50 protein-coding genes, 4 tRNA genes and 2 pseudogenes (2 of these 56 running past the window's edge) are annotated in these 57671 nt (G+C 60.1%); 20 read left to right on the top strand and 36 right to left on the bottom strand.

Translation table 11 applies throughout. The features are described from left to right. Window positions 1-724: the 3' portion of a M20 family metallo-hydrolase gene (locus tag BRD58_RS07110; protein ID WP_015461310.1), read on the top strand. The gene continues 557 nt to the left of window position 1, outside the view; only the last 724 of its 1281 coding nucleotides appear in the window; its start codon lies beyond the left edge, outside the window; it ends in the stop codon at window positions 722-724. A 56-nt stretch (window positions 725-780) separates the two neighbouring features. Here the strand turns inward: BRD58_RS07110 and BRD58_RS07105 are convergent, their stop codons facing one another. Further along, window positions 781-1086, bottom strand: a complete 306-nt coding sequence (locus BRD58_RS07105) for a YceK/YidQ family lipoprotein (protein WP_012848209.1) — start codon at window positions 1084-1086, stop codon at window positions 781-783. Between the two features lie 128 nt (window positions 1087-1214). Continuing rightward, entirely contained in the window at window positions 1215-1775 is a 561-nt protein-coding gene (locus BRD58_RS07100; protein WP_012848208.1) for a DedA family protein, read from the bottom strand. 218 nt (window positions 1776-1993) lie between these two features. On the opposite strand from BRD58_RS07100, the gene chaA reads away from it, so the two are divergent. After that, a complete protein-coding gene (chaA, locus tag BRD58_RS07095; protein WP_012848206.1) occupies window positions 1994-3100 on the top strand; it encodes a sodium-potassium/proton antiporter ChaA in 1107 nt (368 codons plus the stop codon). Window positions 3101-3105: 5 nt separating this feature from the next. On the opposite strand, the gene BRD58_RS07090 is transcribed toward chaA, so the two are convergent. The 13 genes and pseudogenes from BRD58_RS07090 to flhD form a co-directional block, all read right to left on the bottom strand. After that, complete coding sequence (locus tag BRD58_RS07090) at window positions 3106-3948, bottom strand: EamA family transporter (RefSeq protein WP_015461309.1); 843 nt, start codon at window positions 3946-3948, stop codon at window positions 3106-3108. A gap of 181 nt (window positions 3949-4129) precedes the next feature. Then, window positions 4130-4765 (bottom strand): protein phosphatase CheZ, encoded by a 636-nt coding sequence (cheZ, locus tag BRD58_RS07085; RefSeq protein ID WP_012848204.1) that lies wholly within the window; start codon window positions 4763-4765, stop codon window positions 4130-4132. A 9-nt stretch (window positions 4766-4774) separates the two neighbouring features. After that, window positions 4775-5164 carry a chemotaxis response regulator CheY gene (cheY, locus tag BRD58_RS07080; protein WP_012848203.1) on the bottom strand — a complete coding sequence of 130 codons (390 nt, stop codon included), beginning with the start codon at window positions 5162-5164 and terminating at the stop codon, window positions 4775-4777. 95 nt (window positions 5165-5259) lie between these two features. Beyond that, on the bottom strand, window positions 5260-6312 hold the full coding sequence (locus BRD58_RS07075; protein ID WP_012848202.1) for a protein-glutamate methylesterase/protein-glutamine glutaminase: 1053 nt from the start codon (window positions 6310-6312) through the stop codon (window positions 5260-5262). After that, complete coding sequence (gene cheR / locus BRD58_RS07070) at window positions 6309-7184, bottom strand: protein-glutamate O-methyltransferase CheR (protein ID WP_015461308.1); 876 nt, start codon at window positions 7182-7184, stop codon at window positions 6309-6311. Before cheR ends, BRD58_RS07075 begins: the two co-directional genes overlap by 4 nt. Before the next feature lie 56 nt (window positions 7185-7240). After that, window positions 7241-8833 (bottom strand): methyl-accepting chemotaxis protein, encoded by a 1593-nt coding sequence (locus tag BRD58_RS07065; RefSeq protein WP_012848200.1) that lies wholly within the window; start codon window positions 8831-8833, stop codon window positions 7241-7243. A gap of 147 nt (window positions 8834-8980) precedes the next feature. Continuing rightward, window positions 8981-10651, bottom strand: coding sequence for a methyl-accepting chemotaxis protein (tsr, locus tag BRD58_RS07060; RefSeq protein ID WP_015461307.1), 1671 nt, complete (start codon window positions 10649-10651; stop codon window positions 8981-8983). Window positions 10652-10829: 178 nt separating this feature from the next. Beyond that, complete coding sequence (gene cheW, locus BRD58_RS07055) at window positions 10830-11324, bottom strand: chemotaxis protein CheW (protein ID WP_012848197.1); 495 nt, start codon at window positions 11322-11324, stop codon at window positions 10830-10832. A gap of 69 nt (window positions 11325-11393) precedes the next feature. Next, window positions 11394-13501: pseudogene (gene cheA, locus BRD58_RS07050) on the bottom strand (chemotaxis protein CheA). 3 nt (window positions 13502-13504) lie between these two features. Then, window positions 13505-14503 carry a flagellar motor protein MotB gene (gene motB, locus BRD58_RS07045; protein ID WP_015461305.1) on the bottom strand — a complete coding sequence of 333 codons (999 nt, stop codon included), beginning with the start codon at window positions 14501-14503 and terminating at the stop codon, window positions 13505-13507. After that, a complete protein-coding gene (gene motA, locus BRD58_RS07040; protein WP_015461304.1) occupies window positions 14500-15390 on the bottom strand; it encodes a flagellar motor stator protein MotA in 891 nt (296 codons plus the stop codon). The genes motB and motA overlap by 4 nt, the downstream gene beginning before the upstream one ends. A 153-nt stretch (window positions 15391-15543) precedes the next feature. Continuing rightward, window positions 15544-16125 carry a flagellar transcriptional regulator FlhC gene (flhC, locus tag BRD58_RS07035; protein WP_012848193.1) on the bottom strand — a complete coding sequence of 194 codons (582 nt, stop codon included), beginning with the start codon at window positions 16123-16125 and terminating at the stop codon, window positions 15544-15546. A gap of 1 nt (window position 16126) precedes the next feature. Beyond that, on the bottom strand, window positions 16127-16474 hold the full coding sequence (gene flhD / locus BRD58_RS07030; protein WP_012848192.1) for a flagellar transcriptional regulator FlhD: 348 nt from the start codon (window positions 16472-16474) through the stop codon (window positions 16127-16129). Window positions 16475-17417: 943 nt separating this feature from the next. On the opposite strand from flhD, the gene BRD58_RS07025 reads away from it, so the two are divergent. Then, on the top strand, window positions 17418-18572 hold the full coding sequence (locus tag BRD58_RS07025) for an iron-containing alcohol dehydrogenase (RefSeq protein ID WP_073382047.1): 1155 nt from the start codon (window positions 17418-17420) through the stop codon (window positions 18570-18572). Between the two features lie 294 nt (window positions 18573-18866). Next, window positions 18867-19286, top strand: a complete 420-nt coding sequence (locus BRD58_RS07020) for a universal stress protein (protein ID WP_015461302.1) — start codon at window positions 18867-18869, stop codon at window positions 19284-19286. On the opposite strand, the gene BRD58_RS07015 is transcribed toward BRD58_RS07020, so the two are convergent. Further along, on the bottom strand, window positions 19179-19961 hold the full coding sequence (locus tag BRD58_RS07015) for a helix-turn-helix transcriptional regulator (protein WP_012848188.1): 783 nt from the start codon (window positions 19959-19961) through the stop codon (window positions 19179-19181). The two genes, BRD58_RS07020 and BRD58_RS07015, sit on opposite strands and share 108 nt — an antisense overlap. Before the next feature lie 433 nt (window positions 19962-20394). Here BRD58_RS07015 and BRD58_RS07010 point away from each other — a divergent pair, with 433 nt between their 5' ends. From BRD58_RS07010 to BRD58_RS06975, 8 genes are all read left to right on the top strand, one after another. Continuing rightward, a complete protein-coding gene (locus BRD58_RS07010; protein WP_073382043.1) occupies window positions 20395-21024 on the top strand; it encodes a response regulator transcription factor in 630 nt (209 codons plus the stop codon). Next, window positions 21024-22565, top strand: a complete 1542-nt coding sequence (locus tag BRD58_RS07005) for an MASE1 domain-containing sensor histidine kinase (protein ID WP_015461301.1) — start codon at window positions 21024-21026, stop codon at window positions 22563-22565. The genes BRD58_RS07010 and BRD58_RS07005 overlap by 1 nt, the downstream gene beginning before the upstream one ends. A gap of 85 nt (window positions 22566-22650) precedes the next feature. Beyond that, window positions 22651-23964 carry an MFS transporter family glucose-6-phosphate receptor UhpC gene (gene uhpC / locus BRD58_RS07000; protein WP_041692734.1) on the top strand — a complete coding sequence of 438 codons (1314 nt, stop codon included), beginning with the start codon at window positions 22651-22653 and terminating at the stop codon, window positions 23962-23964. Next, window positions 23961-24992 carry an ABC transporter substrate-binding protein gene (locus BRD58_RS06995; RefSeq protein WP_015461299.1) on the top strand — a complete coding sequence of 344 codons (1032 nt, stop codon included), beginning with the start codon at window positions 23961-23963 and terminating at the stop codon, window positions 24990-24992. Before uhpC ends, BRD58_RS06995 begins: the two co-directional genes overlap by 4 nt. A 130-nt stretch (window positions 24993-25122) precedes the next feature. Next, a complete protein-coding gene (locus BRD58_RS06990) occupies window positions 25123-27195 on the top strand; it encodes an ABC transporter permease (protein WP_015461298.1) in 2073 nt (690 codons plus the stop codon). A gap of 11 nt (window positions 27196-27206) precedes the next feature. After that, window positions 27207-28253 (top strand): ferric ABC transporter ATP-binding protein, encoded by a 1047-nt coding sequence (gene fbpC / locus BRD58_RS06985; protein WP_012848181.1) that lies wholly within the window; start codon window positions 27207-27209, stop codon window positions 28251-28253. Between the two features lie 239 nt (window positions 28254-28492). After that, a complete protein-coding gene (locus BRD58_RS06980) occupies window positions 28493-30241 on the top strand; it encodes a penicillin-binding transpeptidase domain-containing protein (protein ID WP_015461297.1) in 1749 nt (582 codons plus the stop codon). A 424-nt stretch (window positions 30242-30665) separates the two neighbouring features. After that, window positions 30666-32279 carry a phosphoethanolamine transferase gene (locus BRD58_RS06975; RefSeq protein WP_015461296.1) on the top strand — a complete coding sequence of 538 codons (1614 nt, stop codon included), beginning with the start codon at window positions 30666-30668 and terminating at the stop codon, window positions 32277-32279. 51 nt (window positions 32280-32330) lie between these two features. Here BRD58_RS06975 and BRD58_RS06970 read toward each other — a convergent pair whose 3' ends face one another. The 3 genes from BRD58_RS06970 to pgtP all read right to left on the bottom strand — a co-directional run bounded on the left by BRD58_RS06970 (window position 32331) and on the right by pgtP (window position 34871). Continuing rightward, window positions 32331-32909 carry a hydrolase gene (locus tag BRD58_RS06970; protein WP_015461295.1) on the bottom strand — a complete coding sequence of 193 codons (579 nt, stop codon included), beginning with the start codon at window positions 32907-32909 and terminating at the stop codon, window positions 32331-32333. A gap of 335 nt (window positions 32910-33244) precedes the next feature. Next, entirely contained in the window at window positions 33245-33436 is a 192-nt protein-coding gene (locus BRD58_RS06965; protein ID WP_015461294.1) for a hypothetical protein, read from the bottom strand. Window positions 33437-33476: 40 nt separating this feature from the next. Next, the gene (gene pgtP / locus BRD58_RS06960; protein ID WP_012848177.1) at window positions 33477-34871 is read right to left on the bottom strand and encodes a phosphoglycerate transporter PgtP; all 1395 of its coding nucleotides are present in this window, start codon (window positions 34869-34871) and stop codon (window positions 33477-33479) included. A 392-nt stretch (window positions 34872-35263) separates the two neighbouring features. Here pgtP and BRD58_RS06955 point away from each other — a divergent pair, with 392 nt between their 5' ends. The 3 genes from BRD58_RS06955 to pgtA are packed head-to-tail and all read left to right on the top strand — an operon-like array spanning window position 35264 to window position 39742. Continuing rightward, window positions 35264-36496, top strand: coding sequence for an ABC transporter substrate-binding protein (locus BRD58_RS06955; RefSeq protein ID WP_012848176.1), 1233 nt, complete (start codon window positions 35264-35266; stop codon window positions 36494-36496). Further along, complete coding sequence (pgtB, locus tag BRD58_RS06950; RefSeq protein WP_012848175.1) at window positions 36493-38520, top strand: two-component system sensor histidine kinase PgtB; 2028 nt, start codon at window positions 36493-36495, stop codon at window positions 38518-38520. Before BRD58_RS06955 ends, pgtB begins: the two co-directional genes overlap by 4 nt. After that, window positions 38507-39742 carry a two-component system response regulator PgtA gene (pgtA, locus tag BRD58_RS06945; RefSeq protein ID WP_012848174.1) on the top strand — a complete coding sequence of 412 codons (1236 nt, stop codon included), beginning with the start codon at window positions 38507-38509 and terminating at the stop codon, window positions 39740-39742. Before pgtB ends, pgtA begins: the two co-directional genes overlap by 14 nt. 28 nt (window positions 39743-39770) lie before the next feature. Here the strand turns inward: pgtA and ansP are convergent, their stop codons facing one another. Beyond that, on the bottom strand, window positions 39771-41231 hold the full coding sequence (ansP, locus tag BRD58_RS06940; RefSeq protein ID WP_015461292.1) for an L-asparagine permease: 1461 nt from the start codon (window positions 41229-41231) through the stop codon (window positions 39771-39773). A 292-nt stretch (window positions 41232-41523) separates the two neighbouring features. Then, the gene (locus BRD58_RS06935; protein WP_015461291.1) at window positions 41524-42870 is read right to left on the bottom strand and encodes an AppA family phytase/histidine-type acid phosphatase; all 1347 of its coding nucleotides are present in this window, start codon (window positions 42868-42870) and stop codon (window positions 41524-41526) included. Between the two features lie 628 nt (window positions 42871-43498). On the opposite strand from BRD58_RS06935, the gene BRD58_RS06930 reads away from it, so the two are divergent. After that, complete coding sequence (locus BRD58_RS06930) at window positions 43499-44095, top strand: cytochrome b/b6 domain-containing protein (RefSeq protein WP_015461290.1); 597 nt, start codon at window positions 43499-43501, stop codon at window positions 44093-44095. Between the two features lie 90 nt (window positions 44096-44185). Continuing rightward, window positions 44186-44371: a hypothetical protein gene (locus tag BRD58_RS06925; RefSeq protein ID WP_012848169.1), complete on the top strand. Its 186-nt coding sequence runs from the start codon at window positions 44186-44188 to the stop codon at window positions 44369-44371. A 72-nt stretch (window positions 44372-44443) separates the two neighbouring features. Here BRD58_RS06925 and BRD58_RS06920 read toward each other — a convergent pair whose 3' ends face one another. The 5 genes from BRD58_RS06920 to BRD58_RS06900 all read right to left on the bottom strand — a co-directional run bounded on the left by BRD58_RS06920 (window position 44444) and on the right by BRD58_RS06900 (window position 46723). Then, window positions 44444-44671: a putative hemolysin gene (locus BRD58_RS06920; RefSeq protein WP_225857640.1), complete on the bottom strand. Its 228-nt coding sequence runs from the start codon at window positions 44669-44671 to the stop codon at window positions 44444-44446. Between the two features lie 110 nt (window positions 44672-44781). Further along, window positions 44782-45702, bottom strand: a complete 921-nt coding sequence (locus tag BRD58_RS06915; RefSeq protein WP_069578438.1) for a DUF4396 domain-containing protein — start codon at window positions 45700-45702, stop codon at window positions 44782-44784. 364 nt (window positions 45703-46066) lie between these two features. Continuing rightward, complete coding sequence (locus BRD58_RS06910) at window positions 46067-46312, bottom strand: hypothetical protein (RefSeq protein WP_225857639.1); 246 nt, start codon at window positions 46310-46312, stop codon at window positions 46067-46069. A gap of 218 nt (window positions 46313-46530) precedes the next feature. After that, a tRNA-Cys gene (locus tag BRD58_RS06905) sits at window positions 46531-46604 on the bottom strand. 43 nt (window positions 46605-46647) lie between these two features. Beyond that, window positions 46648-46723: transfer RNA gene (locus tag BRD58_RS06900), tRNA-Gly, on the bottom strand. A 452-nt stretch (window positions 46724-47175) separates the two neighbouring features. On the opposite strand from BRD58_RS06900, the gene BRD58_RS06895 reads away from it, so the two are divergent. Further along, entirely contained in the window at window positions 47176-47463 is a 288-nt protein-coding gene (locus tag BRD58_RS06895; protein WP_012848165.1) for a hypothetical protein, read from the top strand. Window positions 47464-47540: 77 nt separating this feature from the next. On the opposite strand, the gene BRD58_RS06890 is transcribed toward BRD58_RS06895, so the two are convergent. Next, window positions 47541-47816, bottom strand: a complete 276-nt coding sequence (locus tag BRD58_RS06890) for a hypothetical protein (protein ID WP_012848164.1) — start codon at window positions 47814-47816, stop codon at window positions 47541-47543. Window positions 47817-48389: 573 nt separating this feature from the next. Then, complete coding sequence (gene cspF / locus BRD58_RS06885) at window positions 48390-48602, bottom strand: cold shock-like protein CspF (RefSeq protein WP_012848161.1); 213 nt, start codon at window positions 48600-48602, stop codon at window positions 48390-48392. A gap of 296 nt (window positions 48603-48898) precedes the next feature. Here cspF and cspA point away from each other — a divergent pair, with 296 nt between their 5' ends. Further along, window positions 48899-49114 (top strand): RNA chaperone/antiterminator CspA, encoded by a 216-nt coding sequence (gene cspA / locus BRD58_RS06880; protein ID WP_012848159.1) that lies wholly within the window; start codon window positions 48899-48901, stop codon window positions 49112-49114. A gap of 104 nt (window positions 49115-49218) precedes the next feature. On the opposite strand, the gene BRD58_RS06875 is transcribed toward cspA, so the two are convergent. Beyond that, window positions 49219-51042: an MOSC N-terminal beta barrel domain-containing protein gene (locus tag BRD58_RS06875; RefSeq protein WP_015461286.1), complete on the bottom strand. Its 1824-nt coding sequence runs from the start codon at window positions 51040-51042 to the stop codon at window positions 49219-49221. A gap of 399 nt (window positions 51043-51441) precedes the next feature. On the opposite strand from BRD58_RS06875, the gene BRD58_RS06870 reads away from it, so the two are divergent. Further along, a complete protein-coding gene (locus BRD58_RS06870) occupies window positions 51442-51999 on the top strand; it encodes a serine acetyltransferase (protein ID WP_015461285.1) in 558 nt (185 codons plus the stop codon). A gap of 186 nt (window positions 52000-52185) precedes the next feature. Here the strand turns inward: BRD58_RS06870 and BRD58_RS06865 are convergent. The 7 genes and pseudogenes from BRD58_RS06865 to arnA form a co-directional block, all read right to left on the bottom strand. Continuing rightward, window positions 52186-52261, bottom strand: a tRNA-Lys gene (locus tag BRD58_RS06865). 529 nt (window positions 52262-52790) lie between these two features. Next, a tRNA-Lys gene (locus BRD58_RS06860) sits at window positions 52791-52866 on the bottom strand. 495 nt (window positions 52867-53361) lie between these two features. Beyond that, window positions 53362-53745, bottom strand: coding sequence for a 4-amino-4-deoxy-L-arabinose-phosphoundecaprenol flippase subunit ArnF (gene arnF, locus BRD58_RS06855; RefSeq protein WP_012848155.1), 384 nt, complete (start codon window positions 53743-53745; stop codon window positions 53362-53364). Continuing rightward, the gene (gene arnE, locus BRD58_RS06850) at window positions 53742-54077 is read right to left on the bottom strand and encodes a 4-amino-4-deoxy-L-arabinose-phosphoundecaprenol flippase subunit ArnE (protein WP_012848154.1); all 336 of its coding nucleotides are present in this window, start codon (window positions 54075-54077) and stop codon (window positions 53742-53744) included. Before arnE ends, arnF begins: the two co-directional genes overlap by 4 nt. Then, window positions 54074-55731, bottom strand: a pseudogene (arnT, locus tag BRD58_RS06845) (lipid IV(A) 4-amino-4-deoxy-L-arabinosyltransferase). Before arnT ends, arnE begins: the two are co-directional and overlap by 4 nt. Then, window positions 55728-56627, bottom strand: coding sequence for a 4-deoxy-4-formamido-L-arabinose-phosphoundecaprenol deformylase (gene arnD, locus BRD58_RS06840; RefSeq protein ID WP_012848152.1), 900 nt, complete (start codon window positions 56625-56627; stop codon window positions 55728-55730). The pseudogene arnT and the gene arnD overlap by 4 nt, the downstream one beginning before the upstream one ends. Then, a protein-coding gene (arnA, locus tag BRD58_RS06835; protein ID WP_073382039.1) for a bifunctional UDP-4-amino-4-deoxy-L-arabinose formyltransferase/UDP-glucuronic acid oxidase ArnA crosses the window boundary here: on the bottom strand, window positions 56624-57671 show its 3' portion. 932 nt of this gene lie beyond the right edge of the window; 1048 of the gene's 1980 nt are visible here — the last part of the coding sequence; its start codon lies off the right edge, out of view; it ends in the stop codon at window positions 56624-56626. The genes arnD and arnA overlap by 4 nt, the downstream gene beginning before the upstream one ends.

Genomic DNA, 57671 nt, shown 5'->3' with positions numbered 1-57671 from the left:
GGGCGGACTGCTCGACGACGTCGACTATTTCCTCTCTGCCCATATCGGCATGGGGGTTCCCAGCGGGGAGATCGTCGTCGATCCGCGCGACTTCCTCTGCACGACCAAGCTGGACCTGCGCTTTTTCGGCGCGCCGGCCCACGCGGGGATGATGCCCCAGGGCGGCGCCAACGCGCTGGCCGGCGCCTGTCACTGCGTCACGCAGCTGCTGGGCATCCCACGCCACGGCGACGGTATGTCGCGCATCAACATTGGCACCCTGCGCGCCGGTGAAGGGCGTAACGTGATCCCGGCCTACGCCGAGATGCAGCTGGAGGTGCGCGGCGCCAACCGCACCATTAATGACTACATGGCACAGCAGGCCCTGCGCATCGCCGACGGCGCGGCGCAGAGCTTTGGCCTGCGGGTAGAGCACCAGGTGATGGGCAGCGCCGTCGATCTGCACAACGATGCGGCGCTGATGACGCTGGTGGCGGATATCGCTAGCCAACAGCAGGATCTGCGGATCGCTGAAGCCAGCTTTGGCGGCAGCGAGGATGCCACGCTGCTGGTCGAACGGGTGCAGGCGCACGGCGGCCAGGCGGCCTACGTGGTGCTGGGCGCCGATCTGCGCGCGGGCCATCACCAGTCTGAGTTCGACTTTGACGAAGCGGTGCTGTCGCGCGGCTGCGCGCTGTTTACCGCCTGCGTCAGCCGCCTCTGCCGTACGGCGCACTCGGCCTAATAACGCAAAAGCCATCGCTCGGCGATGGCTTTCCTTGACGGTAGCACCCCATGCCCTCAGCGCGGCTTCTGCGGGGCGTCCGCGCTCTCCGACTGGCCACGATAGGGGCCGTGGAAATAGTCCACCGGCGCGTACAGCGTATCGGCCAACAGCGAAAACGGCAGATCGATAAACGCCCGGCTGCGGGTCATAAAATCGTAGTCGTAGTTGCCGCTGCCGCTCACCCGCGCCATATCGTTATGCACCCCGGCGTAATAGGTATGCCCCTCCTGCATGGTGGTGCGCCCCATGATGCTGCCGCATCCCGCCAGCATCGTCGCCCCCACCAGTACCACCGCCATCTTTAACGATCGCTGTTTCATCAATATCTCCCTGGGTAATCCGTCCTGGGCCGATAATAATCGGGATCCCCGGCGCAGGATACCTGACGCCGATCCATCGCTGCATTTTTTTGCAGCGGCTCACGATTTTACCGCCCCACCGCACGCACCTAGCCGCGGTGCGCTCTGTACCAACGCAGCAGCGCTACCAGCAGCAGCAGCGCCACCAGCAGTCCGCCGCCGGCCCACAGGCGCTGCTGCGGGTCGGCAAAGATCCGCAGCAGCACTTCGCTGGCGCCATAGCCAAGGCTGACGATGGTCAGCGCCCACAGGATCGCGCCGAGCAGATTAAACAGAATATATTTTCCCGGCTTAACGCCCGCAGATCCAATAATGATCGGGCCAATGGTGCGAAAGCCATAGGCAAAGCGCATTCCCAAGATCAGCCAGCTTTCGTTACGACGCACCTGACGCTGCACATAGGCTATCTTCTGTTGCTGGCGCGGAAAACGCCGTAAAATAGGCGTGCCAAAGTGGCGTCCGACGAAGTAGAGCGTGGTATCGCCCAGCGTCGCGCCGACCACCGTCAGCAGCACCACCCACGGGTAGGCGAGCAGGTGTTTATGGGCGGCGGCCCCGGCCAAAAAGGCGATGGTCTCCCCCTCGATAATGCTGCCGATTACCACGGCAACATAGCCATATTCACTTATCCAGCGTGCTGCATCGATCATTGTTCATCCTTAGTGCTGCGCAGGGCGCCTATCATACCGAAAAAACGTCCGGCGTCACGCCAGCGCATCCGATGAGCCATACTTAAATCCAGGCTGAATAGAAACGCGAATAATCATAAAAACTGTTATGGTATATCGTTTTTTTTGATAATGTCAGCGCGGCGGTATTCCGCCCCGCGGTCGGTGAGCGCGCAGTCATTCAAAGGAGGGTGCCATTCATGAAGTCTCATATTAAAACCAGCCACCACAATACCCGCCACAGCGAGTATCAGCTGATCCTGCCGCTGATCGCGCTGGGGGTGCTGGCGGTGACGCAGCCCACCACCCTGGGCGCCCTGGCCGCGATCAACCTGCTGGCGCTGATCGCGATCCTCGCCAGCGCCTTCAGCGTAGTGCGTCACGCCGATGTCCTGGCCCACCGCCTCGGTGAGCCCTATGGCTCGCTGATCCTGACCCTGTCAGTGGTGATCCTGGAGGTCAGCCTGATTTCGGCCCTGATGGTCAGCGGCAAAGCCGCACCGGAGCTGATGCGCGACACGCTCTACTCCATCGTGATGATCGTCAGCGGCGGGCTGGTCGGTTTCTCCCTGCTGCTCGGCGGCCATAAGTTCGCCACGCAGTATGTCAATCTGGGCGGGATCAAGCAGTATCTGATCGCGCTGATCCCGCTGGCGATCATTGTGCTGGTGCTGCCGATGACCCTGCCGGGCGATAACTTTACCCACGGCCAATCGCTGGTGGTCGCGCTGCTATCGGCCGCCATGTACGGCGTATTCCTGCTGATCCAGACCCGCACCCATCAGAGTTTGTTCGTCTACGAACATGAGGATGAAGGCGACGATCCCAGCGATCCACACCACGGTAAGCCCTCATCCCACGGTAATCTGTGGCACGCCGCCTGGCTGGTCGCCTACCTTATCGCCGTCATCGCGGTCACCAAGCTGAACGCTCTGCCGCTGGAGGGACTGCTCGGCGCCCTGAACGCGCCGCAGCAGATGACCGGCTTTCTGGTCGCGCTGCTGATCCTCTCCCCCGAGGGGCTGGGCGCCCTGAAAGCGGTGCTGGCCAATCAGGTACAGCGCGCCATGAATCTGTTTTTTGGCTCGGTGCTGGCGACCCTGTCGCTGACGGTGCCGACGGTCACGCTGATTGCCCTGCTGACCGATCAGCCCCTGCTGTTCGGGCTGGGCGAGCCGCAGATGGTGGTGATGCTGGCCACCCTGATGCTGTGCCAGGTCTCGTTTAACACCGGCCGTACCAATGTGCTCAACGGCGCGGCGCATCTGGCGCTGTTCGTCGCCTACCTGATGACCCTTTTTCTGTAGCCGACCTACCCCAGACGGGTCAGCAGTACGCCGCAGAGGATCACCAGCGCGGCCGTCACCCGTGCCCGCCCCAGCGGCTCATGCAGCAGGCGGGCCGACAGCAGCAGCGCAAACAGCACGCTGCTCTCGCGCAGGGCCGCGACGATGCCGATCGGCGCCTGGGTCATCGCCCAGATAACGATGCCATAGGCCAGCAGCGACATCGCCCCCCCGGCCCATCCCCGGCGCCAGGCACTGCGTATCAGATAGCCGGTGCGACGCCCCTGACGCTGCCAGAGCCATACCAGCATCACCGCCCCATTGAGCGTAAACAGCCACAGGGTATATCCCAGCGCATCCCCCGCCGCCCGCGCGCCGGCGCCGTCGGTCAGGGTATAGCCAGCGGTACACAGCGCAGTGATCAGCGCATCACGCAGCGCGGCGGTGCTCAGCGGGCGTCTGCCGGCGCCGCGCAGGGCCATCAGCAGCACCCCGCCGATCAGGATCAGCGCGCCGACGGTCGCCAAAGGCGGCGGCGTCTCCCGCAGCAGCAGCAGGCTAAGCAGCATCACCAACAGGGGGGCGCAGCCCCGGGCCAGCGGATACATCTGCCCCAGATCGCCATGGCTATAGGCCCGGCTAAGAAACAGGCAGTAGGCGGTATGAAACAGCACCGACAGACCGAGCCAGTACCAGGCTGCCGTCGGCAGCGCGGCGCACAGCGGCAGTAGCGGCAGCGCCGTCAGCCCGGCAAACAGCGCCACCAGCGCGACGCTGGCAAAGCGATCCGAACCGCCTTTCACCAGCACATTCCAGCTGGCGTGCAGCAGCGCGGCAAACAGCACGGCAATAAACACGGAGGTCGTCATCTGGCACTGGTATCCTTTCCCAAGATAAACGGCGAATCAGCGCGGTATTGCCACCCACTCTGGGCTGGAATCCACGCTGACTACAGCATAACCGGCACGACACGCGCTGTCATGGCGGCCCCCAATAAAATAGGCCACCCGAGGGTGGCCTGATGTTCGCACCGCGCTGCCGCTATCGCGCTTAAAATCCCAGGCTGTCCAGCAGGTCGTCGACCTGCTCCTGGTTGGCGACCACACCCGGCCCGTTCTGGTTCATCTGCGGGCCATTCAGCAGGCTGTCATTTTCACGCTTCGGCTTGGGCGGCTGCTCCGGCATATTCTCCAGCAGCACCATCAGCAGCTGCTTTTCGATCTCCTGGATCACGTCCATCATGCGCTTGATCACCTGACCGGTCAGATCCTGGAAATCCTGCGCCATCATGATTTCGAGCAGCTGGCTGTGAGTGAAGGCCGTATGCTCCGGCACCTCGCTCAAGAACTGGCGGGTATCCGTTACCAGCGCCCTGGCATCCTCAAGCTCGATCGGATTTTCAAACCAGGCATCCCAACGCTGCTTGAGCTCTTTAGAGCCCTTCTCCATCTGCGTCTGACGCGGCTGCGCCGCTTCAACGCAGCTCAGGGCGCGCTCGGCGGCCTGGCGGGTCATCTGCACCACATAGTCCAGACGGTCGCGGGCATCCGGAATGGCTTCGGCTGCCTGAGCGATAGCCTGATCCAGTCCAAGCTCTTTCATGCTGTCACGCAGCATACGCGTCAGTTGGCCAATCCTAGCGATAATATCGCCGGCATCGGCGGCTGGCATCGGATGTTCGTTCATCGTGACTCCTTAGATCCCGAGCTTTTCAAAAATCTTATTCAGTTTTTCTTCCAGCGTTGCGGCGGTAAACGGCTTCACCACGTAGCCGCTGGCCCCTGCCTGCGCGGCGGCGATGATGTTCTCTTTCTTCGCCTCGGCCGTTACCATCAAGACCGGCATCTTGTTCAGCGTGCCGTCCGCGCGGATCGCCTGCAGCAGCTGCAGACCGTCCATGTTCGGCATGTTCCAGTCAGATACCACAAAGTCGAATCCGCCGGCGCGCAGCTTGCTCAGCGCATCGGCGCCGTCTTCGGCTTCCTCTACGTTGTTGAATCCCAGCTCTTTCAACAGATTGCGTACAATACGACGCATGGTAGAGAAATCATCGACAACCAGAAAACGCAGATTCTTATCCGCCATACTAACTCCTAAAAAAATCCCTTGAGCCGGGAGCAATAACCTGAAAAACAGGCATTCGGTTAATGACCGCGCCCGCAGGCGCGGTCCGGTATCGGTTAAATACGCAGCGCCTGCTTGGCGCTGACCTGCGCCAGCATACGCTGGCTGATTTGGGAGAGATCGACCACCTCGTCGACCCCGCCCATCTGAATCGCCTCGCGCGGCATACCAAAGACCACGCAGCTGGCTTCATTTTGCGCAATGGTATAGGCGCCCGCCTGGTGCAGTCGCAGCATCCCCGCGGCGCCGTCGTTGCCCATTCCCGTCAGGATCACTCCGACGGCGTTGCGGCCGGCGCAGCGGGCGACGGAGTCAAACAGCACCTCGACAGAGGGGCGATGACGGTTCACCGGCGGCCCCTGATGCAGACGCACGATATAGTTGGCACCGCTGCGCGCCAGCTCCAGATGGTGGGCGCCGGGGGCAATATAGGCATGTCCCGGCAGGATACGTTCGCCATCCTCGGCCTCTTTCACCGTGATCTGGCACAGCTTGTTCAGCCGCTCGGCAAAAGAGCGGGTAAAGCCCGGCGGCATATGCTGGGTGATCAGCAGCGCCGGGCTGGTCGGCGGCAGCGGCTGCAGCACGTGGCGAATCGCCTCGGTGCCGCCGGTAGAGGCGCCGATGGCGATCAGCTTTTCGCTGCTGAGCAGCGGGCCGTGGCTGAGGGTCGCCGGCGGCTCGCTCTGCTTCAGCTGGCGCGGCAGACGCGCGCGCGCGGCGGTGCGGATCTTATCGGCGATCAGCTCGCTATAGGCCAGCATCCCCTCGCGGATCCCCAGCTGCGGCTTGGTCACAAAGTCCACCGCGCCCAGCTCCAGCGCCCGCAGGGTGATCTCCGACCCCTTCCCGGTCAGGGAAGAGACCATCACCACCGGCATCGGGCGCAGGCGCATCAGTTTCTCCAAAAAGTCGAGGCCGTCCATGCGCGGCATTTCAACATCCAGTGTCAGCACCTGAGGATTGAATTTTTTGATCAGATCCCGCGCGACCAACGGGTCCTGCGCGGCGGCCACCATCTCCATATCGGGGTGGCTGTTCACGATCTCGGTCATCAGTTGGCGCATCAGCGCGGAGTCATCCACGCACAATACCCGGATCTTGTTCATCGGCTCTCCTTCGTCAGCCCATAAACGGTCTGCCCGCGCAGATGGAAATCGCGGGAGATCTGGCTGAAGTTCTCCGAATGACCGGCAAACAGCAGGCCACCCGGCTTTAACAAGGGGATAAAACGACGCAGAATGCGAGCCTGCGTTTGTTTATCGAAATAGATCATTACGTTACGACAAAAAATCGCATCGAATGGGCCCGGCAGATCCCACTTAGCCTCCAGCAGGTTCAGCATCTGGAAATGCACCCGCTGCGCCAGCTCATGGCGAACCCGGATCAGCCCCTGATGAGGCCCGGTGCCGCGCAGAAAAAAGCGCTGCAGCTGCGTGGCGTTCAGCAGCTTGGCCTCCTCTTGGCGGTAGATACCGCGCTGCGCCTTTTCCAGCACCTGTGTATCGATGTCGCTGGCCCACACCTGCGGCGCCATCGGCGATGGCCCCAGCGCCTCAGCCAGGGTCATCGCGATCGAGTAAGGCTCCTCGCCCGTGGAGGCCGCCGTACTCCAGACACAGTAGTTGTGCCGCCGCGCGCGCGCATGCTCCGCCAGAATCGGGAAGTGATGCGCCTCGCGAAAGAAGGCGGTCAGGTTAGTGGTCAGCGAGTTGACAAAGGTTTGCCACTCATCGCTCTCCGGGTGACTCTCCAGCAGCGCCAGATAGTCGCCAAAGTCGCTCAGATTCAACGCCCGTAAGCGACGCACCAGCCGGTTGTAAACCATTTCACGTTTATGGTCGGCAAGTACGATACCGGCCCGTTGGTAAATCAACTGGCTAATCCGCCGAAAATGGGCATCCCCCAACGTCAGACGTTGCATTGCCAGTGAGGAGACGTTGTTTTCCCCCTGTGCTGCCTGTAGTAATAAATTCGTCATCACTCACCAGTTAACTCACCTACTTCAATTTTGCTTTCCGCCGAGCGGAAAGCCCATCAGCTCGTGCCGTTGGCTTGCCCTTGCAGGTCGGTCTGCGCCGCATCGCCGCTCAGACGGAACGTGGCGACGGCGCGCGACAGGACATCGGCCTGCGCTTCCAAAGACTGGGTTGCCGATGCCGCTTCTTCTACCAGCGCGGCGTTCTGCTGCGTCACCTGATCCATTTGCGTTACCGCCTGGGCGACCTGCTCAATGCCCCGGCTCTGCTCCTCCGATGCGGAGCTGATTTCGCCCATGATATCGGTCACCCGCACCACCGAACGCACCACGTTATCCATGGTATTTCCGGCGCTCTCTACCAGGGTTGACCCCTGTTTTACCCGGCTGACCGACTCGTCGATCAGCCCTTTGATCTCTTTCGCCGCCTGGGCGCTGCGCTGAGCCAGATTGCGCACTTCACCCGCGACCACCGCAAAGCCGCGCCCCTGCTCTCCGGCGCGCGCCGCCTCTACCGCCGCGTTCAGCGCCAGAATATTGGTCTGGAAAGCGATGCCATCGATAACGCCGGTGATATCGCCAATCTTTTGCGAACTTTGCGTAATATCATGCATAGTCCGCACCACCTGGCTGACGATCTCGCCGCCTTCACCGGCGGTATGAGAGGCCTCCTGCGCCAGCTGCGACGCCTGGCGGGCGTTGTCGGCGTTCTGTTTCACCGTGGCGGTCAGCTGTTCCATGCTGGCGGCCGTCTCTTCCAGCGAGGCCGCCTGCTGCTCGGTGCGCGAAGAGAGGTCGTTGTTACCGGCGCCGATCTCCTGCAGCCCGGTATAGATGGCGTCCGTCCCCTGGCGTACCGACAGCACCGTCCCGGCCAGAGCCTGCTGCATGTTACGCAGGCTGGCATACAGCTGGCTGATCTCGTTACGGCCATACACCTTGATCTCCGCCGACAGATCGCCGCGCGCGATGCGCTCAAAGTGCGCGCGCATGACGGTCAGCGGCGCCAGCAGCATATTGCGCAGCCACCAGATAGCGATCAGCATCACCAGCGCCAGCAGCACCACGGCCGCCAGATTCAGCGCCATGGAGAGGTGGTAGGAGTTGCGATTGATCTCGGCGCCCTGCTTCAGTTCGCCCTCAACGTGCTGCGTCAGCTTCGCCACGCTGGCTTCAAACTGATCCTGGATCCGCTGGGTCGGCTGGTCCATAAACCCCTGCAGGTCTCCCTTCTCGAGTAGAGAGACCAGCTGCAGCAGCGCCGTGCGCAGCGCCTGATAGTGCTGCAGCGCCTCCTGAGACAGCGCGCGATCTTCCTCATCGCTGTCTGAGCAGGCCATATACTGCTGCATCGAGTCATCGGCCTTTTTCAGCATGGCGCGCACGCGGTGCATCAGCGCATCGATCTGATCCTGAGGGATATGCAGCGCCGCGCGGGTACCGGCGCGGTTCAGCGTGTTGCGCGCCTGCAGCAGGGCAACCCAGGTTTGCCCCAGCGTTTCGCGCTGATCGTTGGATATCTGTACCCGGGCATAGTTATCACTGTCAGATCGGATGGCCATAAACGACACCCCGTTGGATGACAGCTGCAAAAAGCAGAATGCCAGCACCAACGCAAACAAACTGGTCGATATGCGGATTCGGTTAAACACGATAGGCTTCCTCGTTGGCCGGCAGCGTGTAGGGTACCGGCTCGGTTGTTATTTTTCTGTTGGCTCCCCATATGCCTGCGGCGCCTCACGGCGCCCGGCACTGGCAGTCAGCTCCCCGCCGTCAAGGGCGGGGAGCCGGTCGGGTTGTCAGAACGTCTCCCAGTTATCGCTGCTGCTGTCGTCCGACGCTTTGGCTTTCGCCGGCGCGGGAGCGGCGCTGCTGCGCGGCGCGGCGCGAACCACCGGCTCCGCCTCACCCTGCGGCTCAATGCGGAATACCGCGACGGCCTGATTCAGATGGCTGGCCTGATCTTCCAGCGACGCGGCGGCAGAGGCGGACTCTTCCACCAGCGCGGCGTTCTGCTGCGTCACCCGATCCATCTCGGAAACGGCCTGACCAACCTGCTCGATGCCGCGGCTCTGTTCGTCAGAGGCCGAGGCAATCTCACCCATGATGTCGGTCACCCGGGTCACCGCGTTAACGATGTCGCCCATGGTATCGCCGGCGCTTTCGACCAATACCGAGCCGGTATCGACCTTGCTGACGGAGTCTTCAATCAGCCCTTTAATCTCTTTCGCCGCCTGAGCGCTGCGCTGGGCCAGGTTACGCACCTCGCCCGCCACCACGGCAAAGCCGCGCCCCTGCTCACCGGCGCGCGCCGCCTCTACCGCCGCGTTCAGCGCCAGAATATTGGTCTGGAAGGCAATACCGTCGATAACCCCGGTAATGTCGGCGATCTTCTGCGAGCTGCTGGCGATGTCATGCATGGTCTGCACGACGTTGGCGACAACCTTGCCGCCGCGCTGGGCCGTTTCGGAGGCGCTCAGCGCCAGCTGGCTGGCCTGGCGGGCGTTTTCGGCGTTCTGTTTCACGGTCGCCGTCAACTGCTCCATACTGGCTGCCGTTTCTTCCAGCGAGGCCGCCTGCTGCTCGGTGCGCGAGGAGAGATCGTTATTTCCGGCAGAGATTTCGCTGGCGCCGCTGTAGATGGCATTGGCACCCTGACGGACGTCGCTGACGGTGCGGACAAATTCGGTCTGCATATGGCGCAGGCTATCGGCCAACTGCCCCATTTCGTTGCTGCCGCACACCTCGATGCGACCGGAGAGATCGCCGACGGCGAACTGACGGATATTGCCCATCAGGCTATTGAGCGGACGGATCAGCGTGTGATGGATACCCATCCACACCAGCACGATCGCCGCGGCCACCACCACCATCACGGCCAGCAGGATCCACAGCGCCATATGATAGGCGTCGTTATTTGATGTCACGGCCTGATGGTATAGGCTGTCGTTCTGCGCCAGGTAGGTCTCATAGGCTTTTTCAAAGCTGTCCTGATAGCTTTGCGTCGGCTGTTCGAAGAAGTCGTTAATCCGACCGGCGGTGAGCATCTGGATCAGCTCGCCCAGCGCGCTGTGCAGCGTATCGTAGCTTTGGCTCATGGCCTGTACGGCTTCGTCGCTCTGACGCGGATCGCGCGGCAAGCCCTGATAGCGCTCCCACTCTTGCTCCGCCTCTTTCAGCTCGGCGCTGGCCAGCTGCATCAGATCGGGTACGGTGGCACCGGAGCCGGTTTTATTCAGATCGGCCATATAGCGGATCCCGGCACGGTTTAAGGTATTGCGTGTCTGGAGCAAAGCCACCCAGCTGCCGTTAAGCGCGGCCTGCTGTTGGCGAATGGTTTGCAAAACGGTAATACTTTCCTTGTCGCTTTTCAGGGCGTCAAAGAACACTCCTCCGGAAGTCATCTGCAAAATGCCAAATAACCCCAACACCAGTAGCAAACTGGTAACTACTTTTATGCGGTTTAACATGGGCGTCTCATTTTTGCTGCATCAGATGTCAGAGATATCGGCGCGCGGCGATAAAACTTTATGGCGAGGAGGACAGTCAAAATATCTTTTTTGTCCACTATAGCAGCATATTATACTAAGCATGAGTCCCGAGAGTCGTACTGAGCACCGGCCCGCCGCCGCCGCGGCGGGCCTGATATCAGGCGGTGACGCTGTCCACCAGCGCCATCTCTTCGCTGCTGAGCAGCTTTTCGATGTCTACCAGAATCAGCATACGCTCGCCGAGCGCGCCGAGGCCGGTCAGATACTCGGTCGACAGCGTTACCGCAAACTCCGGCGCCGGACGGATCTGATCCGCGCTCAGGGAGAGCACATCGGAGACGCCGTCCACCACAATCCCGACGACGCGCTGGCTGAAGTTCAGCACGATGACCACGGTATTGTCGTTATAGCTGACGTCCTGCTGAGAAAACTTCACCCGCAGATCGATGATCGGGACGATCACACCGCGCAGGTTAGTCACCCCTTTAATAAAGGAGGGCGTGTTGGCAATACGGGTAACCTGGTCGTAACCGCGGATCTCCTGCACCTTAAGGATATCGATCCCGTACTCCTCATCCCCCAGCGTAAATACCAGGAATTCCTGGCCTACGGTTTCACCCGCCAGTTTGCTTACGGAAGCCAGTCCAGTCATGTCAGTTCACCTTTATTTATTCATCGTCATCAGCGCCGCCTGCGGCGGCGCCGGTTGCATGGTTAAGAGTCAGGCGGCCGCGCCGGCGACCCGTTTTTCCCGGTTAATGCTCTGCAGCGCCGCGACGTCGACGATCAGCGCCACGCTGCCGTCGCCGAGGATGGTTGCCGCGGAGATGCCCGGCACTTTGCGGTAGTTGGTTTCCAGGTTTTTCACCACCACCTGATGCTGACCGATCAGCTGATCGACCAACAGCGCATAGCGGCGTCCGGCGCTTTGCAGAATCACGACAATGCCCTGAGTGGCGTCGGTCTTGGCGTCGGCGACGTCAAAGACGCGGTGTAGCTCCACCAGCGGCAGATATTCGCCGCGCACCTGCAGCACGCGCTCACCGCCGGCCAGCGGATAGAGATCCTCATCGTTCGGCTGCAGCGACTCCATCACGGCGTTCAGCGGCAGAATGAAAACCTCGTTGCTGACTTTGACCGACATACCGTCCAGAATCGCCAGGGTCAGCGGCAGGACGATACGGATCGTCGTACCTTTCCCCTCACGCGACTCGATCTCAACGTGGCCGCCCATTTCCTGGATATTTCGCTTCACCACGTCCATCCCGACGCCGCGCCCGGAGACGTCGGTGACCTTCTCGGCGGTGGAGAAGCCCGGCGCAAAGATCAGCAGGCCAATCTCTTCGTCGGTCATATTGTCGTGCACCGACATCCCCTGGGAGCGCGCTTTGTCCAGGATCTTCTGGTGGTTCAGGCCGGCGCCATCGTCGATGACCTCAATATAGATATTGCCCCCCTGGTGCTCCGCAGAGAGGGTCAGGTTGCCGACGGTGCTCTTGCCCGCCGCCTGACGCACCTGCGGCGATTCGATGCCGTGATCCAGGCTGTTGCGTACCAGGTGAGTCAGCGGATCGATAATGCGCTCGATCAGGCTCTTATCCAGTTCGGTCGAGCTGCCCAGCAGCGTCAGCTCGACCTGCTTGTCGAGCTTGCTGGCCAGGTCACGCACCAGACGCGGGAAACGGCTAAAGACGTACTCCATCGGCATCATGCGGATCGACATGACCGACTCCTGCAGATCCCGGGCGTTGCGCTCAAGCTGGCCCAGGCTGTTGAGCAGATCGCCATGATCGACCGGATCCAGCATATTGGAGCGCTGCGCCAGCATCGACTGGGTGATCACCAGCTCGCCGACCAGGTTGATCAGCTGATCGACCTTCTCCACGGCGACGCGGATGCTGGTGCTGTTCTCTGCCCCTTTGGCCGCGCGCGGGTTGTGGCGCGGAACGTGGGGCGCCGCGGCCGCCGTCGCATCCGGCGGAGTCGCACGCTCAGGCGCGGAAACGGGCTCAGGCGCGGAGGCGGATTCAGGCGCGGGAGTCGGCTCAGGCGCAGGCGCAGAGACCGGTGCCTCACGCACGACCTCGGCGGGCGGCAGAGCCGCCTCTTCTAGGCTGACCTGCGGCGCGAGGTCCGCCGTCGGGCGGGTAAAGTGGATCTGCTCCGGCTCCAGCACAAAGCACAGCACCGCCGTAATGTCGTCCTCACTGACCGTGGTCTCCAGCACCACATCCAGCGCGCTGTCGCTCTCCTGATGCTGCTGTACCGTACCCAGATTGCCCAGCTCCTCCAGCATCAGCGGGATTTCCGCCGCCTTGAGCCCGGTTAACGAGATGGACAGTCCGCCCTGCGGCGCCACGCTCGCCGCGGCGACAGGCGTAGCCGGCGCTGCGGCCGACGCAGGCGCCGGCGCTGCCACGGCGGCAGGTGCCTCCCCTTTCGCCTCTAACGCCAGCTGTCTTAGCGCCTGGCAAATATATTCGAAGCTATCGGCGTCGGGGTCCTGAGCGGACTTATAGGCATCGAGCTGATCCTGCATAATATCTTTGGTTTCCAGAAACAGGTTGATGATCTCGGTACTCAGCCGCATTTCACCACGGCGGGCACCGTCGAGCAGGTTCTCCAGCAGATGCGTGGTCTCCTGCAGTACGGTAAAACCGAAAGTGGCCGCCCCCCCTTAATCGAGTGGGCAGCGCGAAAGATGGCGTTCAGTTGTTCGTTATCCGGCTCCTGAGGATCCAGCGCCAACAGGTGCTGTTCCATATCAGCCAACAGTTCATCCGCTTCATCAAAGAACGTTTGATAAAACGCGCTAATATCCATGCTCACAGGTCACCTCTTGTCTATCGCGCTCGGTATTTTGACGTGGTCGTTCATTGGCGCCATCGGCGTCGGAATAAAGGGCGTTACCGCTGGTTGACCGCTGGCGGCGCCGATGCGCTGCCACTGATCCGAGGCCGTCGGCTGACGCATATCAACGGCGTCTCCCCCTTCCGCATCCTCGTGTTCAATCCGATTCTGCGCGGCTTTATTCAGCACCAGAATGCTGATACGGCGGTTGACCGCCGCATTGCCGGCCAGGTTGCGCAGATTCATGGTATCGGCCATGCCGACCACCCGCAGGATCTTGTTACCCGCCAGCCCACCGGCGATCAGCTCGCGCCGCGAGGCATTGGCGCGGTCGGCCGAGAGCTCCCAGTTGCTGTATCCACGCTCACCGTTGGCGTAGGGCAGATCGTCCGTATGCCCGGACAGGCTAATCTTGTTCGGCAGTTCATTCAGGATCGGGGCGATAGCGCGCAGAATATTGCGCATATAGGGCTCAACCTGGGCGCTGCCGTTCTGGAACATGGGGCGGTTCTGACTGTCGATAATTTGGATCCGCAGCCCCTCATCCATCATGTTGATCATCAGGTGTGGCCGCAGCGCCTTCAGGCGCGGATCGTTGATGATCACCTGCTCCAAACGCTCGCGCAGCCGCTTCAGACGCATCTGCTCGGCGCGCGTCTGCGGATCGGGATCCTCGGCAAACTTACGCACCTCGCCCTCTTTCTGCGTCACATCATCGCCGCCGCCGGGGATCGGGCTAAAGCTGTCGCTGGAGCGCTGTCCCCCGCTCAGGGCAACCTTCAGCGGGGTACGAAAATATTCGGCGATGCGAGTCAGCTCCTGCGGACTGGCGATCGCCAGCAGCCACATCACCAGAAAGAACGCCATCATGGCGGTCATAAAATCGGCATAGGCTATCTTCCAAGCACCGCCATGGCTGGCCTGACCGTGGCCGCCGCGTTTCTTTTTGACCAGAATGACCGGGTGTTTACCGCCCTTCATACTTCTTCTTCCGTTGCCGCCTGTTTCGCCGGGGTTTTCACCTGACGCACGTGCTCTTCCAGCTCAATGAACGACGGACGCTCGGTGGAGTACAGCGTCTTACGCCCAAACTCCACCGCGATCTGCGGGGCATAGCCGTTCAGGCTAGAGAGCAGCGTTGTCTTAATGCAGTGCATCATTTTGGTGGTTTCGGCGCTCTTCTGGCGCATCAGCGAAGCCAGCGGGGAGATAAACCCATAGGCCAGCAGGATACCCAGAAACGTCCCGACCATCGCGTGGGCGATCAGCGCCCCCAGCTCCGCCGCGGGGCGATCGGCCGAAGCCAGCGCATGGACAACCCCCATCACCGCCGCCACTATACCGAACGCCGGCAGAGAGTCGCCCACCGCCGCCAGGCTGCCTGCCGGCACCTCAGCTTCCTGTTCGAAGGTCTCGATCTCTTCGTCCATCAGGGACTCGATCTCGAAGGCATTCATGTTGCCGCTGATGATCAGCCGCATATAGTCGGTAATAAACTCAATGAGTGTGTTATCGGCAATCAGGCGGGGATAATTAGAAAAAATTTCGCTCGCCTTAGGATCTTCGATATCTCGCTCCAGGGAGAGCATGCCCTGCTGGCGCGATTTGGCCAGGAGCTGATACATCAGCCCCATCACATCCATATACAACGCCTTGTTGTACTTAGAGCCGCGGGCAAGCTTGGGCAGGGTACGCAGCGTCGACTTAATCGCCTTGCCATTATTGCCTACGATGAAAGCGCCAATGCCCGCTCCCCCGATAATCAATAACTCAGATGGCTGATACAACGCTCCCAGATGGCCCCCAACAAGCGTGTAACCGCCAAAAACCGCGATTAGCACAACGGCATATCCCAGTAGAATCAGCACGTGAATTCCTTACATGATCGGAGTGAACAGTCGGATGTAATCTGCCGGCGCAGAGCCGGAAAGAGGAAGGTCGATGACAGAATGCTGCCCGAAGACAGCGTACGGCAGCACTACCGCGGCACCGCACGCTATTGGACTGATTGCCTCAATCAGTTACACCACACGTTTCTCTTGCTCACCGAGCAAGTGTGGAAAGATATCGGCAAGATTCTCAGAAAGTTTACGTCTTTTTATCGCCCGCGACGGCGGTTGGCACAAACTGCAGACAAAACTGTGCACCGGCTGATGCGCATGGGCAATAAAGCTACCGCCGCAGCTGTTGCAGTGAGCCGGCTCCAGCATGCCGCTCTCGACAAAACGCACCAGTGTCCAGGCGCGCGTCAGCGCCAGCACCGGCAGATCGCTATCCGCCGGCGGGCACTGCTCCAGGTAGAGTTTGTAGGCGCGGATCACCGCCTCTACCCCGTGGCAGGCGCCGCTGGTCAGCATAAACGCATAAATATTATAGAACATGGAGGAGTGGATATTCTGCTCCCATGTCATAAACCAGTCGGTGGAGAATGGCAGCATCCCCTTCGGCGGCGGACTGCCGCGCAGCTCCTTGTACAGCTTGATCAGGCGTCCCCGGCTCAGCTGGGTTTCGCTCTCCAACATCTGCAGACGCGCCCCCAGAGAGATAAGTTCCATCGCCAGCTGTATGTCGCGTGCTTCCTGAATGATGCTTTTTTCGCTCATGTCAGCCCCGTTTCCCCGAATCATTTCCGTCCGCCGACAGCTGCTGAAGCAGATGGCTGGACAAAAGAATTCCGGTATGAATCTGTTGCAGATCATCCACGCGCGACTCTTGGGTCAAACGTTGGATAGTCTGATGATCTTCAAAGCGAAACTGGCATACTAACTGATTGGTTTCAGCCAGTTTTACCATCTGCGGCAGCGTCAGCTGAACCAACGTTTCCGCCATTTCAGCGTCAATCCCCAGCCGGAACATGGCGGAGGCTTTGTCGTCATGAATTAATCGCTGTGCTAATAACAAATATGACAAGTTAATGTCATAAATATGCTTGAGTATTTCCGAGGTACTCATTATCTCACCCTGCTTGACTCAATCGGCCAACACAATGAAACGTACCTTTACTATAACTGCGCGAGGCGCAGGTGAACGAGGTACCTGATAACCGCTCAACTAATGTGAAATGGAGCATAACGGCCATGATTACTGCGTGTTATATGACCCGACGTTGTACTTTTGATATACAAATGGAGGTTAGGCACCCTGAGGGTGAATAACAGACGCCATTAAGACTATTCTTAAAACGCTGCAACTCTACCCCTGAATGACCGGAATGTACAACGCGCCAAGGCGTCAAATTTGAGAAAAGTGTGATCTGGATCACAAAAAATGGTAGGAAAAGTATGACTTTTGCCGTATTGGCTCACATTTTGACCTAACGCGCAATCTGCGCGCGCTATCCATTTAACTTTTTGAATAGCAAGAAAAATTTTTGGAGAAAAAATAAACCGATTTTTGCATTTTTAGATTTTTATGTTGTAATAATGTATATTTTTAGGTTTAAAGTCTGAATAAAAATTCGATAGTCATACAAAGAACTAAACGATGAGCAAAACCATAGAATAAAAATAGATAGCCTTGATAGCCGGCGTGGCGCCATAGAATACTTCCTGCGCTAAATTCTGATATATCTCAATTAATGCGGGGATATCCCCCCCTCCACCGAGCACCTATTTCTCTTTATTCAGTAATATCGATATAACTATTCATAGAATTTATTCGTTGTATTCATCATTTGGCAGAATAAATTACGCCACGCAGAGACCTTACGCGCGTGGTTAATGGTTTTTATGACCAAAAGTGCGTATCGTCACATTTCGCGCCTGTGGGCTCAGAAGGGGCATGTTAGGCTGTGTTCTATCACGCCGCGCTACGCCGACGTTACTCGCACATCACGGACACGACCGATCCGACCGGGGGAAGCGTATGCCCCCACCACGACTGAGGAGTCCCGCCTATGTTCAACTTTGACTACTATAATCCCACCCGCATTCTGTTTGGCGGCGAACGCATCGCGGATATCCCGCAGCATATTCCCGCCGAGGCACGCATCCTGATCACCTACGGCGGCAACAGCGCCCGCCAGTTTGGCTACCTGGACGAAGTCCGCCGCGTACTGGGCCCCCGCATCATCGGTGAGTTTGGCGGCATCGAGGCCAACCCCGAGCTGGAGACGCTGCTGAAGGCGGTACAGCAGGTGCGCGAGCAGCGCATCGATTTTCTGCTGGCCATCGGGGGCGGCTCGGCGATCGACGGCAGCAAGTTTATCGCCGCCGCGGCGCACTATGCGGGCGATCCCTGGGAGATGTGGCGCCAAAAGCGGCCGCCGCAGCGGGTGTTGCCGCTGGGCTGCATTCTGACCCTGCCCGGCACCGGTTCAGAGATGAACCCGACCGCCGTCGTCAGCCATCGACGCCTCGGCGCCAAGGTCGGCTACTCTCACCCCGCGCTGTTTCCGCGCTTCTCCGTGCTGGATCCCCACAAATCCTATACCCTGCCCGCGCGGCAGGTTGCCAACGGCGTCGTGGATGCCTTCGTCCATGTCATGGAGCAATACCTCACCTATCCGGTCTACGCCCGGGTTCAGGATCGTCTGGCCGAAGGGCTGCTGCTGACGCTGCTGGAGGAGGGACCGCGGGCGCTCAGCGAGCCCCACAGCTACGACGTCCGCGCCAGCGTAATGTGGGCGGCCAGTATGGCGCTGAATGGTATGGTCGGCGCCGGAGTACCGCAGGACTGGTCAAGCCATCGTATCGGCCACCAGCTGACGGCGCTGTACGGAATGGATCATGCCCTGACGCTGGCCATTCTGCTGCCGGCCGTCATGCGGGTGCAGCAGCAGGATAAACGCCTGAAGCTGCTGCAGTATGCTGAGCGGGTATGGGGGCTGCGCAGCGGCAGCGAAGAGGAGCGAATCGCCTCGGCCATCGAGCATACCGAGCGCTTCTTCAGCGATATGGGGATGCAGACCCGGCTCAGCGCCTGTGGTCTTGAAGAGAGCTGTATCGATGCCGTTATCGATAACCTGCGGCGTTTTCAGCTGCTGCCGCTGGGCGAGCGACAGAACATCGATGAGACGGCGGCCCGCCGTATCCTGAGCCTAAGTTACTGACGCTATCCGGCGCGGGATACGCTGTGATAGACGCCACATCGCCCGCGCCGCGCATTTTATACCATAGAAAGCGCGCTAACGTAGAAAGGTCAACGCCGCCCGCCGGCGTCGTTAAAAACCGCCTGACGCTGGCGCAGTCAATAAAGTTGGCCTATTCCTGTTAGAGCGGTACCGCGCGGCGTCAAGGCCCACACGACGGTAACGTCGCGCGGCGAATAGCCGGATACCCTCGCCGATCCGGCCGCGCTGGCCCTCCGCCCCATCGAAAGCCGGCCCATCACAAGGAGGAGTCCCATGAGCTACCATACGATTCTGGTCGCCGTTGCCCCGGATCCGGACAGCCACATTCTGCTGGATAAAGCCATCGCCATCGCCCGCCCGTCGGGCGCGAGCATCAGCCTGCTGACGCTGTGCAATGAGCCCGATCTGTGCTGCAGCTACGCGGGTCCCCTGCTCGCAGAGACGCGTCACCTGCTGCACGAGGAGACCGCCCTGTTTCTGGAACAGCTATGCCGCCGGGTCGATTACCCTATCGCCCACACCCACATCGGCCACGGAGAGCTGATCGACTGCATCGTCGACACCTGTCGGCGCCAGCGCGTCGATCTATTGATCTGCGGCAACCACTGCGAAGGCTTCGTCAAGCGCCTGCTCAGCTCTGCGGGGGCACTGATCGACCGCACCCATACCGACGTGCTGCTGGTGCCGCTGTAAGCGGGGAGCATGCACGGGGTTATCGCTCATGGCGCTGAGAAAGCGCAAAAACTCCGGCTTACTGGCGAACGCCAGTTTCTGCATGATGCAGCGCTGGCGATAGTTAACGCTCTTATGGTGGATCCCAAGGTAGCTGGCGACCTGGTAGTTATCGCCGCCGCGGCTGCGAATCGCCACCACCTTCCACTCGGGAAACGACATGCCGGCCATCTCAGGCTGCGCCTGCATCTTGCGTTTCATCCGCGGGCTAAGGTGCGCCTGGCGCAGCGAATGCCGGTAGGCCTCGGCGAGACGGGGCAGCGGCTCCCGTTTGGAGATCAGGCTCACCTGCCCCAGGCTATGCACCGCCGCCAGCACCGCTGGGTGGGTAATATCCGTCATCACCGTGATCCGCAGCGACGGACGATAGGCGCGCACGCGCATCAGCGCCAGCAGCGCATCGATGGGCGTATCATCATGGGTATACAGCTCGGCGATCACGTGATCGACCCGCCGTGTGGCGATCGCGTCTGCCAGATGGGCATAGCGCGTTTCATGTAATATCCGATCGTCAGAAATAATATGCTGCGCCAGACCATCATAAAAAAAACGATCGCAGTCCATCACCAGCGTAACCCGGCGATCGGTATCCGCAGGCGGAGACTGGTGAGCGAAACGATCCTGTACTGCTGTCATTGCCTGGCACCCCCTCCCACGCGTTGGCCCTATCTCTGTGCGGCTATCACCTATCGCGATGATGACCATCCTGCGCGAGTAATTATCCTCCATTAAAGGCACAGATTGCTATTTGGGGAATTCGAACAACTTGATAAATATTTTCAGTTATCTCTACGGTGATTTTCCTGTTACGCTAATTTTTAGGCTGGATTATCGTATTCGGATTTTTCTACGCCAATATCCCCCGTAAGGTGAACAGTTATTCCGCATAAACCGGTAGGGCGACGCGGCGCTCCCCGATAATTCCCCCGATTGATGCTCCCGCCGCCGTGACGACGTAGGGGGATGAAGCGCAATTTTGTTACCCTGACGACATAAACACGCTCAGCTGATTGCAGCGATTTTCGCAGCGGGCATCATAGGCGCCATCCTTTAGCAAGGAGGCATTCTCATGATCCGCGTCGTCTTGGTAGATGACCATGTCGTGGTCCGCTCCGGATTTGCACAGCTCCTAACCCTTGAGCCCGATCTGGCTGTCGCCGGCCAGTTTAGCAGCGCGGCAGAGGCCTGGCAGCCGCTGCTGCGTGACGATGTCAACGTCGCGGTGCTCGATATCGCCATGCCGGATGAAAACGGCCTGAGTCTGCTGAAACGCCTGCGCGCCAAGAGGCCCGGATTCCGCGCGATTATCCTCAGCATTTACGACACCCCCGCCTTTGTCAAAAGCGCCCTGGACGCCGGCGCCAGCGGCTATCTGACCAAGCGCTGCGGGCCCGAAGAGCTGGTCCAGGCGGTCCGCTCCGTCAGCATGGGGGGACACTACCTGTGCGCCGATGCGCTGCGGGCGCTGCGCGGCGGCGAACCGGCGGCCGAGGCGCTCAAAATACTCACCCCGCGCGAACGCGAGATCTTTGCGCTGCTGGTGAAGGGCGATAGCGTTAAGCGCATCGCCTTTGCGCTCGATCTCAGCCATAAAACGGTGCACGTACACCGGGCCAACGTACTGGGTAAGCTGCAGTGCCACAGCACCATCGATCTGGTGCATTTTGCCCTTGACCACCAGCTGCTGACGGGGCTCTGATGTCGCGCCGCGCGCGTTACCGGGTTATCTCCCTGTTTATTCTGCTGGCCTGGGGCTCTGGGTGGCTCATGCTGTGGACGCTGGGATTTTATCTGACCCACAGCGGTCAGCAGGCGGCGCTATTTTTGCCGCACGGCGTCTACCTGGCGCTGCTGATACTGCTCTCTCGACGCTATTGGCCAGCGCTGGTGCTGCCCCCCATGTTGGCGCTGTACTGGCTGCGCAGCGAGCAGCTGCTCAACGGCGATATTCTGCTTATCGTGCCGCTGATCAGCCTGCTCCCCGCCCGGCTGGTGCAGCGCGCCTGGCACCGCTTTCCGCTCTACTGGCAGCGGCTAACGCTGCTGCTCGCCGCCGTTACCGCAACCGCGCTGCTCAACACCGCCCTACTCTCCCCGTGGATTAAAAGTCCGGCGCTGCTGCTCGGCCTGAGCTCGTTTACCGGCGGGGTTCTGCTGACGCCCTTCGTCTACCTGATCTTCGACTTTCTACGCCAGCAGCATCGCTATCATCTGCTGGGGCTCGATACCAACAACCCGCCCCTGCGCGCCTCGCTGCTTATCTGGTGCAGCCTCTTTTTTATCATCGGCATCGGCACACAGATGGTGCTCTCCCCGGAGATCGAGCGCCTGCTGCTGATGGTCGTGTTCCTGCCCAACGTGGTGATGGCCTGGAAGTTCGGTTGGCAGGGGGGCGTGCTCTCCGGCCTGCTGGGCAGCATGATGATCACCATCGCGCGCCAGATTGGGGTCGGATTCAGCAATCTGCTGGAGCTGGAGATCTTTCTTGCCACGCAGGCCCTGCTGGGGATCGGCCTGGGCATCGCCATCAGCCGTCAGCAGCACCTGGCGCAAAATCTGCACCACTACCGTCAGCGGCTGGAGAGCGAGCTCGCGGCGCGCCGGGCGCTGACCGAACAGCTGGTGCATACCGAGGAGAACACGCGCAAACGCCTGGCGCGTGAGCTGCATGATGAGATCGGCCAGAACATCACGGCGATCCAGATCCAGTCTCAGCTGCTCCGACAGCGGCAGGAGCCTGCCCTCGTGCTCTCCGCCGCCGCTCAGATCAACGATCTGGCCCGGCGCATTCACCTCTCGACCCGTCAGCTCCTGCGCCAGCTGCGCCCGCCGGCGCTGGATGAGCTGTCGTTCCAGGAGGCGCTGTACCACTTGGTCAACGAGTTTGCCTTCGCCGAGCGCGGGATCCGCTGCCGCTTTGATTACCGGCTAGACGCGCCGCCCGCGGGCGAAACCGTACAGTTTACCCTGTACCGTCTGCTGCAGGAGCTGCTTAACAATGTCTGTAAACACGCCGACGCCAGCGCGGTCTCCATCGTACTGCGCTATCACGCCCCCTGCCTGCATCTGCTGGTGCAGGATAACGGTGTGGGCATCGGCCGCCAGAGCCCTCCCGGCCAGGGTATTCAGGGCATGCGCGAGCGCGTCCATGCCCTCGGCGGCGAGCTCACGCTGGCGTCGCAGCGCGGTACCCGCGTCATTGTTAAGCTGCCCACAGTTTTGCAACGCGCCGGCGCCTAAGCAGGAAAAAGTCTTAGCCACGCCAGACATTGTCTCATCCCTTTTGCCCCGCGTCTTTCTATAGTCAACGCCAGTGGAGAACATCATGCACGCACGCCCCGCCTCGGCAATAGACCCAATAGACCAACGCTACCGGACCCTGCGGTCGCGGCTGTGGATCGGGATGGCGCTGGGCTACGCCGCGTTTTACCTGACGCGCAAAAGCGTGAACTACGTCCTTCCTGCGCTGCAAACGGATCTCGGACTGGACAAAGGCAGCATCGGCCTGCTGGGGTCACTGTTTTACCTCACCTATGGCCTGTCCAAGTTTGCCGCCGGGCTCTGGCACGATAGCCATGGTCAGCGGGCGTTTATGGGCATGGGCCTGTTTGCCACCGGCGCGCTGAACGTGGCGTTCGCCTTTACCCAGTCGCTGCCGCTGATGCTGGTGATCTGGACGCTGAACGGCTTCTTTCAGGGGTGGGGATGGCCTCCCTGCGCCCGGCTGCTCACCCACTGGTACTCGCGCAACGAGCGCGGTTTCTGGTGGGGCAGCTGGAATATGTCCATCAATCTCGGCGGCGCGCTGATGCCGCTGATCTGCGCCTACGCCGCCCTGCGCTGGGGGTGGCAGGCCGCCATGCTGACCCCGGGGATCATCGGTATGATCCTGGGGATCTGGCTGATAATGCAGTTAACGGGAACGCCGCGGGAGCTGGGGCTGCCCTCCGTCGGCGTCTGGCGTAACGATCCGCTAGAGCTGCGCCAGGAACGGCAAAGTCCGCCCATGGGGCTGTGGCAAATGCTGCGCACCACCGTGCTGAAGAACCCCATGATCTGGCTGCTGGGCATCGCCTATGTGTTGGTCTACCTGATCCGTATTGCGCTCAACGACTGGGGCAACATCTGGCTGACCGAAAGCCACGGCGTCAATCTGCTCAGCGCCAACGCCACGGTGATGCTGTTTGAGGTCGGCGGCCTGCTGGGGGCACTGTTTGCCGGCTGGGGATCGGATCTGCTGTTCCGCGGACAGCGGGCGCCCATGATCCTGCTGTTCACGCTCGGGCTGATGGTCTCCGTGAGCGCGCTGTGGCTGGTCCAGGTTCACCACTATGCGCTGCTCGCCGTCTGCTTCTTTTCCGTGGGCTTCTTTGTCTTTGGTCCGCAGATGCTGATCGGCCTCGCCGCCGTCGAATGCGGTCACAAGGATGCCGCGGGATCCATTACGGGATTTCTCGGCCTGTTCGCGTATCTGGGCGCCGCGCTGGCAGGCTGGCCGCTGTCACAGATTATCGAACGCTACGGCTGGTCGGGGATGTTTAGCCTGCTCTCCATCGCCGCCGTACTGATGGTGCTGTTGCTGATGCCGCTGCTGATGGCGGGCGTCACCCTCTCTCTTGGCCAAAGGATAAAACAATGAAAAAAACGCTGATCGCTACCCTGATGACCTCTGCCGTTACGCTGTCCATGCTGAGCGGCGCCGCGCACGCCCAGGGCCGTCTGGTCGTCTATTGCAGTGCGACGAACGAAATGTGTGAGACGGAAACCCGGGCCTTCGGTGAAAAATACGATGTCAAAACTGCGTTCATCCGCAACGGCTCCGGCAGCACCCTGGCCAAAGTGGACGCCGAAAAGAAAAACCCCCAGGCGGACGTCTGGTATGGCGGTACGCTGGATCCCCAGTCTCAGGCCGGTGAGATAGGGCTGCTGCAGCCCTACGCCTCGCCCAATCTGGCGCAGGTGATGGAGAAATTTCGCGACCCGGCCAAGGTAAAAGGCAACTACTCCTCGGCGGTCTATATCGGCATTCTCGGCTTTGGCGTCAATACCGAGCGCCTCAAAGAGAAGCATCTGCCGGTGCCGACCTGCTGGAAGGATCTGATCAAACCGGAGTACAAAGGTGAAATTCAGATAGCCGATCCGCAAAGCTCCGGCACCGCCTACACCGCGCTAGCGACCTTTGTCCAGCTGTGGGGCGAGCCGCAGGCCTTCGACTATCTGAAGCGGCTGAATGCCAACGTATCCCAGTACACCAAATCGGGCATTGCCCCGGCGCGCAACGCCGCGCGCGGTGAGACCGCCATCGGCATCGGTTTCCTGCACGATTACTCGCTGGAAAAAGAGCAGGGAGCCCCGCTGCTGCTGGTCTCGCCCTGCGAGGGCACCGGCTATGAGATCGGCGGCGTCAGCATCCTGAAAGGCGCCCGCAACCTCGCCAACGCCAAACTGTTCGTCGACTGGGTGCTGTCGAAAGAGGCCCAGGAGCTGGCCTGGAAAAAGGGCAAGTCTTACCAGATCCTGACCAACACCACGGCAGAGAGCTCCCCCCACTCGCTGAAGCTCGATGACCTAAATCTTATCAGCTATGACATGGACAAATACGGTTCGACCGACGTGCGTAAGGCACTGATCAACAAGTGGGTCAACGACGTTAAGATGGGGAACTAGCCCCGCTCAGGAGACGTCGGCCAAACGCAGCGGCGCGCCGCATACGCCGCGCCGGCGCCGACCCTCATCGCCTAACCCGCGGCCCGTCGGCGCCCTCGTCAGACGGGCCGCGCAACACACCGGGGCACCTATGTCACACACCCTAACGCAGCCTCCCGTCGCCAAGCGGGATACGCTACGCCTTTGGATTTTACTCGGCTGGCTGGCCTTTGCGCTGCTGCCAAGCTGGAGCCTGGACTATGGTCTGCTGGCGTCAACGCCCGACGAAATTCTGGCGGCCTACGGCTGGTCACAGCTCAACATCAGCTGGCTGTGGTACCTGCTGCCGACCCTGCTGCTGATCCGGCGCCGTGGGGCGCCGACGTCGCGCCGCCGCGACTACGCTGACGCCGGCGGGGCGCTATGCTGTATCCTCTTTGTGGCGATCAGCGCCACGGTGGAAGGTCGGGGGCTGGGGTACGCGGCGATCGCGCTGTTTGTCGCGCTCGGCGCCATCATGACGCAGGCATTGGCCCGCCTCGAATGGCTGGGCGGCGATCGCTTCGTGATCGGCTCGCTGATCGCGATCGTCGCGCTGATCGGCGTGTTTATCGTCTGGCCGAGCATCGCGATTTTTATCCCGATGTTTACCGACGAACACGGCGCCTTTGCCCCGCTGGCGTTCACCCAGGTGCTGGCGCAGGCGCACATTCTGCAGGTGATCCTCAACTCGATCGCGCTGTCGATCGCGGTGGGGATCGGCTGTACCTTCTTTGGCCTGGTGCTGGCTATCTATACCACCCGCATCGCTAAGCGCAGCGCCATTATCGGACGCGTATTCTCCATTCTGCCCATCGTTACGCCCCCCTTTGTCGTCGGCCTGGGCGTAACGCTCATGATGGGGCGTTCCGGCTATATTACCGAAGGGATGGCGGCGTGGTTCGGGCTAACCAATACCAACTGGCTGTATGGCTTCACCGGTATCTGGCTGGCCCAGGTGCTGGCCTTTACCCCGATGGCCTTTATGATCCTGGATGGCGCCATCAAGACCATCCCCCCCTCGCTGGAGGAGGCCTCATACACGCTGCGCGCCAGCCGTTGGCAGACCTTTCGCGGGGTGTTTATTCCCCTACTCAAGCCCGCGCTGGCCAACGCGTTTCTGATCGTGGTCGTGCAGTCGCTGGCCGACTTTAGCAACCCGCTGGTGCTCGGCGGCAACTTCGATGTGCTGGCGACGCAAATCTACTTTTATATCACCGGGTCACAGCTCGACTACCAGGCCGCCAGCACCCTCGGCGTATTTCTGCTGCTGTTCTCGCTGCTGGTGTTTTGCGTACAGTATCTGTGGATCGGCAAGCGCTCCTACGTCACCGTGTCCGGCAAATCCTATCGGGGCGACGTACAGCCGCTGCCGACGGCGCTGGTATGGGGTGTTATCGCCCTTCTGACGCTCTGGGTCCTGTTCAACGCCCTGCTCTACGGCAGCATTTTCTACGGCAGCTTCACCGTTAACTGGGGGGTGGACTATACCCTGACCCTGAATAACTTTATCACGCTGTTCGGCCAGGGAATGCACGATGGGGCGTGGCCCTCGCTGCTCGACACCCTGCTCTACGCCGGCATTGCGGCGCCGATCACCGCCGCGTTTGGCCTGCTGATCGCCTGGATTGTGGTACGGCAACAGTTCACCGGCAAAAAGACCATCGAGTTCACCACCATGCTCTGCTTTGCCGTGCCGGGTACCGTGGCCGGCGTATCCTACATTCTGGCCTTTAACAGCGCGCCGGTATACCTCACCGGAACGGCGGCGATCGTGATCATCTCCATGATCATGCGCAACGTACCGGTCGGCATCCGCGCGGGCATCGCGGGCCTGGGCCAGATCGATAAATCGCTGGATGAGGCCTCTCTCAGCCTGCGCGCCGGCTCGCTGCGCACCATCACGCACATTTTGCTGCCGCTGCTGCGCCCGGCGATCCTGTCAGCGCTGATCTACAGCTTTGTGCGCGCCGTTACCACGGTCAGCGCCATCGTGTTCCTCGTGACGCCCGATACCCGCGTCGCCACCGCCTACATACTGAACCGGGTGGAGGACGGCGAGTACGGGGTCGCCATCGCCTATGGTTCGATCCTGATCGTCGTGATGCTGGCGATCATTTTCCTCTTTGACTGGCTGATCGGCGAGGCGCGAACCTCCCGCTCAAAAGCCAATGACCCCGCCTAAGGGAGCGCACTATGGATCAGAACAGTTTCGTTGAGCTGCGCAGCGTCACCAAGCGATTCGGCAGCAATACGGTTATCGACGACATTAACCTCACCATCCCCCGAGGGCAGATGGTCACGCTGCTCGGCCCCTCCGGCTGCGGTAAAACCACCATTTTGCGTCTGGTGGCCGGGCTGGAGAAACCCAGCGAGGGGCAGATTTTTATCGACGGCGAAGAGGTGACCCACCGCGCCATCCAGCAGCGTGATATCTGCATGGTGTTCCAGTCCTACGCCCTGTTTCCCCATATGTCGCTGGGCGAGAACATCGGCTATGGCCTGAAGATGCTCGGCGTGGCAAAGGCGGAGATCGTCACCCGGGTGAAAGAGGCGCTGGCGCTGGTGGATTTGGCGGGGTTCGAAAATCGCTACGTGGATCAGATCTCCGGTGGCCAGCAGCAGCGCGTGGCGCTGGCGCGGGCGCTGATCCTGCGCCCCAAGGTTCTGCTGTTTGATGAGCCCCTGAGTAACCTGGACGCCAACCTGCGCCGCAGCATGCGCGACAAGATCCGCGAGCTGCAAACGCAGTTTGATATCACATCTCTGTATGTTACCCACGATCAGAGCGAGGCCTTTGCCGTCTCTGACGCCGTGCTGGTGATGAATCAGGGGCATATCATGCAGATAGGCTCACCGCAGGCGCTCTACCGTCAGCCGGCATCGCGCTTTATGGCCAGCTTTATGGGGGACGCCAACCTGCTTCCGGCCACCTTTAGCCCGGAGAGCGTGGCGATCTACGGCTATCACCTGCCGCGCCCGACGCACTTTGCCAGCCAGGGCCACGGCACCGTCGGCGTACGCCCGGAGGCCATCACCCTGAGCGAGCGCGGCGATGAGAGCCAGCGCTGTGAGATCCGACACGTGGCCTACATGGGCCCGCAGTATGAGGTCAGGGTCGCATGGCACGGGCAGGAGCTCCTGCTGCAGGTGAACGCCACCCGCCTGCAGCCAGACGTCGGCGAGCGCTATTATCTGGAGATTCATCCCTATGGCATGTTTGTTCTGACCGACCCCGCCTAGGCGACGCTGCTTCGCGGCGCGCCGACCGCGTCGCGGACATGCCTGGCCGCGCGAGCGCCCTCCTACATTCCCCCTACGACGCGCCCCCTGAGGGCGCGCACATGTTGTTTTTTACGGCTATTTATTTCAATTTTGTCTTTATTACGTATAAATGTTTCTCCGCGCAGATCCAAGGCGTCAGCTAATTTATAGTGCTATGAATTATCATCATTTTGTTGTTCTTCGTTGCAGACTACTTTATGCGCAAAAAAAGCCCTCAAACAGGCAAAGTCAACTATTTTGCAGGCCGTTTTGTGCTGATTTACATTGGCATTGGCGTTTTTCTGTTATTACTGCTGCTGCGCGTGGGCTATCTGCAGTTAATGAAGCAGCCCCAGCTGGAAAAAGAGGCCGATCAGCGCTCGCTGCGCGAGCTGGTCACCCACCCGCTACGCGGCACCATTACCGATCGCAACGGACAGCCGCTGGCGGTCAGCGTCGCCTCTAACGATGTGATCGCCGACCCGGTGCGGGTGCTGGAGCACGACCCCCAGCTCAGCAGCCCGCAGTGGCGCTATCTGGCCAACGCGCTGTCACAGCCGCTGGAGAGCATCCGCGACAAGATCCTGCAAAACGGCCAGCGCCGCTTTATCTACCTGGGCCGCCAGGTCGAGGCCGAGATCGCGGGCTATATCGCCAAGCTGCACATCCCCGGCGTCTCTACCCCGGACGACGCCAGCCGCTACTACCCGATGGGCGAGGCGGCGGCGCCGCTGATCGGCATCGTCGGGCTCGATCAGCAGGGGCTGAACGGCATCGAGCACGGCTTTAATAGCCTGCTGCAGGGCAAGCCGGGCTACCGCCTTTACCGTAAGGATCGCTATGGTCACGTCGTCGGCCTGATGGAGGACGATCCGGCCCAGCAGGCGCCGACGCTGCCCCTGAGCATCGATCGCTATATGCAGTACGCGCTCTACTCCCACCTGCGCGACGGCGTGCTGCGCAATCAGGCCGACTCCGGCGCCGCCGTGCTGGTAGATGTAAATACCGGCGAGATCCTTGGCATGGCCAGCTATCCCTCCTTCAACCCCAACAACTACCAGGGGGTGGCCCAGCAGGACATGCGTAACGTCGCTATCTCCGACAGCTTTGAGCCCGGATCGACGGTGAAGCCGCTGGTGGTGATGGCGGGCCTGCAGCGCCACCTGATCCGTCCGGACTCCGTCATCGATACCATGCCGTATCCGGTTAACGGCCACCTGATCCGCGACGTCGGCCACTGGTCACGCCTGACCATTACCGGCATTCTGCAAAAATCCAGCGATATCGGGGTATCCCACATCGCGCTGGCCATGCCCGCCGATGTGCTGGTCAACCTCTACCATAGCTTTGGGCTAGGGGTCTCCACCGCGCTGGGCATCAGCGGCGAGAGCGGCGGCTATTTCCCCCTGCACCGCCAGCGCTGGTCAGACATTGAGCGCGCGACCTTCTCCTTTGGCTACGGTCTGCGTATCACCCCCCTGCAAATGGCGCGGGAGTACGCCACCATCGGCTCCTTTGGCCTGTTCCGCCCCCTCTCGATCACCAAGGTCACGCCGCCGGTGATCGGTACCCGGGTGATCGACGCCAACATCGTCCGAACCGTGGTGCATATGATGGAGAGCGACGCCCTGCCGGGCGGCAGCGGCGTGGCGGCGGCGGTTCCCGGCTATCGCCTGGCGATCAAGACCGGTACCGCAGAAAAAATGGGCAGCGACGGGAAATACGACGGCGGCTACATTAACTATACCGCCGGCGTCGCGCCGGCGAGCAATCCGCGCGTCGCCCTGGTGGTGATGGTTAACCACCCGACCGCCGGCAAGCACTTTGGCGGATCGGTAGCCGGGCCTATTTTTGGCCAGATCATGGGCGATATACTGCGCCATATGAATATCGCGCCCGATGCGCTGACCGATCAGGCGATTACCCTCAACCGCGATCCGATCGGTGCGCAACAGCCTGGTACATAAGATTTTTTTATCTTATAATTGGCATATGACAGGCGAAATGGCGCCTGTCATCGTCTCTACGCGGTGATCCTCGACGGGCGCGGCGCTGCGACCGGCGCGATCTCGACGGACGCCGCCGCGCGGGGGACGATGGGCCCGACGATCCCTGCTAACCTACGCGCGCGAGCCCCGGCGGCAAGTGCGCGCACGTTTATCGGACTCAGCCTAATGTATTTGTTCGGTTTATCACATATTGTATGCCGGATATCTGTTGCTATTCGTACCAGCTCAGATTATCTTCAAGCTGCCAGTTCGGACCGAATCCGACACTCCGGATCCCCCTTCCAGCGGCAGCTCTGTCGTACACTATGTCCTCTTGCCGGAGCGTGGGGGGATTCATCACGGTGAACCGGGATCACCAGCGCATCTTGTTCAGAAAAAAACCATGAAGCCAAAAGAATTACTGTTACGCGCAAAAAGCGGCTGCGGCGAATTGTTGACGCCCTACCCGCTGCTTTACGTTATCCTCGCTGCCCTGATCAACCTGGGATTGGGCTACCGCTTTAGCGTTATCTATGCGCTGGGACTGGCCGGTATTTTCCTGCTGCTGGCGCACTATCTGCCGCGCACGCAGCGAGTGCTGCTGTTGCTCTGTACCCTGGTCGCCGGACTCTACTACCCGTTTGGCCGAGTCTTTGGCCCGCCCAACTTCAACTCGGTGCTGGCGCTCTACTCCACTAACCCGGAAGAGGCCGGCGAGATGGCGCAGATCTTCCCCTTCTGGGACTATCTGATCGCCCTGTTTATTCTGCTGCTCGGCGGCGTTCTGGCGTGGCGACCGATACCGCGGGAAAAATCCTGGGGATTGCCCAAAACGCTATACCTGCTGCTCGCCCTGTGCGGCCTGCTGCTGACGCCGGTCACTAACCTGAGCGCCGGCGGAGCGTTCCAACTGAACGACACCGGCTACCCGGTCGTACGCTTTATTGAAGACACCGCCAACGGCAAGCTGGAGGTCGATCGCGAGATGGCCCGTATGCAGACGCTCTCCTCCGTCGCCGACAGCTGGCACGTTACTTCGGTCAAGCCCAAGCATCAGATCTACGTGCTGGTGATTGGCGAAAGCGCGCGCCGCGATGCGCTCGGCGCCTTCGGTGGCAAGTGGCCCACCACCCCCTTTGCCAGCCAGGTCAACGGCGTCTTCTTTAACGACTATCTCTCCGCGGCCCCCTCGACCCAGAAATCCCTAGGCCAGACGCTGAACCTGGTGCGCAACGGACAGGCCGAGTATCAAAACAGTATTATCACGCTGGCGCAGAAGGCCGGCTTCCGCACCTTCTGGTTCTCCAATCAGGGGCAGCTGGGCAAATATGACACCATCGTCGCCAGCATCGCCAAGCGGGCCGACGAGGTTCGCTTTCTCAAACAGGGCGACTTTGAAGACGGTAAGTCCACCTCTGACATGGATCTGCTGAACTTTACCCAGCAGGCGCTGGACACCCCCGCGCAGGGGCCGAAGCTGATTGTCTACCATCTGATCGGCTCCCACCCCAAAGCCTGCGATCGCACCAATAACCACTTCACCACCTTCGTCCATACGAAGGAGACCTCCTGCTATCTGTACAGCATCACCCAGACCGACCAGTTCCTGAGTGAGCTGTACGGCCAATTGAGCAAGAGCGGGCAGAACTTCTCCATGATCTACTTCTCCGATCACGGCCTGGCCTTCCATGAAAAGGGCACCCGCAGTGAGTTTTTGGCGCACCACGACCGTTACCGTCAGGACTACCAGGTGCCGCTGATGATCCTCTCCGCCGATGACGAACGCCGTACCGTGATCAAAGCGCGCCGTTCAGCCCATGATTTCCTGCACCTGTTCTCTGACTGGACCGGGATCAAGAGCGAGGAGATCGTCGACCGCTATCGCTTTATCTCTGGCCAAAAAGCCATTCCGTCGAAGGTGATGGTGCAGAACTTCGCCCTGAAGCAGGTTCCCTACGATAGGCTGGAGGACGATCCGTTTATCGTCCAGGACTCCGCGGCCCAACGCCGCCAGTAAACCTCAGAGCGCGCTGCGTCCGCACCCGGCGCAACGCGTAGCCTGCGATAGTTATGCCACCGCTCCCAGCGCGGCGAATAGCGCCGCGCTGTGCGACACCCGCGCGATCCGCGGGAAAATATAGCGAAAGCTATGGCGATGCTGCACCTCATCCGCCGCCGCGCAGAGATCCTCCGCAATCCATAGCCCATAGCCATGCTCCCAGGCGCTGCGCGCCGTCGATTCGACCCCGATATTGGTCGCGATCCCCCCCAGCACCAGCGTATCGATGCCGCGGCGACGCAGCTGCAGATCCAGCTCGGTGCCGTAAAAGGCTCCCCACTGATGCTTAACGATCTGAATATCCTGCGCCTGGGGCGTCAGCGCCGCCGGGTAATCCCACCAGTTTTCCGCCCGCGGTCCCCCCGGCGCCGGAGCATCGACCGGCTGACGCAGGGCGTCGGCGCCAGAGGCGCTCCATCCCACGCGAACCAGGATCACCGGCATCGCCCGGGCGCGGAACGCCGCCGCCAGCGCGGCCGCGCGGGCGACCACCTCGGCACCGGTATAGGGCGCGGCGGCGACGGGCAAAATCCCCTGCTGTAAGTCGATCAGTACCAGGGCCGTAGTGGCCGGATTAAGCTGTAGCATCATGACGCTCCTCATGGCGGTTCGCGCGGCGATCGACGCATCGCCACCTGCAGCACAGTGTAACCAAGGCCGCGGAGGGATGCGTATCGCTCGCTCGCCATTGTGTTAGCAAATGTGAGTCGGGCGCGGCGCCAGGGGGAGCCGACCCTGCCAGGCGTTGTCAGGCTGACGCAGCAGCGCATCGTGCGCCGAGCGACGCCACGAGCCACCACGCGAGCGCGGCGATTTGCCGCCGGGGGGCGGCCGCAGGCCGCAGGTGAGCCGCGGCAGCGGTGGTGAAAGGTGAAAAGCACAGCGCCCGTCGAATGACGGGCGCTGAAAGGTGGCGTTATCGGTTAACAGTCGGCGGTCAATGGCTGATCCTGGTAACCGTGTATCCTGGCATCGGCCAGGCAGTCCCGGCGCCGGGGGAAAAAACCCACCGAGTGACGCACGATATACCCGGTGGGCGCCACCACGCACCAGCCCCACTGGCCACATGCGTTGGTGTAAAAGCGCCAGAAATTGTCCTCTGTTGCAAAGTACATATCGACCTCCCGGTTCGCCCGTACGGTGTCGCCCGCGTCGTTACTCCGCGGCGGGCCGCAGCGTCATCTCCGGCGCGGCGTCATTCAGCGCCTGCTGACGCTGACGCTCCAGCTCCAGCGCCCCGCGGTGAGACAGGATACAGAACAGGATGCAGCACACCACCCCGCCCATCAACAGATAGAAACCGCCGTGCCAGCCGAAGCGGTCTACCATCACACCAAACAGGCTGGTTCCCAGCGACGCACCGAAGATGTAGCTCATGAAGCCACGCAGTCCAACGGCAGAGCCAACGGCAAAGCTGGGGACGATCTCCATGGTCTGCACTGAGGCCAAAAACTGCGGTACATAGATCAGGCAGCCGACGATGGCAGCAAAGACGGTGACAACGGCCAGCGAGTTGCTCTGCCAGTAGCCGATCAGGCAGACAAAGATCATCGCCATGCAGATGATGGCCAGCGGCATACGACGACCGTGGAACAGCTTGTCGGTCAGCCACCCGGCCAGCAGGGTTGACGGGATCGCCGCCCATTCAAAGAACAGGAACGCGATGCTCATCTGCTCCTTGCTGAAGTTTTTCTCCGTCAGCAGGTAGATGGGGAGCCAGCTGATCATGCCGAAGCGCACCATATAGACGAACACATCGACCATCGAGATATACCAGGCATTTTTATTCTTCAGCACGTAGGTGCAGAAGATCTGGAACGCCGTCATATTTTCCGGTGCATGGGCCTGAGCATGCCCCTTCAGCACCACCTTCTCCTCTGGCATCATCTCATCCAGCGCCGGCAGCCCCTCTTTCTTCGGTGAGCGCTTACCCAGCAGCAGCACTACGCCGGCAAAGAGTACGGCGATGCCGGCCGGGACCATATAGCTGGCGCTCTGCCAGTGTTCATTGCCCAGCATGGCAAAGGCGACGCCGATGATCGGTGCCACGATGCCCCCGCCCACGTTGTGGGAGATATTCCAGAAGGCACCGACGCGGCCTCGCTCACAGCGCGGGAACCAGTTGGCAATGGTGATAAAGGAAGGGCCGACCCCCATCCCCTGGAACAGGCCGTTACAGACCACCAGCGCAACAAACAGCCAAAAGGCGCTGCTAAATCCCAGCCCCACGTTAACCAGCGCACACATCACCAGGCCGCAGGCCATAAAGATTTTCGGGTTGGCTTTATCCGCCAGGCTACTCATCACCCCTTTGCTAATGCCGTAGGCAATCAGCATACAGCTACTTAATAAGCCAATTTGGGTTGCACTTAAATCCAACTGCTCTTTCAGATAAGGCGTAGAAAGCGTAAAGTTATTACGCACAATATAATACGCCATATACCCCAGGAACACGCTCATTAACGCCTGGACTCTATAGCGTTGATAGGTCGCAGCGACCTTCTCCGGCGGCACCCGCTTTGCCGCGCTGTGGCTATTCAATGATTGCATATTATCACCCGTTATTTTGTCGTCTGTCAGAGAGGTATTGCTATTTGTGCTGGTAATAATGCGCAGATAAAGGCAAGGCGGCAAGCCAGGTAAAATGAGTCAGTTTTGACACAAAATAGAATATTCAGGTGCCATTTTGACTCAAACCAAATAACATTAGCGGTTATCAGCTGACTTATTTCCACACAGCGGTTAGGATTGCCGCTATTATTTGAGTCGATTAACAGTATCGACTATGTCCTGCGGATAATATAGCGCCATGTTACGCCGCTTTATTCACCAGCCAGCGCATTGGTCCATTCAGGCAAGTTTGCCCCAAATGCCTCAGCACACGCTCGGCGGCTTTATTTTAAAACCATGAATATGATCACACTTGTCCGTAGGAGTGCGCCATGTACCGCGCCTGTCTAACCCTGATAATACTGCTGTCGCTGCCCCTTACGCTGCAGGCCAAACGCAGCGAACTGGTCATGGCGACCACCTTCTCGCCCCAGGCCACGGCCTACATTATCAGCCGTTGGCAGCATCAGCCGGGCGCGGTGCCCATCCGCACCATCAACCGCACCAGCGCATCGCTGGAGCAGCTGCTGGACAACCTTAACGATGGTCATATCGATCTGGTGCTCACCTCCTCGCCGATGCTGCTGCAGCATCTGCAGGATCACCATCGTCTGGCGCCCATCGACGCTCAGCCGGCCGAGCTGCAGCGCCAAATTCCCGAATCGATCCGCGCGACCTCGGTGGCGGTGGCGCTCTCCGGCTTTGGTCTCTTGATCAACCGCAGTAATCTGGCGGCCCAGCACCTACCGCCGCCGAAGGATTGGGAGGATCTCACCCTGCCCCAGTACCGCGATATGCTGTTAATGAGCAGCCCGTCGCGATCCGATACCAACCACCTGATGATCGAGTCCCTGCTACAGCAGTACGGCTGGGAGCGCGGGTGGCAGATCCTGCTGATGGCCGCCGGCAACCTCAGCACCATCTCCTCGCGCAGCTTTGGCGTCGCCGATAAGATCCAGACCGGTCTCGGCACCCTCGGCCCGGTCATCGACAACTATGCCCAGATGCTCAGCACCGACCCCCATCTGACGTTCCACTATTTCCCGCACAGCGTCGCCGCCCCGACCTACGTGGCGGTCACCCGCGACGCGCTCTACCCCGGAGAGGCCCGGCGCTTTATCCGCTTTCTACTCAGCCCCGACGGCCAGCGCGCCCTGGCCGACACCAACACCGGAAAGTATCCCATTGTCGCCCTGCCGGGCAACTCCGCCCGCGCTCAGCAGCAGCGGCGACTGCTGGCGCAGCCGCAGATGGACTACCGCCTGATCCTGCTGCGCCAGCGTCTGGTTCAGGCGCTGTTTGACACCGCCATCAGCTTCCGGCTGCCGCAGCTCAAGGATGCCTGGCGCGCCCTGAACGCCGCCGAAGCCCGGCAGAAACATCCGTTGCCCCACATTCGCGCCCTGCTGACGGCCATGCCGATCAGTGCCGCGCAGAGCGAAGACCCGACGCTGCTGGCGCAGTGCAGCAGCCGGGCTGGATGCGAACAGCTGATGATGGAGTGGCAGCAGTTTTTCCACCAAAAGCAGCGCCAGGCGATTAATCAGCTGGAAAACCTGAAATGAAGCGGTTGCTGCGTCAGGCCCGCCGCCTAAGCATCAGCGCCAGCCTGCAGATCGCCTTTCTGGCCAGTGCGCTGCTGACCCTGTTTGTCAGCGCCGTCAGCCTCTACTCTTGGCATGCGCAGAGCTCCCAGGTGCGCTATACCCTGGATGACTATTTCCCGCGCATTCAGTCCTCGCTGGTGATCGAAAACGCCCTGAATACCCTGGTCGATCAGCTCAATGAGTTTGTTCTGGCGCCCGATACCAGCGTGCGTCTGCAGTTCCGCCAGCAGATCGTCAGCCACCTGACGCAGATCGAACGGCTCAGCCACCGCCTGGAGCCGGGAGAGCGCCATCAGCTGGCCGGGATCCTGCAGCAGAGCCGCCAGCTCCTCAGCACGCTGGACAATGCGCTCTACACGCTGTTTTTGGCGCGGGAAAAGACCAACGAAGTCGCCGGACGCATTACCTGGCTGCACGATGACTTCACCACCGAGCTGAACTCCCTGATGCAGGACTTCAGCTGGCAGCAGGGCGCGCTGATCGATCAGATGGAGGGGCGCGACGCCGCCACGATGCACCGGCTACAGCAGCGTCTGCGGGCGGTGCAGCAGGAGCAGCAGCAGGTGTATGCCCTGGCCCGCCTGGAGAATCAGATAACCAACGATCTGCGCGATCGGATAGGCGAGCTGTACAACAGCGACAACGGCGCCATCAATATGGACGGCCACCGGCGCTACCTGGAGTACCTGCGCAACAGCGCCGCCGAAATCATGCAGCCCCTGACCGCGCTCCCCAGCACGGTAACCCTGCGCCAGACCATCGACGAGCTGTTGGATATTGGCCTCGGCGCAGGGAAGCTTCCGGCAACCCTGGCCGACTATCAGCAGGCGCGTAACGCGCTGCTGCTGGCGACCCAGCAGAAAGAGCGCACCCTCAACAGGTTCCGCGCCGTGCTGGAGCAGCAGCTGGATACCAGCCACCGCCGGATGCAGACGTTTAACCAGCGGCTGGAGCATATCATTCGCGTCAGCGGCCGGCTGATCCTTATCGCGACCCTGCTCTCCCTGCTGCTGGCGCTGCTGCTGAGCTACGGCTTTATCCGTTCACGGCTGGTGAAGCGCTTTACCGCGCTGAGCCAGGCCGTAGCGCGCATTGGCACCGGCGATCGCACCACGCGGATCCCGGTGTACGGGGTCGATGAGCTGGGGCGTATCGCCCGCCTGCTGCGCCGCACGCTGAGCCAGCAGCACCGCCAGCAGCGCCGCCTCGAGCGAGAGGTCGCCGAGCGTAAAGCGATAGAGCACCATCTGCGCACCACCCAAGATGAGCTGATCCAGGCCGCCAAGCTGGCGGTGGTCGGCCAAACCATGACCACGCTGGCCCATGAGATCAACCAGCCGCTGAACGCCCTGTCGATGTATCTGTTCTCCGCCCGCCGGGCGCTGGAGAGCGGCCAGCAGGCGCAGGCCGAAGCCACGCTGCAAAAGTGCGATGGCCTGATCGGCCGTATGGATGCCATTATCCGCTCGCTGCGCCAGTTTGCCCGCCGCGCCGACGACAGCCCCCTGCACCCGCTCGCACTGCGCCAGGCCTGGCTTAGCGCGTGGGAGCTGCTGGCGCCGCGCCACCGGCGCCTACAGGCACAGCTGACGCTACCGGTCGATGACGTCTGGATCCGCGCCGATGACGTCCGCCTGCAGCAGGTGTTGGTCAATCTGTTAACCAACGCGTTGGACGCCGCCGAACAGCCGATGCACATAGAGGTGAGCTGGCGCCAGAGCGCGGGACGCCTTGAGGTCACGCTGTGCGATGACGGCCCCGGCTGGCCGCTGGCGCTGGCGCACCGACTGCTCAAACCCTTTACCACCAGTAAACAGGTGGGGCTGGGAATCGGCCTCTCCATCAGCCAGTCACTGATGGAGCAGCTGGGCGGCGAGCTACGTATCGCCTCCGCCCTGCCGCACGGCGCCTGTATTCTGCTCTGTTTTACCCTGGCGGACGCCCCGCCGCATCTGACGGAAACCCTGAATGCTGACCAGTGAACACGCCATTTTATTGATTGATGACGATCCCGACGTACTGGACGCCTATACCCTGCTGCTGACGCAAAGCGGCTATGCCGTTCACGCCTGCGCCGATCCGCTGCAGGCGCTGGCCATGATCCCCGATGATTGGCCCGGGGTGATTCTCAGCGACGTCTGTATGCCGGGCTGCTCCGGGATTACCCTCATGGAGCGCCTGCGCACCCGCGATAGCCAGCTGCCGGTCCTGCTCATCACCGGCCACGGCGACGTCCCGATGGCCGTCGAGGCCGTCAAAAAAGGCGCGCGTGATTTTCTGCAGAAGCCGGTCGATCCGGCGCAGCTGCTGGCGCTGACGCAGGCGGCGCTCTGCGAGCGGCGATCGGTGATCGCCCGCCGCAAGTGGCAGCGTCACCAGCTGCAGACCGAGCTGGTCGGACGCAGCGAATGGCTACGTCAGATGCGTACCCGCCTGCAGCAGCTGGCGGAGACCGATCTGGCCGTCTATTTTTACGGCGACCCCGGCAGCGGCCGAACCCTGTGCGCCCGCCATCTGCACCGTCTGAGCGCACGCTGCGAAGGCGCCTTTATCGTGCATCAGGCCGGCGACGACGATATCCAGCGCAGCATCGACCGGGCGCACGGCGGAACGCTGCTGATCCCGCACCCGGAGCGCCTGAACGAAGCCGCGCAGTACAGCCTGGTGCGCAGCCAAAGCCACGAGCCGCACGCCTTTCGTCTGCTGGCCATCGGCGAGGGACCGCTGGTGGAGCACGCCGCGGCGCAGCGTATCCTGCCGGATCTCTACTACTGCTTCGCGATGACCCAGTTGGCCTGCCCGCCGCTGTCCCAGCGGCCGGACGATATCGAACCGCTGTTTGAGCACTACCTGCAGCAGGCCTGCCTCCGGCTCAACCATCCCCGGCCCATCCTGCCCGCCAGCCTGCGCAAAAGCCTGCTACAGCGCCACTGGGCCAACAACGTCCGCGAGCTGGCCAATGCCGCCCAACTGTTCGCCGTCGGCGTGCAGCCGCTGGCGGAGGTCGCCTGTCCCCAGGTGCACGAAGCCAGCCCCACCCCCCTTGACCGACGCGTCGAAGAGTATGAGCGTCAGATCATCACCGAAGCCCTCAACCTGCATCAGGGGCGAATCAATGAGGTGGCGGAGTACCTGCAGATCCCGCGCAAGAAACTGTATCTGCGAATGAAGAAGTACCACCTCGATAAGACCCACTACCGCTGAGGGGCTCAGCCCGCGGGCGGCGTCGACGTCACTCCTCGCAGCCGGCGGGCAGGATCGGCGCGCCGTCCTGCCGCTCGCGACGGCGTAGCCCGCGCCAGCCCAGGGCCAGCAGCAGCGCCAACAGCGGCAGCGTGGCGACCGTCCAGGTCCCGTTTGGATAGTCACAGGCCATCAGCACCACGACCCCCAGCAGAAACGCCAGCGTCAGCCAACCGGTAACGGGGGCGCCGGGCATACGGAAAGCCACCGGCTTGGCTCGTCCGGCGCGGATCGCCTGACGCAGCTTCATCTGACAGACGATGATAAATGCCCAGGAGGCGAGGATCCCCAGCGAGGCCACGTTGAGCACGATCTCGAATACCCGGGTCGGCAGCAGATAGTTAAGCACCACGCCCACCACATACAGGGCGACGGTGGCCAGAATGCCAGCATAGGGCACCGCCTGAGCGCTCATCCGAGCCATAAAGCGCGGCGCCGAACCGCCCATCGCCAGCGATCGCAGGATCCGGCCGGTGCAGTACAGCCCAGAGTTTAGGCTGGAAAGCGCCGCCGTCAGCACGACCAGGTTCATCAGGCTGCCGACGTAGGGCACGCCCAGGCGAGAGAAAAAGGTGACAAACGGGCTCTGACCGGCCTGATAGGCATTCCACGGCAGCAGACAGACCAGCAGCAGGACGGAGCCGACGTAAAACAGGCCGATACGCCAAATGACGCTATTGATCGCCCGGGGAACCAGACGCTGCGGATCGCGACACTCACCGGCGGCGGTACCGACCAGCTCGATCGAGGCGAAGGCGAAGACGACCCCTTGGATCAATACCAGCGCCGGCAGCACGCCGTGCGGAAACAGGCCGCCGTTATCGGTGATCAGATGCAGCCCGGTGGGGTTCCCCGCCAGCGGGCGGCCGCTGCCCAGATACAGGGTACCGACCAGCAGAAACAGAACGATAGCTACCACCTTAATCAGGGCGAACCAGAATTCCATTTCGGCAAACCACTTCACGCCGATCATATTCATGGTCGCGACCAGCGTCAGCGCCATCAGGGCAAAGAGCCACTGCGGCACCTCGGCAAAGGCGCCCCAGTAGTGCATATACAGCGCGACCGCGGTGATATCGACGATGCCGGTCATCGCCCAGTTGAGAAAATACATCCATCCGGCCACGTAGGCCGCCTTCTCCCCCAGAAACTCCCGCGCATAGGAGACAAAGCTGCCGCTGGCCGGGCGGTGCAACACCAGCTCGCCCAGCGCGCGCAGGATAAAAAACGAAAACAGCCCGCAGATCAGATACACCAGCGCCAGTGAAGGCCCCGCCGCCTGTAGACGCCCGCCGGTGCCCAGAAACAGCCCGGTACCAATGGCGCCGCCGATGGCGATCATCTGGATCTGCCGCTTGCCCATCCCCTTCTGGTAACCCGCCTCATGGGCGTCCAGCGCGCGCCGCTGCCGCTCTCTCTGCGCCTCAGCGCCCTTCCCCTGTAAATCCATTCTTCAATAACCTATTTTTTGTCTGTTTGTCATGCCCGCGCCGAGATCGTCCCGACGCGCGACACGCCGCTCCCAGGCCTCTCTGTGCCCGTGTATCCACATGATTTACGTTAAAAAATCAGAAGGAGCGACAGCCTACCCTGTCGGCTCGCATTAGGCAAAAAAGCCAGATTCAATCGATTGAAAAAGCGACACGACGGGCGGTTCACCGCCACGCCGCGGCAAGGGGGGCGGCTAAATCACCGCGGGAGGGAGAACGGCGCCGCCGACGATGCCGGACGGCGCATCGGGGTTACGGCAGTGCGCTTGCCACGCCATCGGACGCCGGCAGACACGCCGGGATCAGGCGGGACGACAGCCACTGGCTAAAGGCATCCAGCGGACAAAAGCCATCCGCCGTTTCGCCCCGGCACCCCGGCAACGCCAGGATCACCTGATGCGGCGGCGCCTGCAGCGTCAGCCGAGTCTGCTGACGCTGCTGCGCCAACGATTGGTAAACCACGCTCACCCGCACCCAGACGCGATCCGCGCTATCGCGCCAGCGCTCAAAGCGCAGTTCGCCGCCGGGCGGCGTGTTATCTGGCTGCTCGGGCAGGCTCCACGGCGTTTGCAGCATTCCGGATAGATTGGCCAGGTTGGTATCATGACCGACCAGCAGCAGCAGGCGGTTCTGCGCCGTCAATCCCGGCAGGGACGGCGTCTGCCCGTTCAGCGCCTGCAGCACGGTATACATCAGCGGCGTCCCTCGGTGACGGGCGATATAGTCGGTACGCGACAGCAGGTCAAACTGAAGGTTGTGCAGCTGGAGCAGCGCGCGCCACTGCGCCGGGGTGACGATACGCCCCCAGGCCGGCTGCGTCATGCCCTGCGCCTGCTGCAGCAGAAACATCTCCGCCAGCGTCGCGGAGAGCCCTACCGCGCCGCGCAGCGCGAGGGCGCCGTGAGCGCCAATGTGCAGCCGGGTTGGCATCGCCTGAGCGAGGGTGCACGCCCCCTCCCCGCTGTGCCGCTGGCAATAGGGCGACGACGCGAAGCGGAGCGTCTCATCCATCTGCGCCAGCGCCGCGCCATAGCGGCGGTTGAGGTCGGCCAGCGGCATGCCGGCCTGCGCTTCAATCGCCCGGCGCGCCTGCGCCTTATCCAGCCGACAGCTCCCCGCCTTTACCGGATGAAACAGGGGATCGCGCTGAGACACATCGGGCCGGTGGTGAATGGCGATAGCGCAGCGCGGCGCCAATCCCTGTAAGAAAGCCTCGCCGGTTTTGCGCGTACGCTGATCCACATCGGTCCAGGCATAGACCCATCCCGCCGGGGGACACCCCTGCGCGGGCAGCAGCCCCTCTCGGCTCAGCTGCTGGCGGTAATAAGCGCCGAGCAGGGTCACCAGAGACTCTCCGCGCGGCGTAATATCCCCCAGCGGCACCGGCCATACCGGCCACGTATCCGGCGTGACCTCACGGATCAGCGCCGGCATTTTGGTCGGCGCCCGTACGCCATGGCGGCTGACGATCACCACCCTCTCCAGATGGCGCACAGCAGGCTCCGCCGCCGACGCCGTCAGCGGCAGCGGCAGCGGCAGCGGAAACAACAGCGTAAGGGATAGGGGGGATAGCCAACGGCTCAGGTCTCGCCAGCGCATTTTTGCCTCCAAGGCAGGGGATCGATAAGGTTTGGCCATGCCGGCCTATTTCATTCAGTGTAAATCGTACCGCTCGATTATTCAGCCCGGACGCCAATAAATCCCGCCGCCGATATCCTCAGCGCAAACACAAAAATACAATTGGTTATTATTCTTATCGCCACTTTTATTCCTCCCCCCGCAAATGTGGAAAGCGCAATAGCGCTCCCGCGATCGGCATGGCATAGCGCAAGCCGCGATACAGCACGTACGGAAAATACGATCTATGCCGCCGCTAACAATAAATAAAGCCGTGGATTAATCGGCCCAAAATACTATGTAACATAGGAGTAAATAAATCTGCTGGTTAACATTATTCATGCTGACTATAGTAGAAAGGTCGGTATGATCAGGCGGCCCCGTAGCGGATAGCATCTCGCGACGACGCGCGTGCGGCTACGGCACAGGGTTCAATCCTATGGTTCCAGCCCGGTGTTGCGCAGGTACAGATAGCGATGCTCTTGGTCCGTCAGCATTTTCCCCTGCGCAGTCCGGTAGGTGAACGGCGACCCCATGAGATAGCACCTTGCCCCGCGACGGCACGCCAACATGATACTCGGATAAAAACAGAAAACAGAAGGTAACCATGATGTCTCGTCTCTCCACCTTATTTCCGCTATTCTGGCGTTATCTCGGCACCTACCAGAAACCCTTTCTGCGCGTGCTGCACTTCGTTATTATGCTGTTCGTTATCGTGCAAATTCTCAACAGCAATGGAATGGGATTCAATCAGGAACAGCAGATTCGACCCGGGTTGAGCTACGACATTTTTACCTGGATGCATATTGGTATCGGCCTGTTAATGGTGCTACTGACGTTGGTACTGACCCTCTATAGCCTCTCTACGCGCGGTCTGCGTTATTTTTTCCCCTACCTGTTTGGCGACTTCGGCCAGCTCAAAACCGACATCGGCGATATGTTTAAAATGCGCTTGCCGGGCACCGATCCGAAAGGGATTGCGACCTGCGTTCAAGGGCTGGGGCTCGGCGCCCTGCTGCTGGTGGTGATCTCTGGGCTGGTGTGGTTTGTCCTGTGGCGCAGCGGCTCTGCATGGACCGGCGATGCCAAGTCCATTCATAAGACCCTAACGGGGCTGATCGAAGTCTATCTGGCCGGCCACGGCTTTATGGCGCTGCTGCACTTTATCCTGTGGCTACGCGAACCGGCGCAGCGTCAGCGCAGCTAACGCACAGCCGGCGGCCGCGGCGGCGAATGGATTGAAAAGCCGCGGCCCTTATGCCATGCTCACTGCTCTACATTCAGGGTAATTAACGTGATGAATACAAAACAGTTAACGCCACAGGAGAAAGCCTTGGCCGATGAACTGGCGCTAGAGCGAGTCTACGCCATGAACAATGATGAGTACCTGCTGCAGAGCGTGGATGAGAAAATCCACCGGCTAGAGGCCCATGTCAAAGCCTACGTTGAACAGCGCTTCGCCTTCCACCGCGGGCAGGCCTGACCCCGTATCGATGCAGGAATGCGCGATCGCCGGGCCGCGAACGTGGCCCGTCTTTCTATCAATAACAGCACGTTATGCCTGAGGATGACTACGGCGATACAGCGCCCAGGCCTCGATACGCTCGCCGCTCGGTAGCGTACAGTAGCTAAACTGCCCCTGCTCCGCCGTCGCCGATGTTAAGATCCCGCCCTGCTCCACACAGTAGCGCGCCGCAGGATTAGCCATGCCTATCGCCGGCGGCGTCTTGATATCTTTGGCTGTACACCCCGCCACCGCGATTACGCCTAACAACGCTAACATTATCCTCATGATACACTCTCTATATCGCTCATCTGAATCGCCATGATCTCGCGTACGGTGGCACGTTGCACATAGGATAATGTTTAAAATGCCACCGGCGCTCCCCCGCGCTACATCGCGTGCTTAATCCCTTTACTGACCAACCACTTGTTCATCGGATACGCACTGCAGAAGCCAACGATCATGGCAATCTGCATCATAAACCAATACAGCGCGCTGGCGCGCGGCATCTCCGGCGTGAACAGAAGGAACAGCGCGATCGCCATCCAGACATACATGCCCAGCTGCCAACAGATCAGTGAAAGCACATCCGCTTTCACCGCATTCTTCAGCGCGACCCAGCGCGGCTGTCCCATCTGGCGCGCGGGCCAATACTGAAAGAAGATCCCCAGACACAGCGCCAGCACAAAATCCAGCGTCCACGATCCCAGCAGCGAGCTGCCTAACAGCGTCACCGGCACCACCAGAGCCATTCCCTCGCCGAGGATATCGGCCAGAGTACACCCCGTGCCGCAGTGGGTGCTGGTCTTAAAGATACTCTTCCACCCTGCCGGCCCCCGCGTCATCGCCATCGGTTTTTCCCCGTGGCCCGCCATCGGCATCTCCATCGCCGTCGGTTTTTCCCCGTGGCCCGCCATCGGCATCTCCATCGCCATCGGTTTTTCCCCGTGGCCCGCCATCGGCATCGCCATCGCCATCGGTTTTTCCCCATGGCCCGCCATCGGCATCGCCATCGCCGTCGGTTTTTCCCCGTGGCCCGCCATCGGCATCGCCATCGGTTTTTCCCCGTGGCCCGCCATCGGCATCGCCATCATGCCGCAGCGATCGCCGGGATGCCCCCGGCCAAACCAGAAATAGGCACCCAGCCCCAATACGCCAAAGTAAAGCGCATTAATCGGCCAGGCAACCGCCATGATCGCCATAGGCTGCGGATGCCCCCGACGAATATCCCAAACAATAATTAAGGCACAGATCAGCGCGCTGATTAACCAGCCCCAGGCTAATGAATGCAGCCACTCAGGATAAGACATAATTTACTCCTCAATATACAGCGTATTAATCCGGCACCTTACGTCGCTACCGCATCCGCGGCAGAAAATAGACCGCCTACCGCCGCTGCGTTAGCGCCTATCCAAACGGCCACAGCTCTGCCACTGGTTTAGAACAAATAACAAATTTATTCACGCTTTTGAGGATAAAAAATTTAGTGAGGCGGCATAAATACCATACACCCGAGGAGATATTTCCCTAATGGCTCAAAAGTATTCTGATTAGCCAGGTGGCCGGAAGCCCGCGGCGACAGCGCGGCCCGCATTCAGCGACGGCTACCGCCCATAAGTAAGGTTGATTAGCGGCGATGCGCCACCGCCGCCGAGAGAGCCGCTATCTTCCGCGTCAGATACGGATAAAGTTGGCCGTTTTATTGGTGCTAAACTCATGGCGAATCGCCCGCTTCACCACGGCGTACAGCGCGTCACGCCCCTGCACGGTGAGCTCTTGGGGGTGAAACCCCTGCTCCGTTACCCGATAAGACTGACTCATCGGCATATTCACCACGCTAATCCACCGATCGCGCTTATAGGTAGAAAAGGTCACCTTCTTAAACTGACCTGACTCTACGCAGCGCATCAGATAGCTCATAATATTTTCGCTGGAAATCCGCATAGGGCTGCCTTTCAATTACACCGATTGACGGCGCCGCTGTCATCACAGGGGCGCTCTGTCGGTAGAGTAACGCGATAGGAAGCATACGGACATGATCTGCGCCCCGGGGGAGACAAAAACGACAGGCGCAGGAGAAGGCCGGAGAGACGAAGACATAAAAAAACCCCGCGGACATACAGTCCTCGGGGTAAAAATGGAGGCGCGTTCCGGAGTCGAACCGGACTAGACGGATTTGCAATCCGCTACATAACCGCTTTGCTAACGCGCCATTTTTTGCCTGTCCGTTCGTCAGAACGTTACAAACATAAATTTGGAGCGGGAAACGAGACTCGAACTCGCGACCCCAACCTTGGCAAGGTTGTGCTCTACCAACTGAGCTATTCCCGCAGTTATCGACCAAGGCTGCCGCTAAACGCAGCACACCGTGGGATGCCGCGTATTTTACGTATTTCCCGCGCCGCGTCACCTAAAATCTTCACCCAGCCAGACTGAATGCTGTTTTTTAATCCACTTCGCGCAGACAACCGGCAACCGTGACGATAAAACCAGCGCACAGATCGGCGCACTGCGCGCGCGGAGAGATCCGCGCTCAAAACAGCGCGAGCCGTAATAAAATTCCGATAAGCAGATCAGCCGCAGCGCTCTACGCCGCCGTTGAGAATCTGCCCCCATTTCTCAGACCATTCGTCAAAAAAATATCAAAACTCTCTGTTAGTTAACGTAATGATCAGTTGATGCCTCCGCGCTGGCGTTATCAATAAACAGACCTATACTTAACCGTGTTGGTTATATAACGTACTGTGTCTCTGTGTCATATTTAACGGAATAAAGGATAAAGTATGAAGCCATTAAAATCAGTCGTTGCCCTCTGTGCCCTGCTTGCCGCTCCGGCGTTCGCCGCAACGCAGATCAATACGCTGGATACCACTGGCTATACCAAAGTTGCCGCGCTCAGCCTAGAGCAAATGGGGCTTCCCAACATCGGCGATAGTAAGGTTGTAAAAGCCGTAGACAGCAAGTGTGCATCCCACGGTGTTGCAGCGGAACAATGCTATTTCCGCGTACTGAGTATCGTTGGCGACGCCAGCAATCACAAAAACATCTTCATTGAGATTTATAAAAAATAGTGAGTCATACGGCTCTCCGTCTGCGTTTCGACGAGGACGGAGAGCACGCCTTCGGCGCTACGCCGACCCCACGCGATTCACCGCTCGGCGAAAGCGCCGCTACCCTGACAGGAGAGCTGTGCCAGCCAACGCGCTACCTGCTCACGATAAATATAAATGGCCCGCGGAGAGTCGACATGGGGGGAGCCAGGGATCATCATGGCAAGGCACGGGTAGCGCTGCGGTGCCATGGTATCGGCCAAACGACACATCTCGCTCTCGGAGACCCATACGCCCAGCATACTGTTACTGTCAAATAAAAACGCCTGATTGAACCACGAATAAAAACTATCCTGATCCAGTATTACCTGCATTGTACTCACTTTATTACCGTCCAGATTAAAATCAGTTATCCTCGCGCCGATACACCGAGCGAGTCCCTTCGCGCCGCTGAAAAATATTCACACAATGAATTATTAAAACCATAAAATCTCGCCAAGGCGGATATTTACCCTTCCACTGCAAGCGCGGTGCGCATTCTATTCAGAGGAAAGGACAAAATCCACTCAATATGACAAATTTCATACCATTGCCGAAAAATCATATTTAAAAACCAATCAAAACACAAAAAACAGTCTTAATGTTTACTTTGAATTAAAGTGTTGGAATTTAATTTTGATTCAAATAAATTATTAATTAAGTTTAATATAAAGATATTACTTATTAATAATCGCACTGGATCCCGCTGGTGCCCTGCGTATATCCCCTACGTGGGGAACGGTGCCGCGGCGACAGCCAGCTGGACACCGCGCTCAGTCAGCGAGATAGGTTGCCTGGCACGTTGCAATGTGCGTAGATACGGGGAAGCCGCGCTACGTTATCCCGGTCTCAGAGCGATGGCGTGGCGATGGGCCTGAACATATCGGACTGAAGAGAGATAAACGCTATTATGAAAGGTAAACGTTAGCCGCCGTTGGCCCCTGCCGACCATGCATTCTGCAAAATTCAACCCGCAGACCCGCCGAGAGCGTTTCTTCGTCTTTTAAATGGAGGGCGGAGATATGTACCTGAACGTCTTTACGACCATCGGATGGAGAGATAAAGCCTTTACCGCTGCGGTAATCAAAAAACCGAACAATTCCGGTCATTTTATCTGACAAACTAATTCCTTACTGTTACGCAATATTTTCAGTATACAGATATCCCGACGCATTACCAGCGTCATAGCTAAGGTGTCTGGATGGCTAAAAAAGATCTTGCCAACGTACTCGCCGCATGCGTTAATGCGTCACCGGTTTGAAGTACAGAACCTGACGTCGTTTTTTTAGCAGTGCTCAGTTCAAGTGTTATCCCCCCGATATCCCTTTATCAGTGAGTCTCCTTTCTAAGCTTCTCATTAAAATCTGTAAAGCAGACCTCATCAACCAGCGATGGTAATAAAATAAAGGAAATATCTATGTCTAATAAAATGACTGGCTTAGTAAAATGGTTCAATGCGGATAAAGGCTTTGGTTTCATCACGCCGGATAACGGCGGCAGCGATATCTTTGTTCATTTTTCCGCAATTCAAAGCAATGGCTACAAATCCCTGGACGAAGGCCAGAAGGTTGCATTCGAAGTGCAAACCGGCGCTGCTAAAGGGCCGTCAGCCATTAATGTAACCCCGCTGTAAAACCAGACTTAGATTAGCGATCCGCAATCGCGATGACGGCCTTGACCTGAGCAGCCGGATCGAGAATCAACGACAGGAGCCCATGACGATGGGCTCCTGTGCTATTACTCCCCGATAACAATATCGTCCTGCGGTATCGCACAGCAGGCCAGTATATAGCCCGCATTCTCCTCATCGACGCTGAGCGCTGTGCGCTGAGGCTGCTCAACCGAACCGGCGTTAAGACGCACCTTGCACTTGCCGCACACCCCCGCCCTGCAGCTACAGGCCATACTGACCCCGGCTTTCTCCGCCTGCTCGAGCACAGACGCCTGATTATTCCCGCTAAACGCATTGCCATTGATACGTATCTGCACCGAGCGATAGGCGTGATTAGCGCTGCGTACGACCTCACCAAAACGCTCTTGATGCCACTGATCCGCGGGCAACCCGGCGGCCAACAGCAGCGTTTGCACCTGCGCCATAAAGCCCGCGGGCCCACAGACATAGACATGACGCTGCGCCAGCGCAGGAAACAGCGCCGCGCGCGCGGCATCAAAGCGCCCCGAGACCCCTTGCCATTCGCTATCGGGGTGAGACACCGCCGTAATTACGGTCAAAGAGGGGTGCGCTTGCTGGAGCTGCTGGAGCTCATCCGCAAACGCCCTATCCTGCGGCGTCTGACACTGAGCGTAAAAAATAACATCATCGATCCATTGCCGATCCGCCAACATCCTCAACATGGAGATAGCCGGCGTAATACCGCTGCCGGCGCTGATCAGGGCAATGGGGCCCGCGGGGCGACGATCGAGGAAAAAGGCCCCTTCCGGCGCCGCGGCACAGAGCGACTGCCCCACGCGCATATGGCGATGAAGCCAGTTCGACACCGTGCCCGATGGCGTCCTTTTCACGCCGATCGACCAGCGATCGCCACGGGTCGGCGACGAGGAAAGGGTATAGCAGCGCTGATACCGCCGCTGCCCTATCGTGACCGTCACCGGCAAGTGCTGCCCGGCCAAATAGGGAGGCAAGGGCAAGCCATCGGCCCGTTTAAACCAGAAGGTGGTGAAATCTCGACAGATGGGCTCCACCGCATCGCAAATCAACGCGATCGTTTCAGGCAGTCGATTGACATAGGGATAGGGCGCCTGCGTTGCCACGATATCAACGGGATCCGCGCAGGCTATCTCACCTGCGCTCAGCGGCGTCAGATAAACCCCAAAATGGATCGCTCCCGTCCGCGCCTCCCGACGGAACTGGCTCAGCGTCGTCAGCGGCTCATTGTCGAGCTTCATCTGCTGCGTTTGCGGATCGATCGTCGTCAGTACGCAGCGGGAACAAGGGGCGCTAACGGCAAACGTCACATCGCCGATCCGGAGCGTTTTCCAACCATCCTCGGCAAAGGGCAGGCTTCCCCGCACCACGATATTCGGGCGGAACTGCTGCAGCGTATGGCGCGCTGGCGAGCGAGCGTTGAGAAACGCCAGCGACGCTTCGGATAGCAAAAGCAGCGGCGCCGCGTCCGCCAGACTCAGCGCCGCCTGCGTATCCCCGCCGTGACGCCGGGGCGCCTCACCGTTAAAGACCAACGTTACCGGCTCTTTTAACAGCTGGCTAAACCACCTATCGGCCTCCTCATCGACGCTCAGGGCAGAGAACGCATCATTCCACACGGCGGTCTGCCGTATGCCGCGGACAAACTGGGCCCGCTGTACTCGCAGCGGCGGCTGCATCGCCGAGTGAAAGGTAACGCTGTCGACATCTTGACTGACGCGAACCCCCAGCAGCTGCGGATGCGTTCTTGCCGTCACCATACGGCTGTCCGCCGCCTTGATCAGCATAAACTGCCGATCCTGCACGATGCCGTAGGGTGCCACGGACACTCGCTCCGCCGCATTTCCCGCCCCGGACTTCAGCGGGTATTGGTACAGCGCCGTTACTGTCAGCATAAAATCTCGCTATATTTTGGATCCAACGTCACCTGGATCTCATCGATACACCGCCATGCACGTTCCCCTATGCGCTGCTCAGGGCAACGGTGGGACGCGCTCCCGTATCAGAATAGAATGAAAAAGGGCCGATCCGCTATTCCTCCGGCGTCGTGGGCGCAGCGATACTCTTGTTAGCGGTGGGTAAAAAACACGATGCGCACATTACTCTGCCCGGCGAGCGGGAGCGCCATGAGGCTATCTCCATCGTGTCAGGGGTTTATATTCAACGCGATAGCATGCCATCCCGCGCACGCCGGATCGCCAGCGTCGTGGCCCGACAGTGACAAAGTCATTGGACGGCGCCGAGGTGACACCGCATTATAGTGGCCACTTTTTACCGGAGGTAGAGCACAACCGATGAAACCGCATGACCACGAGCTATCCCATCTGAAACGGTGTCTGCGCCGCGAAGTGATGGTCTCAGACAAACCTTTCTCCTGGCTCAAAACGCTGCATAAGGCATTCAAATGCCCTGAGCGCCGATTCTACTTTTGGTGGCGTATCGCCAATTATTTACACCGCAGCGGCACGGCTAAAAAAACGGCGATACGCATCAGTCGAAACCTGCGGAATAAATACTGCCTCGATATCAAGCTTGGCAGTGAGATCGGTGAGGGGCTCCGTATCGCCCACTATGTCGGTATTGTGATCACCGGGCACTGCGTCATAGGTAAGAATCTGTATATCAGACAAAATGTGACTATCGGCGTAAAGCAAAACGATCAGGCGGGGAAAATCTATATCGGTGATAATGTCGAAATCGGCGCCAACTGCTGCATCATCGGTGATGATTTGCATATAGGCGATAATGTCACCATCGGCGCAATGAGCTTTATCAATAAAGATATTCCAGCCAACCACACGGTCTACACGCCAAAATCAGAAAACATCATGAGGGTAAAAAAGTCGGCCTAGACTGATTTTGCCAGCGTAGGCGAGATCGGGCTCCACTATCGCGCTCCACTATCGCGCTCGCCCCGCGCTGGGGCTAAAAGCACCGCCCGATGAGCAAACCGGATGACCCCGCGGTAAATATCGGCACAGGCACGCGAGCGATAACAAAAAAGGCGCTACGCCATTAGCGCAACGCCTTGAAATTGTTGGTGGGTCGTGACGGGATCGAACCGTCGACCAATTGATTAAGAGTCAACTGCTCTGCCAGCTGAGCTAACGACCCAACGCCGAGGATTATTCTCCCTTTCGCGCTGAGGGTCAATCGCCTGGGGCGCGGGATACGCCCGTGCGCTGTCCGCTCTGCTTTACGCTTTATCCCGAGATCTGGTAGTAAAAACATTGTATTACCCCTCAGCCTGCCATGACCGGATAGCGAGCGCTCGTCGGACATTTCCCCTCCCCCGCCCGCAGGAGCATCGATTCTCGGCGCATCCTCTGCGCGACGACAGCGATCAGCCTGCGCGTGGATGCGCGCGGTAGCGCGATGCTTTCGTCGCATCCCCTTGGCCTATCCCTCGCGAGGCTAAATCTTGATCGCGCGCTGGCGCCAGCGCTCTGCAGGGGCCTCTGGCTCCGCTGATCGCTCGCCAAGCAGCGCGGCGCGGCGCGATTAAGAAAACGCGATCCCCACGTGAAGAGGATAACAACGGAATCCGACCAACAGCGTGCCAACGGCATACGGCCTCAGACTCAGCGGCGGGCTTCAGAGACAAAAAAGGCGCTACGCCATTAGCGCAACGCCTTGAAATTGTTGGTGGGTCGTCGGGGGTTCGAACCCCGGACCAATTGATTAAGAGTCAACTGCTCTGCCAGCTGAGCTAACGACCCAACGCCGAGAATTATTCGCTTTTTAACCCGGCGGGTCAATTCACGCCCCTGCGCACGCCGACCCGGAGGCTGTCCGCTCCGCTTTACGCTTTGGCTAAAAATAACGCATTACAACAATAGGTTAATGATGATATTCCCGCCAATAGCGCGATACGCATCGACGCTAGCGCGGCGAAACGGGCAGGATAACGCGACGGGAGAAGATGGCGGCAGCCGCTCCGGCAAAAGGCGCGATGCCGGGGAGCGACTCGACTAGACGTTACGCAGTATATACAGCGCGATGGAGGCTTCAATGAGCACAATCAGCACGGACCAGAAGGCCGCCATCAGCTGCGCGTGCGTTTTGATAAAAGCATGAATGAGTTGCATAAGATTGCCTGCTCGGCTAAACCACTCGGGGTGTGAGGTCAGTCTACGCCGCTACAACTATTCACGCAATTTATCAAATAAAATGGATATCCCGCCGCTGGCAGGCTAACGGGACAGCCGCCGCGCTCACGGCTTCCCCGCGCGGCGCCAGGGGGGATAAATCACCAGTAAACCCAGTATAATCAAGCCCATTCCCAATAGCTTACCCCCGTTAAGCCGTTCACCGAACAGCGGCAAGGAGACCGCCAGAGCGCAGACCAGCACATAGCTAAGGCTCAGCAATGGATAGGCCCGATTCAGCGGCAGATCGCGCAGCGCAAACAGCCAGCACAGCATCGACAGGCCATAGCACAGAATGCCGCCCGGTAGCCACCAGACCCAGTGCTCTGCGCTGAGCAGCGCAGAGATAAGCTGCGCCCCATCGCTGCAGTGCATCATGGTATAGCGCATCATCAGCTGCGCCGCGCTGACCAGCGCGACGCTGGCGAGCGCCCACAGGTAGCCCATCATGCGTTGACCCCCAGCAGGATAATCCCCGCCATAATCAGCGTGATCCCGATAATATGGCGCCAGTTGAGCCGCTCATGCCAAATAAAACGTGCCGCCAGCAGCACCAGGACATAGTTCAGGCTCAGCATCGGATACGCCACGCTCACCGCCACCCGGCTAAGCACCACCAGCCACAGCAGCAGCGCCAGCCCCAGACAGAGCAGCGCCAGCGTCAGCCAGCGCAGCAGGTGGCGGCGCGGTGAGCCGTGAGGCACACCGCACATCGCCTGTTTCTGACATAGCTGTCCTGCGCAGCTGAGCAGGCTGGAGAAAATAATCAGCAGATAACTCATGGCTGCTGCTGATACTGCAACAGCAGGAAACGCCCCTTCCGCAGGGTCATATCCGCTGGCGGCAGCGCCGAACTAACCTGTTCGTTGCGCGACAGCAGCAATACCAGGGAGACCGCCCCCTGCTTCCGGTGCTCCGCCAGCCAGGCCGGGAACTGCGCGGCATTTACCAGATGACCGGCCGCATCCGGATAGCTCAGCCCATACTGAAGCTCACCCGTATTATCATACAGATAGATGTCGCTGCGCTTGAGCTCCCAGGCCAGCCCCGCGGCGACGCCGACGCTGTCGCTCAGAATATAGCGGCTCGCCTGCAGCTGCGGCATCGCCGCCTGGATCAGCGTCTGCGGCTGCTTGGACTCCATGACCTGCTGCGGCAGCGCCGCGCCGATCAGCAGGGCAATCCCCAGCGGACAGGCGGCGCTCCAGCGCCAGTAGCGGCGTGGATTATGCAGCGACAGCGCGCCAAACAGCGCCCATACGCCAAAGGCGACGGTGCCCAGGATCACTTTGCTGACCTCCTGCGCACCGAACAGCGGACGTCCGATGATGCCCCAGGGCGCCAGCACCAGCAAGATCGCCGCCATGCCACCCAGGCCGACCAGCAGGTTAATCACCCCGTTGATCCGTAGCGCCTTACCCCCCTCTCCGGCCAGACGCTGTACATAGCCGGCCATCAGGATCGCCAGCGGCGCAAAGCAGGGTAAAATATAGGTTGGCAGCTTTCCTTTGGCGATGCTGAACAGCAGAAATGGCATCACCGCCCAGCCCAGCAGGTAAAAATCCCCCCCTGACTGACCCGGCCACGCCACCCCTCACGCAGCGCGCCGGGCAGCAGGCCCAGCCAGGGCAGCAGGCCGAGAAGGAGGATCGGCAGGTAATACCAGAACGGCGCCTTATGCTGAGCGTTATCTTCGGCAAAGCGCTGGATATGCTCAACCCAGAAGAAGTAGCGCCAATAGTCCGGCTCGCGCTGTGCGATAGCCAGCACCCACGGCAGGCTGATGAGAATGGCGCTCAACACCGCCAGCGGGCCAAAGCAGAACAGGGATTTCCAGCGCCGTTGGGCTATCACCCAGGGCAGAACGGCAATCACCGGGATCGCCAGCGCCAGGAACCCTTTGGTCATAAAGCCCATACCGCAGGCCAACCCCAGCAAAATGTAGCCGCCGACCCGGCCCCGCGTACTGCTGGCCTGCTCACCCAGCCAGAAGCTGCACATGGCCGCGGTCATCCACAGGGTAAAGATCGGATCAAGCACCGCGTAGCTGCCAACGCCGTAGACCAGAAAGCTGGTCAGATAAATCAGCGCAGCCAAAACGGCCGGGCGCGTGCCAGACAGTAGCCGGCGCGCCAGCCAGAACACCAGCAGCGCACTCAGTACCGTCGCCAGCACGGCGCCAAAGCGGACGGCAAAATTGCCGTCGCCAAACAGCCACTGACCCAGGTTATTCACCCAATAGCCGGCCACCGGCTTTTCAAAATAGCGCAGCCCGAGAAAGTGCGGCACGATCCAGTCTCCGCTGGCCAGCATCTCGCGGCTGATTTCGGCATAGCGGGTTTCATCCGGCTGCCATAATAAACGTCCCGGTAGCGGGACGATGTAGTAAAGAACAAACAGTACGGCCAGCGTAACCCATCCGACGATCTTCTTCATGGCGACTCCACCTCCTGCTGACAACCCAGCCATCCCTCACGCCCGGTCAACGTCGTGCGGACGACTCGCCCGCTCGGCAACAGCGTAATATCGTCTGGCAATAAATCCCCAAGGGGGCAAAATTCAATCTGTGCCTCGCGCGCCATCTCCAGCAGGCGGGCAAACTGCGCATGTTTGGCAATGCCTTCAACTTCGGCGTGAATGGTGTAAACCGGGACGCCGCGATCGGCCAGGATACTGTCGAGAATGAAGCGGTTAAATCCCGCCTCATCGGTCATGACGCCGATGGCCTCATCCCAGGTGGGCTGGGTCACCGGGATCTGCACCGTCCCCAGGCGGCCATCCGGCAGCAGCGGACGAAACGGATGCGTACCGCGACAATCGCTGTTATAGCGAAAGCCAAAGGGCTCCTTGGCCTCGACCACCCGTGCATCGGCGCGCCAGCCGGCAACCGCGGAGCAATCGATACTCTCCCCGGTGATCAGCTGCAGCTCATCGTAGGCCAGCCCGATCTGCTCGGCCATCTTCTCCCGTGACCAAACGCCGGCCCAGGCCTGCCAGGCATGGTGATCCCAGGCGTGAAGCCCGGTCTCATGCTCTTTCGCGGCGGCGGCGATGGTGTCGGCCAGGCCGGCACCGATCCGGCGTCCGGGCCAGGCCGTCCCGGCCAGCAAGATATCCCAGCCATACAGCGATGCGGCGTTAGAGCGCAGCATTTTCCACAGAAAGCGCGGCTTCAGCAGGCGCCACAGGTGGCGCCCCATATTGTCCGGACCCAGGGTAAAAAAGAACGTCGCCCGGATCCCGTGCCGGCGCAGCAGCGACACCAGCGCCGGCACGCCGTCACGCGTGCCGCGCCAGGTGTCTACGTCAATGCGCAGACCGACCCGTTTCATTCCTGCTCCGTACCGTCAAAGGTCTGCAGGAAGAAGTCCAGAGTATCCTCGATAGTGCTCTCCATCGGGATCACCGGCTGCCAACCCAGCAGGCGCTGTGCGTTGCGGATGCTCGGTTTACGGTGCTCTACGTCCTGGTAGCCTTTGCCATAGTAGCTGCTGCTCTCCACCTCGCGGAAGCCGGCAAAGGGCGGGAAGCGATCGCGCAGCGGATGCTGCTCAAAGCACACCAGCAGCTGCTCAGCCAGCTCACGAATGCTGGCTTCGTTATCCGGGTTACCGATGTTGATAATCTGTCCATCGCACAGATTGTCTTTGTTTTCGATAATGCGGAACAGCGCTTCCACCCCTTCTTTAATGTCGGTAAAGCAACGCTTCTGACGTCCGCCGTCCACCAGCTTGATCGGCGACCCTTCCACCAGGTTTAGGATCAGCTGGGTAATGGCGCGCGAGCTGCCGATACGCGCCGCATTCAGGTTGTCCAGACGCGGCCCCATCCAGTTGAAGGGGCGGAACAGCGTGAAACGCAGTTCATCCTTGGCGCCGTAGGCCCAGATGATGCGATCCAGCAGCTGCTTGGATACGGAGTAGATCCAGCGCTGTTTGTTGATCGGCCCGACGATCAGGTTAGAGCGATCCTCATCAAACTGAGGATCGCTGCACATCCCGTAGACTTCAGAGGTGGACGGGAAGATGATGCGCTTTTTGTATTTCACGCAGTCGCGCACAATCTTCAGGTTCTCTTCAAAGTCGAGCTCAAAAACGCGCAGCGGATTACGGGTATATTCGATCGGCGTTGCAATCGCCACCAGCGGCAGCACCACGTCACACTTCTTAATGTGATACTCGATCCATTCGGAGTGAATGCTGATATCCCCTTCCACAAAGTGGAAGCGCGGGTGGTCGATAAAACGGGAGATGGCGTCAGAGCCGATGTCCAGGCCGTAGACTTCATAGTTATCTTCCGCCAGCAGACGCTCGGTCAAATGGTTACCGATAAAGCCGTTAACCCCCAGGATCAGCACGCGGGTCGCCCGACGGGCG

This window comes from Edwardsiella piscicida, assembly GCF_001896205.1.
Taxonomy (GTDB): domain Bacteria; phylum Pseudomonadota; class Gammaproteobacteria; order Enterobacterales; family Enterobacteriaceae; genus Edwardsiella; species Edwardsiella piscicida.
The sequence above is the reverse complement of the archived record's forward strand: the minus strand, read 5'-3'. Positions and strand labels throughout refer to the sequence as shown.

Bases quoted from the DNA above. Each gene is read 5' to 3' on its own strand.
- arnD (WP_012848152.1), bottom strand. From the start codon at position 56,627: ATGAAACGGGTCGGTCTGCGCATTGACGTAGACACCTGGCGCGGCACG.
- pgtP (WP_012848177.1), bottom strand. From the start codon at position 34,871: ATGCAATCATTGAATAGCCACAGCGCGGCAAAGCGGGTGCCGCCGGAG.
- cheY (WP_012848203.1), bottom strand. From the start codon at position 5,164: ATGGCGGATAAGAATCTGCGTTTTCTGGTTGTCGATGATTTCTCTACC.
- BRD58_RS06970 (WP_015461295.1), bottom strand. From the start codon at position 32,909: ATGCTACAGCTTAATCCGGCCACTACGGCCCTGGTACTGATCGACTTA.
- BRD58_RS06995 (WP_015461299.1), top strand. From the start codon at position 23,961: ATGAAAAAAACGCTGATCGCTACCCTGATGACCTCTGCCGTTACGCTG.
- BRD58_RS06920 (WP_225857640.1), bottom strand. From the start codon at position 44,671: ATGTTAGCGTTGTTAGGCGTAATCGCGGTGGCGGGGTGTACAGCCAAA.
- BRD58_RS07010 (WP_073382043.1), top strand. From the start codon at position 20,395: ATGATCCGCGTCGTCTTGGTAGATGACCATGTCGTGGTCCGCTCCGGA.
- ansP (WP_015461292.1), bottom strand. From the start codon at position 41,231: ATGGATTTACAGGGGAAGGGCGCTGAGGCGCAGAGAGAGCGGCAGCGG.
- BRD58_RS06955 (WP_012848176.1), top strand. From the start codon at position 35,264: ATGTACCGCGCCTGTCTAACCCTGATAATACTGCTGTCGCTGCCCCTT.
- BRD58_RS06890 (WP_012848164.1), bottom strand. From the start codon at position 47,816: ATGCAGGTAATACTGGATCAGGATAGTTTTTATTCGTGGTTCAATCAG.
- cheZ (WP_012848204.1), bottom strand. From the start codon at position 4,765: ATGAACGAACATCCGATGCCAGCCGCCGATGCCGGCGATATTATCGCT.
- fbpC (WP_012848181.1), top strand. From the start codon at position 27,207: ATGGATCAGAACAGTTTCGTTGAGCTGCGCAGCGTCACCAAGCGATTC.
- BRD58_RS06990 (WP_015461298.1), top strand. From the start codon at position 25,123: ATGTCACACACCCTAACGCAGCCTCCCGTCGCCAAGCGGGATACGCTA.
- cheR (WP_015461308.1), bottom strand. From the start codon at position 7,184: ATGACGAATTTATTACTACAGGCAGCACAGGGGGAAAACAACGTCTCC.
- BRD58_RS06870 (WP_015461285.1), top strand. From the start codon at position 51,442: ATGAAACCGCATGACCACGAGCTATCCCATCTGAAACGGTGTCTGCGC.
- BRD58_RS07020 (WP_015461302.1), top strand. From the start codon at position 18,867: ATGAGCTACCATACGATTCTGGTCGCCGTTGCCCCGGATCCGGACAGC.
- BRD58_RS06910 (WP_225857639.1), bottom strand. From the start codon at position 46,312: ATGAGCTATCTGATGCGCTGCGTAGAGTCAGGTCAGTTTAAGAAGGTG.
- tsr (WP_015461307.1), bottom strand. From the start codon at position 10,651: ATGTTAAACCGCATAAAAGTAGTTACCAGTTTGCTACTGGTGTTGGGG.
- cheW (WP_012848197.1), bottom strand. From the start codon at position 11,324: ATGACTGGACTGGCTTCCGTAAGCAAACTGGCGGGTGAAACCGTAGGC.
- BRD58_RS06930 (WP_015461290.1), top strand. From the start codon at position 43,499: ATGTCTCGTCTCTCCACCTTATTTCCGCTATTCTGGCGTTATCTCGGC.
- BRD58_RS06895 (WP_012848165.1), top strand. From the start codon at position 47,176: ATGAAGCCATTAAAATCAGTCGTTGCCCTCTGTGCCCTGCTTGCCGCT.
- flhC (WP_012848193.1), bottom strand. From the start codon at position 16,125: ATGAGCGAAAAAAGCATCATTCAGGAAGCACGCGACATACAGCTGGCG.
- BRD58_RS06925 (WP_012848169.1), top strand. From the start codon at position 44,186: ATGAATACAAAACAGTTAACGCCACAGGAGAAAGCCTTGGCCGATGAA.
- pgtA (WP_012848174.1), top strand. From the start codon at position 38,507: ATGCTGACCAGTGAACACGCCATTTTATTGATTGATGACGATCCCGAC.
- flhD (WP_012848192.1), bottom strand. From the start codon at position 16,474: ATGAGTACCTCGGAAATACTCAAGCATATTTATGACATTAACTTGTCA.
- BRD58_RS07090 (WP_015461309.1), bottom strand. From the start codon at position 3,948: ATGACGACCTCCGTGTTTATTGCCGTGCTGTTTGCCGCGCTGCTGCAC.
- BRD58_RS06915 (WP_069578438.1), bottom strand. From the start codon at position 45,702: ATGTCTTATCCTGAGTGGCTGCATTCATTAGCCTGGGGCTGGTTAATC.
- BRD58_RS07015 (WP_012848188.1), bottom strand. From the start codon at position 19,961: ATGACAGCAGTACAGGATCGTTTCGCTCACCAGTCTCCGCCTGCGGAT.
- BRD58_RS06935 (WP_015461291.1), bottom strand. From the start codon at position 42,870: ATGCGCTGGCGAGACCTGAGCCGTTGGCTATCCCCCCTATCCCTTACG.
- BRD58_RS06875 (WP_015461286.1), bottom strand. From the start codon at position 51,042: ATGCTGACAGTAACGGCGCTGTACCAATACCCGCTGAAGTCCGGGGCG.
- BRD58_RS06980 (WP_015461297.1), top strand. From the start codon at position 28,493: ATGCGCAAAAAAAGCCCTCAAACAGGCAAAGTCAACTATTTTGCAGGC.
- BRD58_RS07100 (WP_012848208.1), bottom strand. From the start codon at position 1,775: ATGATCGATGCAGCACGCTGGATAAGTGAATATGGCTATGTTGCCGTG.
- arnF (WP_012848155.1), bottom strand. From the start codon at position 53,745: ATGATGGGCTACCTGTGGGCGCTCGCCAGCGTCGCGCTGGTCAGCGCG.
- BRD58_RS06965 (WP_015461294.1), bottom strand. From the start codon at position 33,436: ATGTACTTTGCAACAGAGGACAATTTCTGGCGCTTTTACACCAACGCA.
- BRD58_RS07075 (WP_012848202.1), bottom strand. From the start codon at position 6,312: ATGAACAAGATCCGGGTATTGTGCGTGGATGACTCCGCGCTGATGCGC.
- cspA (WP_012848159.1), top strand. From the start codon at position 48,899: ATGTCTAATAAAATGACTGGCTTAGTAAAATGGTTCAATGCGGATAAA.
- BRD58_RS07105 (WP_012848209.1), bottom strand. From the start codon at position 1,086: ATGAAACAGCGATCGTTAAAGATGGCGGTGGTACTGGTGGGGGCGACG.
- BRD58_RS07005 (WP_015461301.1), top strand. From the start codon at position 21,024: ATGTCGCGCCGCGCGCGTTACCGGGTTATCTCCCTGTTTATTCTGCTG.
- BRD58_RS06975 (WP_015461296.1), top strand. From the start codon at position 30,666: ATGAAGCCAAAAGAATTACTGTTACGCGCAAAAAGCGGCTGCGGCGAA.
- arnE (WP_012848154.1), bottom strand. From the start codon at position 54,077: ATGAGTTATCTGCTGATTATTTTCTCCAGCCTGCTCAGCTGCGCAGGA.
- BRD58_RS07025 (WP_073382047.1), top strand. From the start codon at position 17,418: ATGTTCAACTTTGACTACTATAATCCCACCCGCATTCTGTTTGGCGGC.
- uhpC (WP_041692734.1), top strand. From the start codon at position 22,651: ATGCACGCACGCCCCGCCTCGGCAATAGACCCAATAGACCAACGCTAC.
- pgtB (WP_012848175.1), top strand. From the start codon at position 36,493: ATGAAGCGGTTGCTGCGTCAGGCCCGCCGCCTAAGCATCAGCGCCAGC.
- chaA (WP_012848206.1), top strand. From the start codon at position 1,994: ATGAAGTCTCATATTAAAACCAGCCACCACAATACCCGCCACAGCGAG.
- motB (WP_015461305.1), bottom strand. From the start codon at position 14,503: ATGAAGGGCGGTAAACACCCGGTCATTCTGGTCAAAAAGAAACGCGGC.